Source organism: Pseudomonas sp. Pse79, assembly GCF_024519615.1.
In the GTDB taxonomy this organism is placed as follows: Bacteria; Pseudomonadota; Gammaproteobacteria; order Pseudomonadales; family Pseudomonadaceae; genus Aquipseudomonas; species Aquipseudomonas veronii.
In genome coordinates this window covers 192,618-248,537 of record NZ_JALJRR010000006.1, presented here as the reverse complement: position 1 = coordinate 248,537, position 55,920 = coordinate 192,618, and the positions used below count along the sequence as shown (strand labels likewise).

Sequence of the window (55,920 nt, the reverse complement as noted above, 5' to 3'; positions counted from 1 at the left end):
ATCGCCCGCTTGTGGCGTACCGCCGCTGATGTCAAACGTCACCCCGGCCGCCGTCAAGGTCGTACCGCCACCGGTATCACCGGTGGCAATGGTTTTGCTAGCGGCCGTGTAGGGCTGGGCGTACACCTCGTAGGCGGTCGCGCTGGTGAACTTGATCAGCGCCCCGCTGTTGCTCGGGAACGTGCTGGCATAGTCCGTCTGGTTGGACACGGTGGCACCGTTCAATTGCGCAGTAGACGTGTTGCTTGGCGTGCGCGAGATACTGAACGTATCCGGCTTGGCTTCCAGGCTGAACGAGCGATCCTTGACCAGCGCATCGGAGTTGGCGCCCGGGGCAACATCCCCGAGGCCCATGGTGATGTCGAACTTCACCCCACGCAGTGCCACGCTGGTGCTGCCTTCCTTGGTGGCATCGAAGGTGCCGTTACCCGCAATCTCCGAGGTCACGTCAGTGCCGTTCTTATCGGACACCTTGTATTGGGTGCTGCTGGTAAAGGTCAGCTTGTACGGCTGGCCGTCGGCGAACTTGTTGGAGTAGTCGGCGCTTGAAGTCACCAAGCCGGCCGACAGCGCAACCTTGTTGTCATTGACCGTCGGCGGCACCGTCTGAGGCACAGGGGCAAGCCATGTGGCCTGGGTGCGACTGGTGTTGGCGGCGCCCTCCAGAATGGTCTTGCCGGTATCACCGGCGCTGATCTTCAACGTATTGGAGACTTGCAGGGTCAGCGGCGTTTCATCGCCTTGATAACTGTAAGTGCCGTCATTGTTGCGGCTGTAGGGCGGGGTCTGGGTCTTGGAACCGGAAAACAAGTAGTTGCCGGAAGAGTCCTTGCTGTTGAGCATGCCCAGGACCTGATCCTCGATCGCCCCGACTTCACTGGCAATCGAGCGGCGATCGGCATCGCTGATCGAGCCGCCGGCACGCAGGGCCAACTGAGTGGCGCGCTGCAAGGCATCGTTGATCGAGCTGAGCACGCTTTCTTCGTTGGTCAGGGAGTTTTTCAGGCTGGTGATATTGCCGTTGAACTGACCCAGCATGTCTTTCTGCTGTTGCAACAACAACAAACGGGCGGCCGCCACCGGATCATCCGCGGCGGTTTGCACACGCACACCGGAACTGGCCTGATCCTGGGCCTTCACCACACTGGAATAGTTATCCGTATACTTGGCGGAGCTGGTTTCGAAATACTGCTGTGTAGAAATTCGCATCGTCCCAGACTCCCTTAAAGACTATTGATCAGCGTAGTGAAGGTTTCTTGCGCAGCCTTGATGATCTGCGACGACGCGGTGTAGTACTGCTGGAACTTGATCATGTCGCCCGCCTCTTCATCCAGGTTGACCTGGGACACCGAGTTGCGTGCGTTTTTGTTGGCCGTCAACAACGCGCCGGTGGCCGTGGTGTCAGTAGTGGCCGAGGCGGCCTTGGCCCCCACGGTGGACACCAGGCGGCTGTTGGCCGCGACCAGGCTCACCCCGCCCCCGCTGCCATCGGCCAGACCGACCGAGGCCTTGGTCTGCAGATTGAGCAGTTCCTGGGCATTGCGGTTGTCCGACCTGCCGGAGGCATTGAACGAGAACGTGGTGCTGTCGCCATCGGTCGGCGAGCCGCCGACGGTCGTATCGAAACCGAAGCTCGCGGCCGGTACGACGAGCGCACCACTGGCATCGCGCATCGGTACGTTGACGGTAATCTTGTTACCCTGGCCCGGCACAATCGTGCCGCTGCCTATCGAGTTGCCCTGAGCATCGTTGAGCGTGTAGGCCTGGGTACCGTCGGCTGCCGGCTTGCCGAAGACCATCTTCACCGGCATTGAGTGTTCAATCCCGGCGCGCAGTTGAGCGGTAGTCGCGCCGCCATGAATGTCGATCGGCAGCGTCAGGCTCGGTGGTGTGAAAGTGCCAGTCCCCTGATTGGTTTTACTGCTTTCGCCCAGTAAAGGCCCGGCAAACGCGATTTTATTGGAGTCCGTCATATCGGTGCCGATATGGGTGGCGCCAGTCGCGGTGGGGCTGACCTTGAAGCTATCGCCCGCCGCCATCGCCCCCTTGCCATCCAACGCCAAGGTGAACCCATCGATCACCGGCGGCGGCGTGGTGGTGACGTCGAACGCGCCCATGGCTTTGCCGTCGGAACGCACCACGGTGTAATTGTTGGCGCTGCTGAAGGTGACCTTATAGTCATAGGTCGACAGCTTGCTGGTATCGGCGATGCTCACATTCAGGTTGCCGGCACTGCTGTTACCAACGGCGCCCTGGCTGCGCTGGGCAATCGCTGTCGCGCTGTTGATGTCCTTGAACAGCGAGGTGCCGAAGTCGCCATTCAGGTCCAGGCCTTGGCCCAACTGATTGTTGACCGTATCGGCCGTCGCCAGGGCGATACGCCCCAGATCATTGATGGCCGGCATCAGCGCATCACTGCGATAACGCAGCAACCCGCCGATGCTGCCGCCGGACAGCACGTTGCCCAGGTCCACAGAGGTCCCGCCGCCCACGTTCAACTCAATGGTGTACTGGCTGGTGTCGCTCTTGCTCGGCACGGCGGAAATGCTGTTGGACTGGTCGCCCAGCACCAGGGACTGGCCCGAGCCGGTGCTGACACTGAACACACCGTTCTTTTCACTGGTGGTCACCCCCACCAGCTCATTGAGCGAGCGCACGGCTTCATTACGCGCATCCAGCAAATTGGCCGGCGCGGTGTTGGTCGAGCCCTGGACCTGACTGATCTGCTTGTTGAGCGAGGCAATCGAGGAGGTCAACTGATTGACCTGATCACTCATGGTGCTCAACTGGCCGTTGATCGACTCTTTCTGCTGGTTCAACTGGGAGGAGATCGAGTTGAACCGGTTGCTCAGGGTCTGCGCGCTGGTCAGCAGCACCTGCCGGGCGGACGTGTCACTGGGGTTGGCGGCCGCGGTCTGCACCGCGGAGAAGAATGCACTGAGTACCGAGGACATGCCGGTGGTCTTGTCCGACAAGGTCTTGTCGACAGCACTGACCTGATCGGCATAAGCCTTGGCATCGCTGTTGAGCGACGTGCTGTTCTGGTAGGCCGCGTCCAGGAATTCGTTATAGACCCGGCGCACATCCGCCAACGTCGTGCCACTGCCGATGAACACACCGCCGTACTGGTTCGAAGCGCTGGCGCTCTGAGTGGTCTGCTGACGCGAGTAGCCTGCGGTATTGGCGTTGGCGATGTTGTTACTTAAGACCGACAACGATCCTTGAGCGGCGTTTAGCCCCGACATCCCGATATTGAGCAAACTCATGATTCAGACCTTATAAATGAGTGGTCGCGCCCGCGGCAGCGTAGTTCTGGTAGCTGTTCATCGTTTTGGCAATCTGCGAAATCTTGCTGGCGTAATCCGGATCGGTGGCATAGCCGGCTTTTTGCAACTCGCGCACAAACTGTTCCGGGTTGTCGGCTGACTTCACAACTTCTTTATAGCGATCATTGCTTTGCAACAACGTCACCAGGTCATGGAAGCTGTCCTGGTAGGAATCGTAGGAACGGAACTGCGCCGTTTCCTTGACCATCGCGCCATCGCGAAACTCGCTGGTGATCGCGCGGGCCTGGCCGCCCTGCCAGCTCTGGCCGGCCTTGATACCGAACAGGTTGTGGCTGCTGCTGCCGTCGTCGGCGCGCATCACCGACTTGCCCCAACCGGTTTCCAGGGCGGCCTGGGCCACCAGGTACTTCGGATCGACACCGATACGCGCCGCGGCAGCCTTGGCCATCGGCAACATGGTGGAGACAAATTCGTCCTGGGAACTGAAGGCTTTCTTCGCCGGGGCCAACGGCGGCTGGGCCACGGCGCGGCCGTAGACCTGCATGCGGCCGCTGGGCACGGCAAAACTGCGTGCGCTGCTGTTGATCACGTTGTCATCGGCGACGCTGTTACGCAGCGGCGCGCGATTGGCATCGATCGCGACCGGCGCGCTCGGCACGATGCCGGCGAGCAGTCGATCGGTCAGTTTGCTCGGCAAGGCGAGGCGGCGCTGGTTCATCAGAGCCACGTCGTTGGTGTGAGCGCTGGCGCCTTCGGGGACAGCCACGCGGTAGGCCCACAGTGGGCGCTGGCCATTGGAGCGGCCCAGCGGCCCGGTCGCCTGGGTGCCGGCGGCGATTTCCGTCGGTACGTCGACTTTCTTCACCGGCTCAGCCGCCGCCGGGCCCTGCAAGGTGGCCGCCTGAGCGTCCACCGGCTTGTTCTTCTGCATCTGACGCATCAGCACATCGGCCAGGCCGATACCCCCGCCTTCGCGGGACATCGAGACAGCCAACTGCTGGTCGTACATTTCCTGGTACTGCTTGGCGGCCGGAGTGTTCAGCGGATTGTCCTTGCCCAGGGCGTCGGTGGCCGAGCGCATCGACTTGAGCATTTCGCTGAGGAACAGCGACTCGAACTCCTGCGCCACTTTGCGCATGTTGCCGTCGCTGTTCTTGTCGGCGCCGACCTTGAGCTGGTTAAGCCGGTTCAGGTCGGAATAAGACCCCGAGTCCGCCGTGCTGCTGATCCCGCTGTTGCGCATATCCATGGCCATGGCCTCAGATCACAATCAGGTCGGCTTGCAAGGCGCCGGCCTGTTTCAATGCTTCGAGGATCGCCATCAAGTCGCCGGGCGCCGCGCCCACCTGGTTCACCGCGCGGACAATCTCGTCCAGGGTGGTGCCGGGGCCGAACTTGAACATTGGCTTGGCTTCTTGCTGGGCATTCACCCGCGAGCGCGGTACCACGGCGGTCTGGCCATTGGACAACGGCCCAGGCTGGCTGACGATCGGGTCTTCGGTAATGGTCACGGTCAGGCTGCCGTGGGTCACCGCGGCCGGCGACACTTTGACGTTCTGGCCGATCACGATAGTGCCGGTGCGCGAGTTGATAATGACCTTGGCCACTGCCTGGCCGGGGTCGACCTCGAGGTTTTCCAGGATCGACAGGTAATCCACGCGCTGGCTTGGGTCCAGCGGCGCAGTGACCCGGATCGAGCCGCCGTCGATGGCCTGGGCGACGCCAGGGCCGAGCATGTCGTTGATCTTGTCGACCACACGTTTGGCGGTGGTGAAGTCGGAACGGTTGAGGTTCAGGGTCAGGCTGTTGCCCTGGTTGAAGCCGCTGGGCACGGTGCGTTCAACCGTGGCGCCGCCAGGGATGCGCCCGGCCGATGGCACGTTCACCGTAATCTTCGAACCGTCGCGACCTTCAGCGTCAAACCCGCCCACCACCAGGTTGCCCTGGGCGATGGCGTAGACGTTGCCGTCGATACCTTTGAGCGGCGTCATCAACAGGGTACCGCCGCGCAGGCTTTTCGAGTTACCGATGGACGACACGGTAATGTCCACCACCTGACCCGGCTTGGAGAACGCCGGCAAGTCGGCACTGATGGACACGGCCGCGACGTTTTTCAGCTGCACGGTGCCCGAGCCCGACGGCACCTTGATGCCGAACTGCGAGAGCATGTTGTTGAAGGTCTGCAGGGTGAACGGGGTCTGGGTGGTCTGGTCACCCGTACCGTTAAGCCCGACCACCAGGCCGTAGCCGATCAACTGGTTAGAACGCACGCCGGAAATGCTGGCGATGTCTTTCAGGCGTTCAGCCTGGGCGACTGCGCTCAGGGACAGCAACAGTGCCGCCGCCATCAGCTGTTTGAATTTCAAAGTGGCCACCTAGAAAGGGAACAGCGGGCTAAGGAAGAAACGGTCGAACCAGCCCGGCTGACTCGCATCAGCAAACGAACCCGTACCCGAGTAGGTAATGCGCGCATCGGCAATACGCGTCGAAGGCACCGTGTTGTCGGTGGCAATGTCATCGGCACGGACCATGCCGGCGATGCGTACCAGCTCGTCACCACTGTTGAGGGTCATCCACTTCTCACCGCGCACGGCGATGATGCCGTTGGGCAATACATCGGCCACTGTCACGGTGATCGAACCGGTCAGGCTGTTGTTCTGCCCAGCGGAGCTCTTGCCGTTGGTGGCGCGGTCACCGCTGTAGCCTGCGCTCAAGCTCAAGTCACCGCTGCCCAAGGGGTTGTTGGTGTTCGGCACGGCACCAAACAACGAGGTCAGGCCAATACCGGTCTTGCTGGTCTTGCCCACCTGCGAGTTGGCGTTCTTGCTGGCCGTGGTCTTCTCGTTGAGGGTGATGGTGATGATGTCACCGACCCGGAACGCCTTGCGGTCGCCGTACAGGTTCTGTTCGAAACCGGCCTGGTAGATCGAGCCGTTATTGGCCGCCGCCGGCAGCGGTGTGCGTGGCAACACCGGCGCGTAGTACGGGTCATTGGGTTTTGGCGTCGGGGCGACACAGCCCGCGAGCACGGCAATCCCACTCAATGCCAGAACGGAAACATAGCGATTCATGACCCTAACCTCACGGTGTTGCAGGCGCCCTCAGGAGCGCCCCATAGACTTGATTACAGATTCTGCGTAACGAACGAAAGCATCTGGTCGGCGGTGGAAATCACCTTGGAGTTCATCTCGTAGGCGCGCTGAGTGGTGATCATGTTGACCATCTCTTCCACCGTGCTGACGTTGGAGGTTTCCAGGGTGCTTTGCAGCGTGGTACCAAAACCGTTCAGACCCGGGGTGCCGATTTGCGGCGCGCCACTGGAGGCGGTTTCCAGGAACAGGTTGCCGCCGATGGCTTGCAGGCCGGCCGGGTTGATGAAGTCGGCGGTTTGCAGGTTGCCGATCACTTGCGACGCCGGGTTGCCCGCCACGGTGATGGACACGGTGCCATCGTTGCCGACGGTGAAGGTCTGGGCATTGGCCGGCACGATAATGGCCGGTTCCAGGGCGAAACCGTTGGACGTGACGATCTGGCCGTTGGAGTCCAGGTGGAAAGAACCATCACGAGAGTAGGACGTCGTTCCGTCTGGTTGCAGGATCTGGAAGAACCCTTTGCCGTTGATCGCCATATCCAGAGGCTGACCGGTTTGCTGCAGGTTACCGGCCGTGAAGTTCTTCTGGGTGCCGACGATCTTCACACCGGTACCCAATTGCAGGCCCGACGGCAGTTCGCTGTCCTGGGTCGACTGGGCGCCTGGCTGGCGCTTGATCTGATAGAGCAGGTCCTGGAACTCGGCGCGATCACGTTTGAAGCCCGTGGTCGAAACGTTCGCCAGGTTGTTGGAGATGGTGGTCAGGTTGGTGTCCTGGGCGGACAGACCTGTTTTGGCAACCCATAGAGCCGGAAGCATGCTGTTCTCCTTCGTGCGCCTGTTTGTTGGCGCTGCGCCGCAAAATTAGTATTCAGTGAAACCGCTATCAGCTCATCGCCAGAACGCGGGTCATGGCCTGGTCGTCTTCTTTAGCGCTGTTCATCATCTTGATGTGCAGCTCGAACTGCTTGGAAAGCGCCAGCACCGCGGTCATTTCTTCCACCGCATTGACGTTGCTCGCCTGCAGGAACCCCGAGGTCAGCTTGACGTTCGCGTCGGCCTGGGCCGGCTGGCCGTCCTTGGTGTGGATGGTGCCGTCCAGGCCTTTGGTCATGTTCTTGAGGTCGGGCTGGACCAGCTTGATCCGGTCCACTTCAGCCATCACCCGCGGGCCTTCACCCATTGCGCGGATGCTGACGGTGCCGTCGGCGCCTACTTCGATCTTCTGCTGCGGCGGCACGGCGATCGGACCACCGTTGCCCATGATCGGCATGCCATTGCCGGCCCGCAGCACGCCGAGCGCATCCACATTCATGCTGGCGCTGCGCACGTAGGCTTCGCTGCCATCGGGGGTTTGCACGGCCATCCAACCGTCACCGCTGACCGCCACATCGAGGTCACGACCGGTTTCGATCATGGCACCCGGAGAGAAGTCGGTGGCAGGCCGCTCGGTCATGGCAAACGCCCGCGCCGGAAAGCTGTCACCGAACACCGGCATCGAGCGCGCCTGCTCAAGGTCACGCTGGAAGCCGTTGGTGGAAATGTTCGCCAGATTGTTGGCATGGGCCTTCTGCGCCAGAGCATTCTGGCTGGCGCCGGTCATTGCCACGTAAAGGTACTTGTCCACGCTCTATCCTCTTTCTGACGGACGCTTGCCGCCCACCGCTGTACTGATGAGGCTTAAGCAATTTGCGAACCAACTTTCAAAAAGTGCAGAAAGCCCAGGCGGGGCAAGGGTTTGCGGCAAGGCGTGAAAAAAGGCAGGCCCAGGCGGAGTCGAAAAAACGGCGGAGTTATGCCGCAGACGGCAACGCTTGGTGTCCCGCAGGCTTTTCCCGGCGCTCAAGCGCTACGCATGGGTGGAGCGCGGAGCACGCCGAACCGCTGAAACACTTGGCAAGCCACTGGGCACTTGCCCTCCCCGTTGGCCACCTCGAAACGACGGGGCCGAGGTTTTGTTGTCCGACCATTACAAGCGCCAAAAAAACCATATGCCTGACGGCCCCGTAAATGCGTGAGTACATATGTAGCTGGCTTGTTTTTTATAAAACCCCGACAAAGCCAACTCCAAACAAGAATAGTCCGATAGCTTTTTACATTTACTGATCAAAACCCACTTGGCGTTCAAATACAGCACCCGTAACTTCGGTGCGACGCAAAGCGGTCACGACTACTTTCCGATCATTCGCACCTTATCAACTTATTATTTTCCAAGGATACTGAAATGCCTGGTATTGATAATGCACCCCATACGCACATGACGACAACTTGGCAAAAACAATTTTCTTATAACGAAATTCTAGACCGGTTCGAGCCATTAAGCAGCCTATCACCCGAACAACGGCGCGAGTTGGAGATACACCCGGAGCTGAATCCTAACAATAAAGAATACTGGGAAAGCCGAGCTGGGGAGTACGATGCCGGGACACTGCCGCCCTGTTGCGACCTAGACCCGACGACCTCGGCGTTCCTGGAGCTGCTGGACAACATCCCCGGCAGGACCATCGAGACCGGCCTGGGCGTGTCCGCCAACGATGTACGCAGCGGCAAGTTTGGAGCGTTATCGCACAGCGCACTCAGGGAACTGGAAAAACTGGATAAGAACCAAAACTACCAATTGGTCTCTCGCGTTAAAGAGGAGAATGACTCAATAAGCGGATCATTGGCATGGTTCCCTGAAAACGGCGGCAGTCCCATTGAAATCGAAAGTTCTACAGAGGGGACGGTATTTCCGCCCAATGGCTCAGCGTTGCTTGAACATATCGACTTATCAATGCTTATACCCACCTATAACAACGAAGGGATTTCTGCCAACGAACTGAGATCCGGAAAGTACGGGCGTCTTCCTCCGGAGATCAATCAGAGCCTTGAAAAACTGCAGAACCATAAAGACTACGCACTGACCACACTCTTTTCCCCCCCACCCAATGAAGCGCCTTACATGGCCTGGGTTGAGAAAGAAACAGATGACACCGTGCTCATCCATCAAGATCCAAGCTACGCGATGTATTGACGCCGCCGTGTCACCCCTCGCAGAAAACCCTGGACATGGCGTCTATCGAGCAGCGTGTTCAGGGGTTTTGCCCTCCTTGCCCAAACCATAATCCCGCAACTTGTTGGCAATCGTTGTATGGGAGACGCCCAAGCGCTTGCCCAACTGCCGACTACTGGGATGTTCGGCATACAGACTTTCCAGCACGGCCTTTTCAAACCGGCCGACGATGGCTTCCAGGCCGCCCTCCAGAGAGAAATCGCCAAGCGGCTGACGCACGCCATAGTCCGGCAGACGAATGTGTTCAGCCTTGACCGTCCCGCCCTCACACAGCGAAACCGCCTGGAACAGGACGTTTTCCAGCTGCCGTACATTGCCCGGCCAGTGGTAATGGCTGAGTCGCTCCATGGCCGCCGAAGCCAGTTTGGGCAACGGGCAGCCGATCTGCCGGCTGGCTTGATCGAGGAAGTGTTCCACCAGCGGCGCCAGGCCATCGAGGCATTCGCGCAGCGGCGGGATATGCAGCGACAGCACGTTCAGGCGGTGATAAAGGTCCTGACGGAATTCGCCCCGCGCGCAGAGTTCCGAGAGGTCCACCTGGGTTGCGCAGATCACCCGCACATCCAGGTACACCTCTTCATCGCTGCCGACTCGGCGAAAGCAACCGTCCTGCAGGAACCGCAGCAACTTCACCTGCAGGCGCGCGCTCATTTCCCCGACGCCATCAAGAAATAGCGTACCGCCCGCCGTCAGCTCCAGCAGCCCCAGCTTGCCCTCGGCCCGTGCCCCTTCAAAAGCGCCGGGGCCGTAGCCGAACAGCTCGGTCTCGGCCATCGACTCCGGCAAACCGGCACAATTGAGCGCCATCAACGGCGATTGGCCACGAGGGCTGGCCAAGTGACAGGCGCGGGCAAGCAGCTCCTTGCCGGTGCCGGTTTCGCCTTCTATTAGTAGCGGCGCATCCAGCGGCGCCATGCGTCGGGCCTCACGGACCACGGCAGCCATGACCTTGGAACTCTGGAAGATGCTGTCGAAGCCACGCAGCTCCTGCTTGCGCACATTGTAGATGCGCTCACCGACGCGGTCGGCACGGTGCAGGGTCAACACTGCGCCGGCCATGGCTTCGCTGTCGTCGTGTTCGGCGGATTGCAGCGGCGCGATGTCCGCCAGGAATACGTCACCCTTGACCTTGACCCGCAGGCCATTGATCCGCGATTTGCTCGCGCGCACCAGTTCCGGCAAGTCGAAATCCTCGGCGTAACGCGACAGCGGGATGCCCGGCACCTCATCCACCCGCACCCCGAGCAACTGCGCGGCCGCGCGGTTAGCGGCGACGATCGAGCCACCCATGTCGATGGACAGCACCGGAAACTCCAGGGCTCCGAGCAACGCATTGAGTTCCATGTGCCGACGTTCGCTGGGCATGAGCCCCACACGCTTTACGCCAAACACCCCGGCAATCGCCTCGAACTGCGGGCGCAACGCCTGGAATTGCATGTTCACCAGATTCGGACAGAACAGGTAGATGGCATTGCCATGCTCACCGCCGACCTCGCCCTTGGCGACGTTGACGCCGTACTCCACCAACAGGTTGAGAATGTCCCGCAGGATGCCGATGCGGTTCTGGCAATGCACTTTGATACGCATGAAAAGGCTCGAAGAAGGGTAGGCGCCGCGTCTTTTTGTCGCTGGGCGCAGATAGTCGTCAAGATTATGTGACAGTCAGCCGTCTTTTCACAGCCCAACACATCAATGAACGGCCAATCCGTAACGAATACTTTACGAATATCGGTAAACTTTCCTACAACACCCTTGCGCAGGTCGCTGAAATCTCGCCCCAATCGGGTTATCAATACGTACATCGCAGGACATAACAAGAACGAATGCCTAGCAGGAGAGCCGTATGAAGCAGACGCACTACGTGGCCCGCGAGCCCGATGCGCAAGGTTTTATCCACTACACGCCGGAAGAACACGCGGTGTGGAACACCCTGATCACACGCCAGTTGAAGGTGATCGAGGGCCGGGCCTGCCAGGAATACCTGGACGGCATCGACAAGCTCGGCCTGCCCCTGGACCGCATCCCGCAACTGAGCGAAATCAACACGGTGCTGGCCGAGACCACCGGCTGGCAAGTCGCCCGCGTGCCGGCGCTGATCCCCTTCCAGACGTTCTTTGAGTTACTCGCCAACAAGCAGTTTCCGGTGGCGACTTTTATTCGCACCCGTGAAGAACTGGACTACCTGCAAGAGCCGGATATTTTCCACGAGATCTTCGGCCACTGCCCGCTGCTGACCAATCCCTGGTTCGCCGAATTCACCCACACCTACGGCAAGCTCGGCCTCGCGGCCACCAAAGAGCAGCGCGTGTACCTGGCGCGCCTGTACTGGATGACCATCGAGTTTGGCCTGGTGGATACGCCCGCAGGCCGGCGCATCTACGGTGGCGGTATTTTGTCGTCGCCCAAGGAAACGGTGTACAGCCTGTCGTCCGAACCCGAGCACCAGGCCTTCGACCCGCTGGAGGCGATGCGTACACCGTATCGCATCGACATCCTGCAACCGCTATATTTTGTCTTGCCCGGGCTCAAGCGCCTGTTCGATGTCGCCCAGGAAGACATCATGGGCATGGTCGAGCGCGGCATGCAGTTGGGTCTGCACGCACCGAAGTTCCCCCCCAAACCCAAAGCGGCGTGAACCGTAGGTTTTGATACCAGGTGAATCTGTTCCCTGGCCCCGCGTTGCTTTAGGGTGACGCCACTGACGACCGTTTTCCAGACACTCGAATTCAGGACACCCCACATGACCACCTTGAACCAAGCCCACTGCGAAGCCTGCCGCGCCGATGCCCCGCAAGTCAGCGATGAAGAACTGCCGGTGCTGCTCAAGCAGATCCCCGACTGGAACATCGAAGTCCGCGATGGCGTCATGCAACTGGAAAAGGTTTTCCTGTTCAAGAACTTCAAGTTCGCCCTGGCCTTTACCAACGCCATGGGCGCCATTTCCGAAGCCGAAGGTCACCACCCAGGCCTGCTCACCGAGTGGGGCAAGGTCACGGTGACCTGGTGGAGCCACTCCATCAAAGGCCTGCACCGCAACGACTTCATCATGGCCGCGCGCACCGACGAAGTGGCCAAGGATGCCGAGGGCCGCAAATAATGCACTTCGATGCGATTGGCCGCGTGCCCGGCGACCCGATCCTCGGGCTGATGGACCTGTATGCCCAGGATGCCAACCCGAACAAGTTCGACCTCGGCGTGGGCGTGTACAAGGACGACCAGGGGCTGACACCGATCCTCCCTTCCGTGAAACTCGCCGAGCAGCGCCTGGTGGAGCAGCAAACCACCAAGACCTACATTGGCGGCCACGGCGACGCTGCGTTCGGCAGATTGATCAGCGAACTGGTGCTCGGCGCCGAGTCCACGCTGCTGCGCGCACACCGTGCCGGTGCGACCCAGACTCCAGGCGGCACCGGCGCCCTGCGCCTGAGCGCCGACTTTATCGCCCACAGCCTGCCCGGCCGCGGTGTATGGCTGAGCAACCCGACCTGGCCGATCCACGAAAGCATCTTCGCCAAGGCCGGGATCAAGGTCAGTCACTACCCTTACGTCGGCGCGGACAATCACCTGGATGTGAGCGCGATGCTGGCGACCTTATCCACGGTGCCCGAGGGCGACGTGGTGCTGCTGCACGCCTGCTGCCATAACCCGACCGGTTTCGACCTGTCCCAGGCTGACTGGCGCCAGGTCCTGCAGATCGTGCGCGAGCGCCACCTGCTGCCGCTGATCGACTTCGCCTACCAGGGCTTTGGCGACGGCCTGGAGCAGGATGCCTGGGCGGTGCGCCTGTTCGCGAGCGAGCTGCCGGAAGTGTTGATCACCAGCTCCTGCTCGAAGAACTTCGGCCTGTATAGCGACCGTGTCGGCGCGCTGATCGTGTGTGCGGCGGATGCCGAAAAGCTGACGGATGTGCGCAGCCAGTTGGCGAATATCGCGCGCAACCTGTGGTCGACTCCGCCGGATCACGGCGCGGCAGTCGTCGCGACGATCCTCGGCGATGCCCAGCTGAAGGCACAGTGGAGCGACGAAGTCGAAGCCATGCGCTCGCGCATCGCACAGTTACGCGCCGGGCTGGTGGAGGCCCTTGCGCCACACGGGCTAGCCGAACGCTTTGCACATATCGGCGCACAGCGTGGGATGTTTTCCTATACCGGCTTGAGCGCCGAACAGGTCAAGCAACTGCGCGAGAAACACAGCGTGTATATGGTCAGTTCGGGGCGGGCCAACGTCGCGGGGATCGATGCGACGCGATTGACGCTGCTGGCGCAAGCCATTGCAGACGTTTCGCACACTTAACCGAAGAAATGCAAAACCCAATGTGGGAGGGGGCTTGCTCCCGATAGCAATGGATCAGTCGCCAAATACAGTGACTGACACCGCGCGATCGCGAGCAAGCCCCCTCCCACTTGTTGGGCCGAGCCAGGCCTTAACCCGCGACCATCTCCGATTTCAGCAGCGCCTCTTTGGCCTGCGCATCCGCCAATCGATACAACTCGATATGCCCATCCCAGTGCTCGATCAACGCCGAGCACGACTCCACCCAATCCCCGCAGTTGAGGTAATCCACCTCGCCCACCTTGCGAATCTCCGCATGGTGAATATGCCCGCACACCACCCCATGCAATTCGCGCCGGGTCACTTCATGGGCGATGGCTTCTTCGAAATCGCTGATAAAGCTCACCGCCGTCTTCACCTTGTGCTTCAGATACGCCGACAGCGACCAGTAACCGTAGCCATACCGCGCACGCCAGTGATTCAACCAACGGTTCAACGTCAGGGTGAACTCGTAGGCCGAGTCGCCGAGGAACGCCAGCCAGCGGTGATAACGCGTGATCACATCGAACTGGTCGCCGTGGATCACCAGGAGGTGGCGGCCATCGGCGGTGACATGGATGGCTTCGTCCACCAACTGGATGTTGCCCAGGATCAGCTTGGAGTAGCGACGCAGGAACTCGTCGTGGTTGCCGGTGACATAGATCACCTCGGTGCCGCGCTTGGCCATGGTCAACAGGCGGCGGATCACGTTGGTATGGGCCTGGGGCCAATACATGCCGCCGCGCAGCTTCCAGCCGTCGATGATATCGCCCACCAGGTACACCTTATCGGCGTGGTAGCCCTTGAGGAATTGCGCCAAGTGTTCGGCCTGGCAATCCCGAGTGCCCAGATGTACATCGGAAATCCACAGGGTACGAACCCGTTGCTTGCGGCTGGGTGTAGCGAATTCGGCACGGGTCATGGGCATCCCTCGACGGTGTTTTCGCGAGCTTGCGCCCTGGCGATTAATAGCCCATGACAGCTGTGCGTCAGTCTGATGACAGCGCCCGCCGACGGCGAAGCGTTGTAGACTGGCAACCTGCTGCCCAGGAGAGCGCGATGAGAGCGTCCCTCACGCTACGCCACTACATCGAAGCACCCATTGCCCACAGCCATGACCATGCGCAGTTGGTCTTCGGCCTGTCCGGGCACCTGGACCTTGAAGTGGAAGGGCGCGGCAGCCAGGTCCGCGAGAGCAGCGTGATGGTGTTGCCCTTCTCGGCCCACCACACCTGCGGCAGTCGCGATGGCAGCCGATGCCTGGTGCTGGACGTGCCCACCGAACACTGGGTGCTGCAATCGTTGGGCGAGCATGCCGATGCCAGCCGCCGCCTGCTCGACCAACCGGCGCGTCTGGCCCTGGATTCGCGGCAAAGCCAGTTGGTGCAATGGCTGGCGCACAGCCCGGTGGACGACCCGCTGATCGTCCAGCAAGGCGCGGTACTGCTGCTGGCCAGCCTCAATCATCCGCTGGCTCCCAGCGCGCCGGGCCGCCGCCTGCCCTATGCCGCGTTCAATGCACATATCGAACGGCACGCCGCCCACCCTCTGCAAGTCGCGGACCTGGCACGCCTCGCCGACCTGTCGGTGGCGCGCCTGCATGCCCGTTTCATCGCCGAGTGCGGGCAGACGCCCATGGACTTCATCCGCAGTCGCCGCCTGCATAAGGCCTTGGGCCTGTTAAGGGAAACGCCGTTGCCCATCGGCGAAATTGCCGAGCGCGTCGGCTATGCCTCGCAAAGCGCGTTTGCCGCTGCGATGCTGCGCGAATTCGGCGCCGCGCCCAGCGCGCTGCGGCGCACCACAAAATAGCGAGTCCTGCGCTAAAAATCGCCAGTCGGGCGACAGACACTCACGCCCCCAGCCTCTAGACTGCGCGCCTGTCACCCCGTTGGTTCAAGGATCGCAATGACTCCCCGCTCAGCCCTCGGCGCCTTGCATATCGGCGCATTGATGTTTGGCCTCACCGGCGTATTCGGCAAACTCGCGGCCGCCTCGCCGACCATCATCGTGTTCGGCCGTGCCGCGTTTGCGTTGATTGCCCTGGCGATCTTTGCGCGGTTCGCCAGCAATGCGCCGTGGAAACAGCTGCAGATGCGCGACTGGCGCCGGCTGCTGATCAGCGGTGTATTGCTGGCGGCGCACTGGGTAACGTTCTTCATCGCGGTCAAGGTCGCCGGCGTGGCCGTCGCCACCCTGGGGTTTACCGCGTTCCCGGCGTTTACCGTGATCCTCGAAGGCTTGATCTTCCGCGAGCGCATCCGCGCCAACGAAGTGCTGCTGGTGGCCCTGGTCACGGTGGGCCTGGTGCTGGTGACACCGGACTTCAACCTCGCCAGCCAAGCCACGGGCGGCCTGCTCTGGGGCATCGCCTCGGGATTGCTGTTCTCCCTGCTGTCACTGAATAACCGCGCCAGCTCCGGGCGGGTTCCAGCGGTACAGGCGGCGCTGTGCCAGAACGTGGTGGTCGCGCTGTGCCTGCTGCCCGTGGCGGCGCCGGGGCTGGCGGATGTGCGCGCGCTCGACTGGCTGTGGATCGGCCTGCTCGGTGTGTTCTGTACCGGCCTGGCCCACAGCCTGTTTGTCGCCAGCCTCGCGGTGATCAAGGCCCGCACCGCGTCGGTGGTGTTCGCCATGGAACCGGTCTACGGCATCACCGTCGCCTGGCTGCTGTTTGCCGAAACCCCGACCTTGCGCATGCTGCTGGGCGGCGCGCTGATCATCGTCGCCATCGTGCTTTCCGGCCTGCTGGGCAGCGCCAGCCAGGCCAAACAGCCGGCTGCAACGGCCTGATCTATACTCTGCCCATCCGCAACAGTGTGTCGTCGTCGACGGATAAAGACTTCTCGACGACAGCCAGGGTGTTTAACGGTGCTGCAAGCGAGTGGTCACGCCATTAACGCTATGCAGGAGTTGCATCATGGAAACACTTATCAGCTTGCTGGTTCAGATCATCAGCGGTGCCGTCGGCGGTAATCTGGCGGGGATGACCAAGCAGAGCCTGGGCACCGGGCTCAATACCTTCCTCGGCGGTGTCGGCGGCCTGGTGCTGGGCCAGCTCGTCTCGGCGCTGACGGGCACATCCGGCGGCGAAGCGATGGATGTGGCGACGGTCGGCAGCAACATCGTTGGCGGTGGCGTCGGCGGCCTGGTGCTGACGTGGGTCGTCGGTTTCATCAAGAGCAAGATGGCCGCCAAGTAGGGGCGCATCCCCCGGTCACCGCCCCTGTGCGGCGGTGACCTTCACACCTTGCGATCGTTGTGCCCCAGGTCGCGCTGCGGGTCGATCTGGTCGCGCACGCGCTGCTTGAGCACCTTGGCCTCCGGAAAGCCGCCGTCAGCCTTACGCTCCCAGATCTGCACACCGTCGCAGGTGATGCGAAAAGCGCCGCCGGTAGCCGGTTCCAGCGCCACTTTGCCCAGGTCGTCGGCAAAGGTACTCAACAGTTCCTGGGCCAACCATGCGGCGCGCAGCAGCCACTGGCACTGGGTGCAATAGGTGATGACGATCTCGGGTTTATTCGGCGACATAATTTGACAGGTTCCTGGCGTAACGGGCTGGGAGGGTCGGGTGGCTATAATACCGGCCTTTATCGTCCAGCCCCGAGATTCATGATGCGCCGCCTGTTGTCCTGCCTGTTGCTGTGCCTGCTGCCCCTTCTTGCCGAGGCGGTTGAAACTCCACGCCCGAAAATCGGCCTGGTGCTGTCCGGCGGCGCCGCGCGCGGGCTGGCCCACATCGGCGTGCTCAAGGCCCTGGAGGAACAAGGGATTCATATCGATGCAATTGCCGGTACCAGCATGGGCGCGGTGATCGGCGGGTTGTACGCGTCGGGCTACAAGATCGATGAACTGGAAAAGCTCGCACTGGGTATCGATTGGCAGCAGGCACTCTCCGATGCGCCACCCCGGGAGGACGTACCGTTTCGCCGCAAGCAGGATGACCGGGACTTCCTGGTCAAGCAGAAACTCAGTTTCCGCGACGATGGCAGCCTCGGCCTGCCGCTGGGCGTCATCCAGGGCCAGAACCTCGCGCTGCTGCTGGAAAGCATGTTTGCCCACAGCAGCAACACGCGAAATTTCGACAAGCTGCCGATCCCCTTTCGCGCCGTCGCAACCGATATCACCACTGGCGAAAAAGTAGTGTTCAGCAAAGGCCACCTGCCCCAGGTGATCCGCGCCAGCATGTCGATCCCGGCCGTGTTCGCGCCAGTGGAACTCGACGGCCGGCTGCTGGTGGACGGCGGCATGACCGATAACATCCCGCTGGACGTGGCGCGGGAGATGGGCGTCGACATCGCCATCGTGGTGGACATCGGCACGCCGCTGCGCTCGCGCAAGCAACTGGCCACGGTGGTGGACGTGCTCAACCAGTCCATCACCCTGATGACCCGGCGCAACTCCGAAGAACAACTCAAGGCCCTGCACCCCAAGGATGTGCTGATCCAGCCGCCTCTGGCCGCCTACGGCGTCACCGACTTCGGCCGCGCCAAGGACATGATCGACGCCGGCTACCGCGCCACCCGCGCCCTCGATGTGCGCCTGGCCCACCTGCGTCCCGCCGAGCCGATCGACCCGGAACTGGTGGCCGCGCGCGCGCCGGGTGAACGGACTCCGATCATCACTGCGATCAGCGTGGAGAACGACTCGAAAGTCAGCGAAGACGTGATCCGCTACTACATCCGCCAAACCCTCGGCGAGCCGCTGAACCTGAGCCGCCTGCAAGTGGACATGGGCACCTTGTATGGCCTGGATTACTTTGAACAGGTGCAATACCGCGTGGTGAAAAAAGGCCACGACAACACCCTGGTGATCAGCGCACGCGGCAAACGCAGCGGCACCGACTACCTGCGCCTGGGCCTGAACCTGTCGGACGACATGCGTGGCGACAGCGCCTTCAACCTCGGCGCCAGCTACCGCATGAATGGCATCAACCGCCTCGGCGCGGAATGGCTGACGCGGGTGCAGATCGGCGATCGGCAAGAGCTGTACAGCGAGTTCTACCAACCGATGGACACCGGCTCGCGCTATTTCGTCGCCCCTTACCTCAAGGCCCAGGCGCAGAATGTCGAACTGATTCTGGACAACGACCCCATCTCCGAATACCGCCTGGAACGCTACGGTTTCGGCCTGAACGTCGGGCGCCAGATCGGCAACAGTGGCGAGCTGCGTTTCGGCGTCGGCGAAGCCTGGGGCAAGGCGGATGTACGCATCGGCGACCGCGACCTGCCAAGCGTGAGCTTCAGCGAAGGCTTCTACGAACTGAAGTACTCCTTCGACTCCCTGGACAACGTGTACTTCCCCCACACCGGCGAAGACATCGGCCTGGCTTGGCGCGAGTTCGAACCGGGGCTGGGGTCCGATCAACGCTACCGGCAATGGGAATTCAAGCTGGACAAGGCCATGAGCCACGGCCCGGACACACTCGTACTGGGCGGCCGCTACGGACGCACCATGGACAATACGGACGTGGTGATATCCAGCTTCCTACTGGGCGGCGCACGGCAGCTGTCGGGCTTCCGTCAGGACGCGATCTCGGGGCAGAACGTCAGCTTGATGCGCGCCGTGTACTACCGCCGCCTGACGCCGCGCTCATACTTGCCGCTGGATTTCCCGCTGTACCTGGGCGCGTCGCTGGAACGCGGACGGGCGTGGAACAACGACAATGAGTTCGACAGCGGTTATATCAACGCCGCGAGTATTTTCCTGGGCTTCGACACACCGTTGGGGCCGCTGAATTTCAGCTACGGGTTCAACGACGACAATCAGCAGGCGGTGTACCTGAACCTCGGCCAGACCTTCTGAAACGCTGACCGTAAAAACCAAGATGGGAGCTGGCTGGCTTGTGATGGCGGTATTTCAGTCGCCAGATCAATTGACTGAATGTCCGTTATCGCAGGCAAGCCAACTCCCACCTATTCGATCTCTGTTGCGCCTGACGTCAGGACTTTTCCAGATTCGCCAGAATGTGCCCGTGCACGCGCATGCACACCCGCAGGTCCTCTTCATTCACGCCCACGAACAACTCATGGCGCAATGCAGTGGCGATGGTTTCAATCTGCTCGATCAACGGTCGGGCGCTGTCACACAGCAGGATGCGCTTGGCGCGCCGGTCTTCCACCACCGCCTGGCGCTGCACCAGCCCTTGGCTTTCCAGGCTGTCGAGCAAGCGTGCCAGTGTCGGCCCTTCGACGCCGACACTTTGTGCCAGCTCACGCTGCGTCGGTGCTTCTTCGAAACGCGCCAAGTGCAGCAGCACCAGCCAGCGTGCCTGAGACAAGCCCAGCCCCGCCAAACGGCGGTCCAGTTCGGCGCGCCAACCTCGGGACATTTGCGCCAACTGCATGCCAAAACGGTGTTGATCGGTTAACGGCATAAAAAACTCATGGTTTAGACTGAAAACAAAGTATGACTAATTATTAGTCAGCTAAGCATGAGCCATGTCAGTAGGCAAGCGCTCGTCTGTACTGATTCGTTTCATCGTCGCAATTGGCACACTAAATTTCGAACTCAGACTGCAACGCGGCACGCACACAGTACAAAACACCCTCGGGAACCCGACCCGTGAACAGCGGTGCAATCTCCGCAACTGGTGGCAGTTCGCCTTCACCGTCCAGGAAGGCATCCTGGATTTCACCGAGCAAATCTTCTGGCAAATCAAGGGCCTGCTCTAACGACAACTGTTGCTTACCGATGGATTCGGCCAGCAGCGTGTAGACGTTTTTTTCCGAGCATTGCAACTGGCCAGCGATCTGGATCGGGGTCATGCCGGCCCGCGCCAGGCTGATCAATTCGTGGCGAATATCGGCAATTTCCTTCGGCGCTTCGGCCTGGCCGCCGAGCACTTCGAGGAAGGCCTGGCCATAACGTTCCAGCTTGCGCGCGCCCACGCCACTGACCCGGCCCATTTCGGCCAGGGTGGTCGGCTGCTCGCGCAACATCTCCAGCAAGGTCGAGTCGGGGAAAATAACGTAAGGCGGCACGCTGTGTTCCTGCGCCAGTTTGCGCCGCAGGGCGCGCAAGGCTTCCCACTGTTCACGCTCCTCGAAGCGCACCAGTTGGCTGGCCTGGCTGGTACTGCTCTTGGCGGTGGTCTGCGGCTTGAGGTCGCGGCGCAGTTCCAGGCTCACTTCCCCCTTGAGCAACGGCCGGCAACTGTCGTTCAGGCGCAGGCCGCCGTAGCCTTCGATGTCGATGTCCACCAGGCCGCGCGCGACCATCTGGCGGAACAGCGATCGCCATTCGCCTTCGGCACGGGCCTTGCCGACGCCGTAGACCGAGAGTTTCTCATGGCCGAAGCTGCGCACCTTCTCGTTGTCCTTGCCCAGCAACACATCCACCAGATGGCCGACGCCATAACGCTGGCCGGTGCGGTAGATGGCGGACAAACCCTGGCGCGCCGGTTCAGTGGCATCCCAGGTTTGCACGCCGTCGACACAGTTGTCGCAATGGCCGCAGGGTTCGGGCATGTCTTCGTCGAAATACGCCAGCAAGGTCTGGCGGCGGCAACGCGTCTCTTCGCAGAGTGACAGCATGGCGTCGAGCTTGTGCTGTTCCAGGCGTTTGTGGCGCTCGTCACCTTCGGAGTTCTGCAGCATTTGCTTGAGCATCACCACGTCTTGCAGGCCGTAGACCATCCACGCATCGGCCGGCAGGCCATCACGCCCGGCGCGCCCGGTTTCCTGGTAATACGCCTCGAGGGATTTGGGCAGATCCATATGGGCCACGAAGCGCACGTTGGACTTGTCGATGCCCATGCCGAACGCGATGGTTGCCACCATGATCAGGCCTTCCTCGTTGAGGAAGCGCTTCTGATGATAGGCACGCAAGTCGTTGGGCAAGCCTGCATGGTAGGGCAACGCCGGATAACCCTGCTCGCACAGGAAGGCGGCCACTTCGTCGACCTTCTTGCGCGACAGGCAATAGACGATGCCCGCATCGCTGCGCCGCTCGGACAGGAACGCCAGCAACTGCTTGCGCGGCTGTTCCTTGGGCACGATGCGATAGAAAATATTCGGCCGGTCAAAGCTCGACAGGAAGCGCTCGGCGTTCTGCAAATGCAGGCGCTCGACGATTTCTTCGCGAGTGCGCTTGTCGGCGGTGGCGGTCAGGGCGATACGCGGGACGTCGGGGAACAGTTCCGCCAATTGCCCCAACTGCAAATATTCGCGACGGAAATCATGCCCCCATTGCGATACGCAGTGCGCTTCATCGATGGCGAACAGGGCGATTTCCAGGCTCTGCAAGAAGGCCAGCATGCGCGGCTGCACCAAGCGCTCGGGGGCCAGGTAAAGCATTTTCACTTCGCCGCGCTTGATACGCGCGGCCAGGTCGCGCTGCTGTTCGGCGCTGAGCGTGGAGTTCAATGCGGCAGCAGCAACGCCGAGTTCCTCAAGGGTCGCCACCTGATCGTCCATCAGCGCGATCAACGGCGACACCACCACGGCAAGGCCGTTACGTAGCAACGCCGGAACCTGGAAACACAACGACTTGCCACCGCCGGTCGGCATCAGGACGAGGGCATCACCGCCATTGGCCACGCGCTCAATGATCGCACCCTGGCGGCCACGAAAACTGTCGTAGCCGAAGATGTCCTTGAGGACGCGTTGAGCCTGCTCGAGCATGTAAAACTCCAAATATCGCCGAAATCCCTCCATACAGGCTGGCCGAAAAAGCGCGTATCTACGGAAAATAATCCGTAAGCGAAGTTTTCTCGGGTTGGCGCTGGCCTGCAGGGGGCATCACAAAACGCGGCAGTATACCCGAGCGTCGGCCGGCAAAGGGCGCGGCTGACGAACAGCGGCCGCTATCTAAAACCGGCCAAATATGCAGTGTGGCTGGCCTGGGCGCTCAAGAAAGCCTAGAATTCAGCATCGTTTATTCCCAAGGTAGTCCTTCAATGTCCTTCGCTGAGCAACTAACCCGCCTGCAAGCCTTCCTCGACGCCGATGAGCTGCATGACGAGGCGCTGGACTACGTGGCCGCCCACGGCTACCTGACCGCCCTGTCGATTTCTTCCGACATCGTGCCGGACCGTGAGTGGATCGACGCCTTGTTCGCCGAAGAGCCTCATTACGCTGACGCCGCCCAGCGCGAAGAGATCGAAGCCACCCTGCTCGCCCTCAAGGCCCACATCGGTCGCCAACTGGCCTCCGACGAGGAATTCGAGCTGCCGTGCGACCTCGACCTGGGCGAAGAGCCGGACGACTCCGACCTGCGCGGCTGGTGCATCGGCTTCATGGAAGGCGTGTTCCTGCGCGAAGCCGCCTGGTTCGAAACCGCCGAAGAAGAAGTCAGCGAAATGCTGCTGCCGATCATGGTCGGTTCGGGCCTGTTCGACGACCAGCCGGAGTTCTCCGACATCGCCGCCGACGCCAATCTGATGGACGACATGATCGTACAGATCCCGGAAGCCCTGACTGCCCTGTACCTGCTGTGCAACGCCCCCGACGAAAAACCGGCGCTCCTCAAGCCACGTCACCACTGAGTCGCACGCCCGTGATCGCCATGGGCAAGCGCTCGCCGCTCCTGCGTTACGCACTGCTGGCTATCGGCTGGCTGAGCGTAACGCTGGGCGTGATCGGCATCTTCCTGCCGGTATTGCCCACCACCCCCTTCCTGCTTCTTGCCGCCGCTTGCTTCGCGCGCAGCTCCCCGCGTTTCTACGCCTGGCTGGTGGAACACCCGCGCCTGGGCCCATGGATTCGTGACTACCTGGACGGCAATGGCATCCCGCTCAAGGGTAAGGTCTACGCCATCGGCCTGATGTGGCTGAGTATCGGTTTTTCCTGCTACCTGGTGCCTCTGCCGTGGGCCCGCGGCTTCATGCTGACCAGCGCGGTACTGGTGACGATCTACATCCTGCGCCAGAAAACCCTGCCGCCGCGCTGAGCCTCTTTAACACCGTGCCCTGCGACATTAGTGCTCACAAGACCTTGGTCGACACTGACTAATCCCCAGGCATCATGCGAGACTGTCCAACCGGGCCCGAAATGCCTGGGCGTGTTTCTGTCCGGAGTTACCATGACGCTGTCCAGCGGGCTGATCGCCGCCGTTGCCTTGGCCTATATGGCCATTATGTTTTCCATCGCCTTTTACGGTGACCGCCGCCATGCGCCGTTGCCGCCGCGCATGCGTGCCTGGGTGTACAGCCTGTCGCTGGCCGTTTATTGCACCAGTTGGACCTTCTTCGGCGCCGTAGGCCAGGCGGCCGAACAACTGTGGGCGTTTATACCTATCTACCTGGGACCGGTGCTGTTACTGGTATTCGCCCCCTGGGTCCTGCAAAAGATGATTCTGATCAGCAAGCAGGAAAACATCACTTCCATCGCTGACTTTATCGCCGCACGCTACGGCAAATCCCAGTCGTTGGCGGTGGTGGTCGCGCTGATCTGCATGGTCGGCGTGTTGCCTTACATCGCCCTGCAACTGAAGGGCATCGTACTCGGGGTGAACCTGCTGATCGGTGCCGGCGCGGATGCCACCGGCACCCGCGCCCAGGACACGGCGCTGATCGTATCGCTGGTGCTGGCGCTGTTCACCATTGTCTTCGGTACGCGCAACCTCGATGCCACCGAACACCACCGCGGCATGGTGCTGGCGATTGCCTTCGAGTCGCTGGTCAAGCTGTTCGCGTTTCTCGCAGTCGGCGTGTTTGTGACCTACGGCCTCTACGACGGTTTCGACGACTTGTTCAGCCAGGCGATGTTGGCACCACGCCTGGAGGAATACTGGAACGAAACCGTCAACTGGCCAACGATGGTGGTACAGACCGGCGTCGCGATGATGGCGATCATCTGCCTGCCCCGGCAGTTTCACGTCACCGTCGTGGAAAACATCGACCCCCAGGATTTGCGCCTGGCCAAATGGGTTTTCCCTGCGTACTTGATCCTCGCCGCGCTGTTTGTCGTACCGATCGCCCTCGGCGGCAAAATGCTCTTGCCCGGCTCGGTGCTACCCGATTCCTACGTGATCAGCCTGCCCTTGGCTGAGGCCCATCCGATCCTCGCCCTGCTGGCGTTCATTGGCGGCGCGTCAGCCGCCACCGGCATGGTGATTGTGGCGAGCATCGCGTTGTCGACCATGGTGTCCAACGACATGCTGCTGCCTTGGCTGTTGCGCCGCTCCAGCGCAGAACGGCCGTTTGAAGTGTTCCGCCACTGGATGCTCTCGGTACGCCGCGTCAGCATTGTGCTCATCCTGCTGCTGGCGTATGTCAGCTACCGATTGCTCGGCTCCAGCGCGAGCCTGGCGACGATCGGCCAGATTGCCTTCGCCGCGGTGACCCAACTGGCACCTGCCATGCTCGGCGCGCTGTATTGGAAACAGGCGAATCGACGCGGCGTGTTTGCCGGCTTGGCGGCAGGCACGTTCCTGTGGTTCTACACCTTGGTCCTACCGGTTACCGCGAAAAGCCTGGGCTGGTCGCTCAGCCTTTTCCCCGGCCTGACCTGGTTGCATTCCCACCCGCTCGGCTTGCCCCTCACGTCGCTGACCCTGGGCACCGTGTTCTCCCTGGCGGGCAACTTCACACTGTTCGTCTGGGTCTCGATGCTTTCGCGTACCCGGGTGTCCGAACACTGGCAGGCCGGGCGCTTCATCGGCCAGGAAACCAGCCAGCGCGCCAGCACTCGCTCCATGTTGTCGGTCCAGATCAGCGACCTGCTGAGCCTGGCCGCGCGCTTTGTCGGCGAAGAACGCGCGCAGCAGAGTTTTATCCGCTTCGCCTATCGCCAGGGCAAGGGCTTCAACCCCAACCAGAATGCCGATAACGATTGGATCGCGCATACCGAACGCCTGCTGGCGGGTGTACTCGGCGCCTCCTCGACTCGCGCAGTCGTAAAGGCCGCGATTGAAGGTCGGGACATGCTGCTGGAGGACGTAGTACGGATCGCCGACGAAGCCTCCGAAGTGCTGCAATTCAATCGGGCCCTGCTACAAGGCGCCATCGAAAACATCACCCAGGGCATCAGCGTGGTGGACCAGTCTCTCAAGCTGGTGGCGTGGAACCGCCGTTACCTGGAGCTGTTCAACTACCCCGAGGGATTGATCAGCGTCGGCCGGCCGATTGCCGACATCATTCGCTATAACGCCGAGCGCGGCTTGTGCGGACCGGGTGAGGCCGAAGTGCATGTGGCGCGACGCCTGCACTGGATGCGCCAAGGCCGCGCGCACACCTCCGAACGCCTGTTCCCGAATGGGCGGGTGATTGAACTGATCGGCAACCCGATGCCCGGCGGTGGTTTCGTCATGAGCTTCACCGACATCACCGCGTTCCGCGAGGCCGAACACGCACTGACCGAGGCGAACGAGGGCTTGGAACGACGGGTCACCGAGCGGACACACGAGCTGTCGCAGCTAAACATGGCGCTCACCGATGCCAAGGGCGTGGCCGAGTCCGCGAACCAATCGAAGACGCGCTTTCTCGCAGCGGTCAGCCATGACCTGATGCAACCGCTGAACGCTGCACGCCTGTTCTCCGCCGCCCTCTCCCACCAGAACGACGGCCTGTCGAGCGAAGCCCGGCAACTGGTGCAACACCTCGACAGCTCGCTACGTTCCGCCGAAGACCTGATCAGCGACCTGCTGGACATCTCGCGCCTGGAAAACGGCAAGATCAATCCGCAACGCCAGCCGTTCGTGCTCAACGAACTGTTCGACACCCTCGGCGCCGAATTCAAGGCGCTCGCCCAGGAACAAGGCCTGCGCTTCCGCTTGCGCGGCAGTCATTTGCGCGTGGACAGTGACATCAAGTTGCTGCGCCGGATTTTGCAGAACTTTCTGACGAATGCTTTCCGCTATGCCGACGGTCCAGTGCTGCTGGGTGTACGCCGACACCAGGGCGAGTTGAGCCTGGAAGTCTGGGATCGCGGCCCCGGCATTCCGCAGGATAAACAGAAGGTGATTTTCGAGGAGTTCAAACGCCTGGACAGCCACCAGACCCGCGCCGAAAAGGGCCTCGGCCTGGGCCTGGCGATTGCCGATGGCCTGTGTCGCGTATTGGACCATCGCCTGAGCGTGCGCTCATGGCCGGGCAAGGGCAGCGTATTCAGCGTGCGCGTGCCGCTGGCTCGCAACCAGACCAGCACACCGATCAAGACCGCGCAGGAAACCGGTCTGCCCCTGAGCGGCGCGCGGGTGCTGTGTGTGGATAACGAAGAAAGCATCCTGATAGGCATGCGCAGCCTGCTGACGCGCTGGGGCTGCGAAGTATGGACCGCCACCGACCAGGCACAATGCGCGGCGCTGCTGGCCGATGGCGTGCGCCCACAACTGGCGCTGGTGGATTACCACCTGGACCACGGCGAAACCGGCACGGAGTTGATGGGCTGGCTGCGCACACAGTTGGCGGAGCCGATTCCCGGCGTGGTCATCAGCGCCGACGGTCGTCCGGAGATGGTGGCGCAAGTGCATGCGGCGGGGCTGGATTATCTGGCCAAACCGGTGAAGCCGGCGGCGTTGCGCGCCTTGCTCAGCCGGCATCTGCCCCTTTGATCAGCCACCTATTCGGGCAGGTGCGCCACCCCGTCGGAGTCGGTCATTGCCCGCTCCAACAGGTCGGCGGGCAAGCTTTTGCTGGCGCGGGCGCCGAGCAACCTTAACTGTTCGGTGCGGCTGACCAGATTACCGCGACCATCTGTCAGCTTATTCCGCGCTGCGCTGTAAGCCTTATCCAATTGCTGCAGACGGTTACCCACTTCATCCAGGTCCTGGATAAACAGCACGAACTTGTCGTACAGCCAGCCGGCGCGCTCCGCGATTTCCCGGGCGTTCTGGCTCTGGCGTTCCTGCTTCCACAGGCTGTCGATGACCCGCAGGGTGGCGAGCAAGGTGGTGGGGCTGACGATGACGATATGACGGTCGAAGGCTTCCTGGAACAGGTTGGGCTCAGCCTGCAAGGCCGCCGAAAAAGCGGCTTCAATCGGCACGAACAGCAACACGAAATCCAGGCTGTGCAAGCCCTCCAGGCGTTTGTAGTCCTTACCGGCCAAACCTTTGACGTGATTGCGCAGGGACAGCACATGCTGTTTGAGCGCCGCCTGGCCGATCACCTCGTCGTCCGCCGCCACGTACTGCTGATAGGCCGTCAGGCTGACCTTGGAGTCCACCACCACCTGCTTGTCACCGGGCAACATGATCAGCACGTCCGGCTGGAAGCGCTCACCGTCCGGACCTTTCAGGCTGACCTGGGTCTGGTACTCGCGGCCCTTCTCCAGGCCGGCGTGTTCCAGCACACGCTCAAGGATCAGTTCACCCCAGTTGCCCTGGGTCTTCTGGCCTTTCAGCGCACGGGTCAAATTCGTGGCTTCGTCCGACAGACGCAGGTTCAGTTGCTGCAGGCGTTCAAGCTCCTTGCCCAGGGAAAAGCGTTCACGGGCTTCATTCTGATAGCTTTCTTCGACACGCTTTTCGAAGGACTGGATGCGTTCTTTCAAGGGATCGAGCAACTGTCCGAGGCGCTCCTGACTGGTTTCGGCGAAGCGCTGTTCGCGCTCGTCGAAAATCTTCCCGGCCAGTTCGGCGAACTGCGCCCGCAATTCGTCCCGCGAGCCCTGCAGGTCGGCGAGGCGTTGCTGATGGCTGTCCTGTTGCTCGCGCAGCTCCGCACGCAAGGCCGCCGACAACGCGTCAAGGCGACGCAGTTCGGCTTCCTTGGCGCTGCGGTCGAGGTTCCAGGCGTGGGCGGCGTCGCGGGCATTGTCGCGATCGATCTGCAGCAATTCGACTTCGCGGCGCACGGCGGCCAGGTCTGCCTGCTTGGCGGCGTTGGCCTGGCTGAGGTCGCTGATTTCGTCACGGCTGGCGTCCAGTTGGGCCGCCAATCCTTCCTGGGCCAGTTGCGCGGTGGTCAGGCGCTCTTCAAGCAATTCCCAGCCGGCCATGCGCGCGGCCAGACGGCGCTGAAGCTGCCAGCACACGGCCAATAACGGCACTGCCGCGCCAGCAAGTCCCAGGGCAATACTGGTCCAGTCAAAAGCCATAGCCATGTCTGCCATCACCGAAAAAGAGCAAGGTTAACCAAGCAAGGGGGTTGAGGACAGCTCAGTCTTCGACCTGGCCCAATTCACGCTGGGCGCGGCGGTCACCGGCACGGGCAGCCAGGCGCAGCAGGTCGTGGCCGATGCGGCGGTCGCGGGCATTGTCGCATTCGCGGCACATCAATTGGCCGAGTCGGCTTTGCGCTGCGACCACGCCATCACGGGCCGGCTGTTTGAGCAAGCGCCCGGCAAAATGTTTGATGTTGGTGCTGTGACCAAGACGTGGGCTGTCGAGCAACCACAAGGCCACCTTCAAGGAGAAACGTTTGGGTGGGGTAACAACCGGAGGGGTGTCGGTAACAGAAGATGATACTGAGCGAAACTTCATAAAGCACTGCGGGACAGAACGGAAGGCGCGCCACTCTACTCTTTTTTTCGTACAGGTAAAGCCGAAAAAACCCTGCACGCCCGTGCTAGAGCAAGCGCTCGGGACAATCCACAGAAGCTGTGGATAACTCAGTGGACAACCCACCTTTAACTCGCGCAAAGCCCCATGGAATGGGGGCCGCAGTCAAACTGACGATTTTTTCACCAATAAAAAAAAGCGATATTTTTCATTGACTTAAATTTTCATTACAGGCAAATGGGGCCCGATGGAAACACTTGACAGAACGGTGACACATACCGTGAACAATGTGTACAAGTCCCTTTTCTCCGGTTATATCGCCAAAGGTTTTTGATCCGACATGGCTTGAACATGTTACCGGCACGACCAGGCAGGGACTTTTCAAATTCAATGCGGGTCGCCACACTGCCGCACCTACAACGCAACCATGTACGGGTCGATGAAAGGAATTCTGTTATTCACCGTGTTGCTGCTGGCCATTTGCGCGACCTCCCTGGGAATCAACGCCGCTCTGCCTTCGCCGGACGGCGCATTGTTTGCGATCGCGATCCTGCTCTCCGCCGCGTTCACCGCCGCCAGCCTGTGCATCGAGTTGGGCGAGGGCCGGATCAATGACATGGGCGACGTCATGAAAATGATCGAGACCGGCCAGTCCCTGCGCCTGACCCTGGCCGCGTATGCGCTGGGCTGCTCGCTGGCGGCAGCCGTCACGGTGCTGGTGTATCACGGGGTGCTGGAGGGCTGACTGAAGTTTTTTTACCGATACGCTTCCATTCCCCACTTCGATCCGTTACTATCCGCGGCGTTAGTACCAAGCTGAAAGTCAATTCTGGTCGAACAACTCCCCTGAACAACACGGGATCGACCACCTTGATGGTTTCCAGGTATCACTTGCGACGACACAGCCTTTGAACAAGCAAAGGGTGTCGCGAAGTCTCAATACTCTGACCGAACCAACCTGCCAATTGATCAGGATCTTCACCCCGGGCCCAGAACCTTAGCCCCTGTTGTGTTGCCTGCCCTCCTAAGTACCTACCTGCCAGCCTAAGCGCGCCTAAACTATTAGCGCTTCAAACTGGCTGCTTTGTTCCAGTCGGGTTCTTCGTTCGATCAATAGTGATCGACGTCACTGGAACGTTTTAACGTTGCGCGGTTCTTAACCGTGTCATTTGTAGGAACACCCATAATATGTCCACTCAAATCCATACTCAGGACGCCATTCGCGCCCTCACCAACGCTTTTGCACCAATGAACTGCCTGATCATGGCCGCTCGCAAAGGCTGCTTCAGCTTCACCCTGGTCAACGAACACGGCATCGCTCGTCACAGCGAACGCCTGTACCCCGATCAATACTCCAGCGCAGAGCCGCTGCAGGCCGTGATCGAGCGTACCCGTCAGGCACTGATTGCCTGATCGACCGAAGTTGCTGAAACCCAAAAACCCTGTTTAACAAGCAGGGTTTTTTATTGCCCGGCATTCAGGTTTTGAATATTTGCACTCAGCACGAATAGATATAAACGTTATAACTGAATAAAGAAGATGTTTTTAAAACAGTCCTTTACACCACGAATATGACACTACACTTCAACTCAAGCGGCATGATCCGCTTCCGACGGGCCTGAGATCCGATCCACCGCTGCCAAGCCCCCACCCGCTCAGGCTTAGTCGACCACTTTCACGGACAGAGGCGAGTATGGGTATCGCTGCCAGCGAATTGTGTCGTTATGTGATCAGGCCGACGCTTGTTTACCTCGGGCGCCACGACCAGACCGCTGAATCCCTGCTGCTGGGTATTGCCGCCAGCCAGTCGGAACTTGGCTCCGCCTTGCACGACCGTCGCGGCCACGGCCTCTACAGCATCTCCGACCAGCGTCACCGCGCCCTATGGGACACCTACCTGGCGCTGGACCCCGAACGCGCCAGCCTGGTACGCGGCCTGGCCAGCCAGCACGCCTTCCTTGGCGCGCCCCAGCTTGAGCTGACCGTCAACCTGCGTTATGCCACCGCCATCGCCTGGTTACTGGTGGAACAACAGCGCCCCGCCTTGCCCGAACCGGGTGACATATTGGCCATGGCGCGTATCTGGAAAGAAATATTTCACCCTCAAGGCCGTCTTCGCGATTTCACCCACGCCTGGAAAACCTGTGTTTCATCCATGAATCAGGTGACCTGCTGATCGGGCAATTTACAAAATCCGGCAAAATGCGGCGATTTTGGTAGGATTGTCCTACAAAACGGCTCTATCTCCTGTGTTACAGCCTATAGCGCGATATGTAATTTGTTGATACTTTCCGCTGCGGTGATCACACGGAGTTCTAATAATGAAAAAAGTAATGCTCAAGACCACACTTAGCCTCGCCGTTGCCATGGCCTCTTCCTACGTCTTCGCAAGTGGCTTTGCCCTTAACGAACAAGACGTCGCCGGGATGGGTACGGGCTTCGCAGGACGCTCTTCTACTGCCGAAAACGCAAGCACTGTCTACGGTAACCCAGCCGGTATGGCTCGCCTGGAAGGCCAACAAATTACCGGCGGTTTCGCGGTGATCGATGCCTCCACCGATATCAAAGATGCCGGCGGCCGTTCCAGCGGGACTAACAAAGGCGACATGGTGCCTTTCACTGGCGTGCCTTTCGGCTTCTACACCAACAAACTCAACGATCAATGGTCTATCGGCTTCGGTGTTTATGCACCGTTCGGCCTGAAAACCGACTACGAAAGTGGTTTCCAGGGTCGCGGGTTTGGCAACAAGAGCGAAGTATCGGTCATCACCTTCCAACCGACTGTCAGCTACGCGTTCAATGATCGCGTTTCCATCGGTTTTGGTCCGACCATCAACCGTATCGACGGCACCCTGGAATCGCGGCCGAGCCTGGCTGGCCTGGGGATGCCAGGCGACAACAAAGTCAAAGTCAAAGGCGACGACACCGCCCTGGGCTTTAACGCCGGTATCCTGGTTCAAGCCACCGATACCACTCGCGTCGGCCTGACCTACCACTCGGCAGTGAAGTACAAACTCGAAGGCCACACCGACGTCACCAAAGCGTCCACGGTTCCATCAGGAGTGCTGGCCAATAACCGCTACGACGCCTCATTGAAAGTCGACACGCCTGAATCCTGGGACCTGTCGGTGACTCAAGACCTCAACGACGCCTGGAAACTGTATGCGGGTGCAACCTGGACTCGTTGGAGTCGCTTGAAAGACATCACCATCAAAAACGAAGGTGTGACAGCGGCTAACGGAGGCGCACTGGCACCTGCGCTTGTCGGCACTATCACTGAACCGCAGAACTGGCACGACACCTGGGCTTACGCCTTGGGTACCTCGTATCAGCTCACCAAGCAGGTGGTACTGCGTACCGGCCTGTCCTTCGACCAGTCGCCAACCAACAACACTGATCGTTCGCCGCGCATTCCTACCGGTGACCGGACCATCTTCAGTGTTGGTATGGGTTACGCAGTGATGGATAACATGACCGTTGACCTGGCTTACTCCTACCTCAAGGAAGAGTCGGTCAAAGTCAACAAATCCAACGCGCTGGGTTCCTACAGCTCCAAATACGAAAACAGCGCCAACGGTTTCGGCCTGGGTGTGACTTACAAGTTCTGACCTGCTCGCGCATAAAAAGCCCCGCTCTCCGGCAAAGGAGGCGGGGCTTTTCAATGGGTAACGATCAGGGTTTCGACGCCAACGCTGCCTCTACCGCCTTGAGCAAGTCCGGGCTGTCCGGCTTGGTCAGGCTGGAAAAATTGGCGATCACCTTGCCCTGGCGATCCACCACGTACTTGTAGAAATTCCACTTTGGCGCGCTGCTCTGCTGCGCCAGCACCTTGAACAGATGCACTGCGTCCGGCCCCTTGACCGCCTGCGGCTCGGTCATGGTGAAGGTGACGCCATAATTCACGTAGCAGACCTTGGCGGTTTCCTCGCCGGTCTTGGCTTCCTGCTTGAAGTCATCGGACGGCACACCAATCACTTCCAGCCCCTGGTCCTTATAGCGCTGGTACAGAGCCTCAAGGCCTTTGAATTGCGGCGCAAAGCCGCAGAAGCTGGCGGTATTGACGATCACCAAAGGCTTGCCGGCAAAGCGTTGGCACAGGTCGATGGATTCCTTGGCGCGCAACTTGGGCAACTGCCCCTCCAGCAACGGCGGGCAACCGGCGGCCATCGCCGCACCGCTAAAAGCAGCCATCAGGACGGGTACTGCAAGCCAGCGCATCTGCATGTCGTGTGTCCTTCAAAATAGTCAGACCACGAACTTAACAGATCGACATACCCAGTTGCATCAACGCCAGCCCACCGCGCTGCCAGCCCCACCATGCCAGAAGCAGCAGCAGCGTTGCCGCCGCTGCCCCAACGAACCAATACCCATTGGAACTCATGCCGCCTCCATCTGCGTCTGCAACCGCGCCACCGGCCGCTCGCGCACCGGCCAGTTCAGGGCGGCGGCGAGCAGGCTCAAGAGAATCGCCACTTGCCAGATCAAATCGTAGTTGCCGGTTCGATCATAGACCACCCCGCCCAACCAGCCACCGAGGAACGAACCGAGTTGGTGGAACAGGAACACGATCCCACCGAGCATCGAGAGGTTTCGCACACCAAACAGCGTGGCGACCGTGCCGTTGGTCAGCGGCACCGTGGACAGCCACAGGAAGCCCATCGCCATACCGAACAGGTAGGCCGTGACTTCAGTCACCGGCGCCCACAGGAACAGCACGATCACCACCGCGCGCAACAGATACAAAGCGGTCAGCAGGCGCGGCTTGGACATGCGCCCGCCGAGCCAGCCGGCGGTGTAGGTGCCGGCGATATTAAACAGGCCAATCAAGGCCAATACGGTGGTGCCGGTAGTCGCCGGCAAATGCTGATCGACCAGGTAGGCCGGCAGATGCACGCCGATAAACACCACTTGGAAACCGCAGACGAAAAAACCGAACGCCAGCAACCAGAACCCGGAGTGAGAACAGGCTTCCTTCAGTGCTTCACGCAAGGTTTGCTGGCCGGCCATGACGGGCAGCGGCCGATCCTTGAGCATGCTCACCAGCGGCAGAATCAGCGCCACCATCAAGCCCAACGCCAGCAGCGCCGCCGACCAGCCCAGCCAACTGATCAAACCCAGGGTGCCCGGCACCATGGCGAACTGGCCGAAAGAACCGGCGGCGCTGGCAATGCCCATGGCGATGCTGCGCTTTTCCGGCGGTACCGCACGGCCGACCACACCCAGGATCACCGAGAATGAAGTGCCGGACAGGCCGATACCAATCAACAAACCGGCGCTCAACGACAGTGACCAGGCCGAGTCGGACATGCCCATCAATACCAGGCCGACGGCGTACAACACCCCGCCAACCAGCACGGCCTTGCTCGCCCCAAAACGGTCGGCCAGGGCGCCGGTGAACGGCTGCGCCAGGCCCCAGATCAGGTTCTGCAGGGCGATAGCGAAGGCAAACGTCTCACGGCCCCAGCCGAACTCGGCGCTCATCGGTGCCAGGAACAGACCGAAGCCATGCCGCACACCCAGCGACAACGCCAGGATCAGCGCACTCCCCACAAGAATCCAGCCACTGGTGCGCCACATCGAGGTCATTTCTTATTCTCCATTTACGGGTATATACCCGCTTGTAGTCGGACAAACCCTCGCTCAGGCAAGTTCATCCAGCAAGGCCAACAGGGTTTCGCGTTTTTCCGCGCCCAACCGATCAATCAATTTCTGCTGCGCCGCTTCCCACGCTGGCAACGCTGCGGCCAGTCGTTCTGCACCGGCTTCGGTCAACAGCACCAGGCGGTTGCGCAGATCGTCGCCTTCGACCAACCGCACCAGGCCTTCGCCTTCCAGCACGCGCAGGTTGCGCCCCAAGGTACTGCGATCCAGGCCCATGGCGTCGGCCAGGCTGGAAATGCTCGGTTGATCGAGACGCTGCAAATTGCACAGCAGAGAATACTGGGCAACGTTGATCCCGAAGCCGTCGAGAGCGCCGTCGTAATGCCTGCTGACGCCACGGGCGGCACGTCGCAGGTTGGTGCATAAACATTGGGAGGCAAGCATGGAACGTGTATATACCCGCGATTAAGGAAATGCAAGCAAGTGTTACAGCGCCAATCCGACCACAACCGCCACTTCCAGCAGCTCCAGCAGGGCGCCAGCGGTGTCCCCGGTGGTGCCGCCGAGACGCCTGACCATCAGCTGACGCAAGCCGATAAAACACAGCGCCGCGAGCAGCACCGCGATCCCACCGCTGAAACCACCGATCAGCAGGCAGGCCAGGCCGCTGAGGATCAGCACCTGCTGGCCGACAATCCTTGGTAAGTGGTCCGACAATGCCTGGCCCAATCCTCCGGCACGCACATAGCGCGTGGTGAGAAACAGCGCGAGCATCGACGCACGCCCGATCAGCGGCGCGAGGATCAGTGCCGCGCCGTTGTGCTGCTCGATCAGCGCCACCAGGGCGGTGAACTTGAGCAGCAATACCAGGCCGAGGGTGACCACGGCGATCGGCCCGCTGCGCGGGTCCTTCATGATGGTCAGGGTGCGTTCGCGATCGCCAAACCCACCGAGCCAGGCGTCCGCGCTGTCCGCCAGCCCGTCCAGGTGCAAGCCGCCGCTGAGCAACACCCAGGCCGTCAGTAACAACGCGGCATGCAGCAACAACGGCGCGCCCGCCAACGCGAGGTTCAGGCCCCACAACAGCAGGCCGAACAACAGGCCCACCAGCGGATAAAACAGCAGTGAGCGCCCCAGTTCCTGCGGTTGCGGCATGCCCGGCAGACGAATCGGCAGGCTGCTCAGGAACTGCAGGGCGATCCAGAACGGCAGCATGTTCAGCGTCCTTCCTTCAACGCGCCGTCAGCCGCAACCTGCAGGCTGAACAGTGCGCCATGGGCGACTTCGACATTCAGCAACTGCGCTCGGGGCAAACCGCGCGCCCGGGCCAGCAGCAGACGCATCACGCCACCGTGGCTGATCAACAACACACGCTGTCCGGCATAAGCCTGATGCAAGCGTGAGACCGCGCCGAGAACCCGATCGGAAAAGTCGCTGACACGTTCACCGTCAGGTGGCGTGAAGCTATAGGGGTCGGCCCAGAACGCGCCCAGCCCGTCGGCGTCGGTCTCCATCAACGCCGCCGCGCTCTGCCCTTCCCAGGCGCCGAAGTGCAATTCCTGCAGGGCCTTTTCCAGGCTCACCGGCACCTTGAGTGTTGCGCCCAGTTCTTGCGCGAACCGCGCACACCGTTGCAGCGGCGAACTGATCAATCGGTCCCATGGGCCCTGCCCGGCCGCCGCAGCGCGCATCTGCGCCCAGCCGTTTGCGGTGAGCGCATCGTCGAGGCTGCCGCGCAGGCCACCGCCCAATTCGGTTTCGCCGTGGCGCAACAGGTCCAGGTGCAAGGTCATGCCGGGCGGTCCGCCACGGCGGCTTCGGCGAATGTCGCCATCTGCCCGTGCAGCGCGCAGGCCAGACGCAGCAGCGGCACCGCCAACGCCGCGCCGCTGCCTTCGCCGAGCCGCAGGCCGAGTTCGAGCAACGGTTGCGCGTCGAGGCAGTGCAGCACGTGGCGATGGCCAGGCTCGGCGCCGCGATGGCCGAACACCAGCCACTCCCGGCACGCCGGGTTCAGCCGCGTGGCGACCAACGCCGCGACGCTGCAGATAAAGCCGTCCACCAGCACCACGATGCCGTCCTGGGCGCAGGCCAGATAGGCACCGACCAACGCCGCGATCTCCAACCCGCCGAGGTTGAACAGGGTGTGCAGCGCATCACCGCGTTGCGCGGCATGCACCGCCAGTGCGCGTTCGATGACGGTGACTTTATGGCTGACACCCCGGGCATCCAGGCCGGTGCCCGGCCCGGTCAAATCGCTCACCGGGCAATCGAGCAAGGCACACGCCAACGCGCTGGCGGCGGTGGTGTTGCCGATCCCCATCTCGCCGCCGATAAACAGCTGCGCGCCGCTCGCCAACGCACGGCGCGCGCTGTCGCGACCGGCCTGCAGCGCCAGCCGCCCTTGCGCCTCGGTCATCGCCGGGCCGTTGACGAAGTTGGCGGTGCCCGCTGCGATATTCAAGTGACGCACGCCGGGCAGGTTCAGCGACGGCGTCACCGTGCCGAGGTCGATCACTTCCAACTGCGCCGCCAGTTGCTGCGCCAATACGCTGATGGCCGCACCGCCGGCGACAAAGTTATGCAGCATCTGCCCGGTGACTGCCTGGGGATACGCCGACACGCCTTCGGCCACCACGCCGTGGTCGCCGGCAAAGATGGCGATCCACACCTGCTCCATCGCCGGTTTGACCCGGCCTTGCAGGCCGGCCAACTGCACCGCCAACGCTTCCAGGCGGCCGAGGGAGCCGGCCGGCTTGGTCAATTGCTGTTGGCGCGCCAAGGCGTGTTGATACGCCGAAGCGTCGCTGGCCTTGCACGGGTTGAGCCACCAGGTTTCCGTCATAACGCAGTACCTTTCAAAGTCAGGGGCAGGCCGGCAACGGTCAGGACAACGCGCTGACACCGTTCGGCCAAGGCTTGATGCAGCCAACCGGCTTCATCCACATAGCGGCGAGTCAATTCGCCCAGCGGCACGACACCCAAACCGGTCTCGTTGCTGACAAACAGGATTTCACCTGGCAATGAGGCCAGGCTTTCGAGCAATTGGTCACGCTCAAAAACCAGGCGCTCGGGGTTATCGAGCAGCAGCAGATTGGTCAGCCAGAGCGTGAGGCAATCCACCAGCAGGCAGCGCTCGGGCGCGGCGTTTTCGCGCAGCACCCGTGCCAGTTCGATCGGTTCTTCGATCAGGCCCCAGTGATCCGGGCGGCGCTGGCGATGCAGGGCGACACGCTGGTTCATCTCACCGTCCAGCGGTTGGCTGGTGGCGATATAAATGACGGGCAACGCGCTGTCGCTGGCGAGTTTTTCCGCCAGGCGGCTCTTGCCGGAACGGGCGCCGCCGAGAATCAGTTGGAGCATGGGATGGCACCTCGGTATTCGAGCCGGGCTCGGTCAACGGTGGGAGCTGGCGTGCCAGCGATGCAGACACCTCGGTGTCTCAGGCAAACCCTCAAATCCCACACAACCTGCGCAACAGCGCGGTATCCAGATGCTGTTCCACCAGGTCGGCCAACCGTTCGATATCGCGCTCGCGCAGGGCGTGGTAATCGACCTCTTGCACCGCCTGCACACCGGCCCAGCGCAACAAGGCGCTGCACGCGGCCGGGGTTTCGAACACACCGTGCAGATAAGTCCCGAGGATTTGCCCGTCAGCGCTCTGGGCGCCGTCATGTCGGCCATCGTCCAGATGCACAGCAGGACGTTCCAGAGCCGCGCCGGACGTCACGCCCGCATGGATCTCATACCCACTGACCTCGGTGTCCTCCAGCAACAGGCGCCCACGCACATTGCGCAACTGCTTCTCTTGCGCCAGCGTCGTGCTGAACGCCAGCAGCCCCAGACCGTCACTGGAGCCGGCCGGCCCCTCGAGCCCGAGCGGGTCATGCACCCGCTCGCCGAGCATCTGCAACCCGCCGCAAATTCCCAGCACCTTGCCGCCGTAGCGCAAGTGCCGCGCCACCGCGGTGTCCCAGCCATTGGCGCGCAGGTACGCGAGGTCACTGCGCACGCTTTTCGAGCCCGGCAGAATAATCAGGTCGGCGGCGGGAATCGGCTGGCCCGGGCCGATGAACTGCAAGTCCACCTGGGGATGCAGGCGCAGCGGGTCAAAGTCGGTGTGGTTGCTGATGCGCGGCAACACCGGCACGACCACCTTGAGCACCTCGGCCGCCTTGTCGATCTGACGCTGGTCGATGCCGTCTTCGGCCTCCAGGTGCAGGTCCATCACGTAGGGCAATACGCCGACCACCGGTTTGCCGGTGCGCGCTTCCAGCCAATCCAGGCCCGGCTGCAACAAGGCGATATCGCCGCGAAAACGGTTGATGATGAAGCCTTTGACCCGCGCCTGTTCGGTCGGCGAAAGCAATTCAAGGGTGCCCACCAGATGCGCGAACACGCCGCCGCGATTGATGTCGGCGATCAGCAGCACCGGGCAATCCACGGCCTCGGCGAAGCCCATGTTGGCGATGTCATTGGCGCGCAGGTTGATCTCCGCCGGGGAGCCTGCGCCTTCCACCATCACCACCGGGTAGGCGTCGCTCAAACGCGTGTGGGACGCCAGCACCGCCTGCATCGCGATGGCTTTGTAGTCGTGATAGGCCACTGCGTTCATGCTGGTCACGGCGCGGCCATGGATGATCACTTGGGCACCGGTGTCGCTGTTGGGTTTGAGCAGCACCGGGTTCATGTCGGTGTGCGGCGCCAGGTTGGCGGCCTGCGCCTGCACCGCCTGGGCGCGGCCGATTTCGCCGCCTTCGGCCGTCACCGCGCTGTTGAGCGCCATGTTCTGCGGCTTGAACGGCACCACCGCCACGCCCTGGCGCACCAGCCAGCGGCACAAGGCGGTGACCAGGGTGCTTTTACCGGCATCGGACGTCGTGCCTTGCACCATCAGCGTACTCATACCGCGTCCTTGTAGGCGATCAGGGCCTGTTCCAGGCGCTGCCAATCGGCGTCGGTGTCGGGCAGGCCGAAACGCAGGCTGCTGTCGTGGACAAACAGGCGCAGCAGAATGCCGCGCTGGGCCATGAAGTTGTGCATGCGTTCGGCGTGAGGGGTGATCAGCCATTGAAACAGGGCGCAGCCGCCCTGGGGTTGGAAGCCTTGGCGCTCGAGCAAATCGAACAAGCGCTGGCCGGCTTCCAGGCAACGGTTGCGTTGCCGGGTGTGCCCGGCGGTATCGCGCAGACACGCTTGGCCGATCACCCGCGTCGGCCCGCTGACCGCCCACGGCCCGACCTGTTCGGCCAACAGTTTGAGCAACTTGCGCTCCGCCAGCACAAACCCCAGGCGCACACCGGCCAGGCCGAAGAACTTGCCAAACGAACGCAGCACGATCAGGCCGACCTGATGGGCCTGGCCGGCCAGGCTCAGGTGCGGCGTGACGTCCATGAACGCTTCGTCCACCACCAGCCAACCGCCGCGCTGGGCCAGCCGCGCATGCCAGTCGAGCAGCCGTTGCGGGGTCAGGCTCAGGCCCGTGGGGTTATTCGGGTTGACCACCACCAGCACGTCCAGGCTGTCGAGAAAGAAGTCGACCTCCTGCTCCTGCACTTCGCGCACCACGTAGCCGGCGCGACGCCAGGCCTCGGCGTGCTCGGCATAGCAAGGTGACAGCACGCCAACCTTGCCGCCCCGGCGCAAGCGCGGTAGCAGTTGGATCGCCGCCTGGGAACCCGGCACCGGCAATAAATGCGCGGTGCCATAGTATTCGCTGGCGGCTTGCTCCAGACCGTCGTCGGTTTCCGGCAGACGCGCCCAGGCGCGCAACGGAATCTCGGGGACCGGCCACGGCCAGGGCGCCAGGCCGCTGGACAGGTCGAGCCATTCGGCCTCGGCAATCCCATATTCAATCGCCGCCTTACGCAGCCGGCCACCGTGCTCAAGCATACAATTGCCCCCCGACGCATAGGATCAGCAGCCACAACCATACGCCGCGCTGCACCAGTTGCCAGCCGCGGTCGATGGCGTCCGCATCCGCCGCCGGGCCTTCGCCCAGTGGCGGACGCTGGTGCAGCTCACCGTGATAGATCGCGGCACCGCCCAACTCGACGCCCAAGGCACCTGCCCCCGCCGCCATCACCGGACCGGCGTTGGGGCTGTCCCAGGTCGGGCCCTGACGGCGCCAGCATTTGATGGCCAGCCTGGTTTTACCGAGTACGGCGTAGGTCAACGCCACCAGGCGTGCCGGAATATAGTTCAGTACATCGTCGATCCTGGCCGCCGCCCATCCGAAACGCTCGAAGCGTTCGTTGCGATAGCCCCACATGGCGTCGAGGGTGTTGCTCAAGCGGTACAGCACCACGCCCGGCACACCCGCGACGACAAACCAGAACAGTGCGGCAAACACCGCGTCGCTGCCGTTTTCCAGCACCGATTCGGTGGCGGCGCGAGCGACTTCAGTGCGATCCAGTTCACTGGTCTGGCGACTCACCAGGTAACTCACGCGCCGCCGGGCTTCGTCCAGGTCATCGCCGCGCAGGGCCTGGGCCACCGGGATCACGTGCTCGCCGAGACTGCGCATGCCAAGGGCACAGTACAACGCGAGGATCTCCAGCACCCAGCCGATGTAAGGCGCCCACGACAACGCGGTGGCCAACAGCGTCAACGGCACCACCGCAATAAACCAGGCGGTCACGCCATGGCTGCGCCAGCCACGGCCACCGCTGTTGAAACGCTGCTCGATGCGCGCGGCGAAGTTGCCGAACGCCACCAGCGGATGCCAGCGCCTGGGTTCGCCCAGCAGCGCATCCAGCGCCACCGCAGCGACACACAGCAAGGCCACACTCATTGACGCACTCCCCAGGTATTTTCATACAACATGTCACTCAGCGGGCGCGGTTCGGCCCAGCCTTCGAGCTGCAACATCGGTGCCGGATAGAACGCCTCGACCGGCCCCAGGCACAACACCGCCAAGGGTTTCGCGCCGGGCGGCAAGCCCAGCAGGTCGGCCAGGGCCTGCGGTTCGAACAACGACACCCAGCCCATGCCCAGGCCTTCGACCCGCGCGGCCAGCCACAGATTCTGGATCGCGCAGGACAGCGAGGCCATGTCCATTTCCGGCAAGGTACGCCGGCCGAAGATATGTCGCTCGCGCTCATCCATCAGCGCCGCCACCAGCACTTCGGCGCAGTCGTGGATGCCTTCGACCTTGAGCTTCATGAACGTATCGGAACGCTCGCCCAAGGCCTCGGCGGTGCGTATGCGTTCTTCCTCCACCAACTGTTGAATCCGCCCACGCAATGGGCGGTCGCTGATGCGGATAAAACGCCACGGCTGCATCAAGCCGACGCTCGGCGCCTGGTGTGCGGCCTGGAGCAAGCGCTGCAGCAGTTCGGGAGCCACGTCACCGCCGCTGAAGTGACGCATGTCACGGCGTTCGGCGATGGCACGGTAGACGGCGTCGCGCTCGGCCTGGGGGAAAGCGTTGTCGGTCATGAGCCTATCGCGGGCAAGCCCGCTTCCACCGTGGATTCGTGCTGTGGCGCAGCGTGCGGTGCGACTCGCTCGGGCGCAAACAGCGCGGCCACGGCCCGGGGGTTGGAGGGGAAGTAGAAGTGAACGTAGGAAGCGGTCAGCCGCCCCTGTCGATACACCGCCTCGGCCCCGCGCCCGCCATTGGGGCTCACGCCACGGGCAATGGGCACCCAGTCGGTGCTGGTCAGCGAGTGGTGATAGGTGTGCCCACGCAACACGCCCTCGGGCAATTCGACGCTTTGCAGAGCCAGCGCCGCGAGCTTCTTTTGCATCACCGCAGCGCCCTGCAACAGGCCGACCAGTCCGGCGCGGAGGCCGTCGACATCAGTGAGCGAATCCAGCAGATAGAGCATGCCGCCACACTCGGCGAGCAGCGGTTTGCCGGCAGCGTGATGGGCACGGATCGCCTCCAGCATCGCGGTGTTTTGCGACAGTGCCTGGTGATGCAATTCCGGGTAACCGCCGGGCAGATAGAGGCTGTCGGCGTCTGGCAATTGGCGATCATGGATCGGCGAGAAGAAGCTCAACTCGGCGCCCATCGCCCGCAGCAGATCGAGGCTGGCACCGTAAGTGAAGGCGAAGGCTTCGTCACGCGCGACGGCGATCCGCACGCCAGCCAGCAACGGTTCGGTGCGGGTTACCGGCGGTGCGGCAAAGGTGACCGGCGGCGGCAACGCAACCTCGCAACTGCTGCCCAACGCTTGGGCGGCGGCGTCCAGGCGCAGGTCGAGGTCATTCAGTTCGCTGGCTTGCACCAGGCCCAGATGGCGGCTGGGCAATTCGATAGCAGTCTCGCGGGACAGCGCGCCATACCAGCGCAGGCCTTCGGTGAGGCTGCCTTCGAGCAATTGCGCATGGCGCAGGGTGCCGACGCGGTTGGCCAGCACGCCGGCGAACGGCAAGTCCGGCTGATAGCGTGCCAGGCCGAGGGCCAGGGCGCCGAAGGTCTGCGCCATGGCCGTGCCATCGATCACGCCGAGCACCGGCACACCGAAGTGCCGCGCCAGGTCGGCGCTGGAAGGTGTGCCGTCGAACAGCCCCATCACACCTTCGATCAGGATCAGGTCCGCCTCCCCCGCTGCTTCCCACAGTAGGCGGCGACTTTCCTGCTCGCCCACCATCCACATGTCCAATTGATACACCGGCGCACCGCTGGCGCGCTCGTGGATCATTGGGTCGAGGAAGTCCGGGCCGCATTTGAACACACGCACCTTGCGCCCCAGGTTGCGGTGCAAGCGCGCCAGCGCGGCGGTGACCGTGGTTTTGCCCTGGCCGGACGCCGGTGCGGCGATCAAGACAGCCGGGCAATGGCGGGGCTGATTCAAAGTTCGACGCCTTTCTGTGCCTTGATACCGGCCTGGAACGCATGCTTGAGCATGCCCATGTCGGTGACGGTGTCGCCCATTTCGATCAGTTCAGGCTTGGCGCCACGGCCGGTGACCACCACGTGCTGCATCGGCGGGCGGGCCTGCAGGTCGCTGAGGACTTGATCGAGGTCGAGGTAGCCGTGCTTGAGCGCGATGTTCAGCTCATCCAGCACCACCAGGCCGATGCTCGGGTCTTGCAGCAATTGGCGGGACACCGCCCAGGCGGCCTCGGCGGCCGCGATGTCGCGCTGGCGGTCCTGGGTTTCCCAGGTAAAGCCCTCGCCCATTACATGGAAACGCACCTGCTCGGGGAAACGGCGGAAGAACAGTTCTTCGCCGGTGCTGTTGCGCCCCTTGATGAACTGCACCACGCCACACTGCATGCCGTGGCCCATGGCGCGGGCCAGCATGCCAAACGCCGAGCTACTCTTGCCTTTGCCGTTGCCGGTCAGCACCAGCAGCAAGCCGCATTCGTTCGGGGAATTGGCGATGCGCTCATCGATCACGGCTTTTTTGCGCAGCATGCGCGCCAGATGGCGTTCGTCGCGCTCGGGGGAATCGGTCATGGCAGCTCTCCGTTGGGGCTGGACAAAAAACGGCGGGCAGGAAAAAACAACAACAGACAGCCAAGCATCGCCCACCGTGATGCTGTTGGATGATCCAGGCCGGTCTCCGGGCTCATGAGTGGCGCGCTAGAGCGCACGCCGACGGCGCGCCTTCCCATATCGCGGGCGATACAGTGGCAAACAGCACCGTCTTGACTCATTTACCGTTGCGGGGGCAGCGCCGGAATCGCGGCAGCACTGTGTACAAGTGCGCTCACTCACCGGCTTCCCTGTTTCACTCAGTCGACCCGTGGGTCACAGAGCACCTGGAACAAGCGGCGAAGGTTAGTGGGTTGGGGGTGGAGCGTCAATTAAAGCTGGCCCTGCACTTGAACCATCGCCGCATCGGGCGCCTCTACCCTTACAGGCATCCAGGAGAAAACCATGCATAAAACAAGACTCGCCTTACTGATCATGCTCGCGGGCACCCTCGCCGCCTGCGGGGAAAGCTCGACCCTGAAGGTGTCCGATGGCACCGGGCCTTCACCACAGCTGCCGGAGCCGAACAAGACCCTGATCCCCACCGTGAACATCGCCCCGGCCATCGGCTGGCCGGCGGGCACCCAGCCCACGGCCGCCGCCGGCACCCAGGTGGTGGCGTTCGCCGAAGGCCTGGACCACCCACGCTGGCTGTATGTACTGCCCAATGGCGATGTGCTGGTGGCGGAAACCAACGCGCCGCCCAAGCCGGACGACGCCAAAGGCCTGCGGGGTTGGGTGATGCAAAAAGTAATGGGCCGCGCCGGCGCCGGTGTGCCGAGCCCGAACCGCATCACCCTGCTGCGCGATGCCGACCATGACGGGGTCGCGGAGACCCGCACCGTGTTCCTGGAAAACCTCAACTCGCCCTTCGGCATGACGCTGGTGGGCAATGACCTATACGTGGCCGATTCGGACAAGCTGTTGCGCTTTCCCTATCAGACCGGCGAAACCGCGATCAAGGCCGCCGGCAGCAAGGTCATCGACCTGCCAGCGGGCAGCATCAACCATCACTGGACGAAAAACGTGGTGGCCAGCAAGGACGGCAGCAAGTTGTATGTGAGCGTCGGTTCCAACAGCAACGTCGCCGAGAACGGCCTGGAAGCGGAACAAGGCCGCGCGGCGATCTGGGAAGTCGACCGCGCCAGCGGCCAGCACCGTATCTTCGCCTCCGGCCTGCGCAACCCGAACGGCATGGCCTGGGAACCGCAGAGCGGCAAGCTGTGGACGGCAGTGAACGAGCGCGACGAGATCGGCAGCGACCTGGTGCCGGACTACATCACCTCGGTCCAGGATGGCGCCTTTTATGGCTGGCCCTTCAGCTATTACGGGCAGCATGTGGATGTACGCGTCACACCGCAGAACCCGGACCTGGTGGCCAAAGCCATTGCGCCGGACTACGCCGTAGGCCCACATACCGCCTCGCTGGGCCTGACCTTCGCCGAGGGCAGCAAACTCCCGGCGCCCTTTATCAACGGCGCGTTTATCGGCCAGCACGGCTCGTGGAACCGCAAGCCGCACAGCGGCTACAAGGTGATCTTCGTACCGTTCGAGGGCGGCAAACCGAAGGGGCCGCCAGTGGACGTGCTGACCGGGTTCCTCAACAGCGAAGAACAAGCCATGGGACGACCGGTTGGCGTGGTCATCGACAAGCAGGGCGACTTGCTGGTGGCGGACGATGTGGGGAATAAGGTGTGGCGGGTTTCTGCGGCTAAGTAACTATTACAAATGTGGGAGGGGCGGTGCGACGATTCGACTTGCCCACGATAGCGGTGGGTCAGTCACTGAATGCATGGACTGACACGCCCTCATCGGGAGCAAGCTCCCTCCCACATTTGGATCCTGCTTTGGTTTAGGGGTTGCGGGCCAAGTGCTCAGCCGGCAACACGCGCTTGGCGCTCAGGTAGGCGTTCTGCCAGTAGGCTTTGGACAAGGTGTCCAGCTTCACCGTACCGCCGGTCTGCGGCGCATGCACAAAGCGCCCTTCGCCGACATAGATCCCGGCGTGGCTGACCTGCGAGCCGCCACCCGTGGCGAAGAACAGCAGGTCACCGGTTTGCAGGTTCTGTGCGCTGACGTCCTGGGCGCGCATCACGATCAGTTCGCGCGTGGTGCGCGGCAGGGAGATGCCCGCAGCATCACGGTAGACAAACCCGATCAACCCGCTGCAATCGAAACCGGAGTCCGGCGTATTGCCGCCCCAACGATAAGGCGTACCGACCAGGCCCAGTGCGCGGAACAGCACGTCTTCAGCGACCGGCGAACTCTGGCTGGAATAGTTGAACACTGGTTTAGGCTTGGCCGCTACGGGCGCAGGCTGCGGGCGGCTTGCGCAGGCGCTGAGCAGCGCGGCGCAAACAATAAGAATCAGGCGGGCCGAGGTCGACATGTGCAGAACAATCCTGGTCTGGATGCGGCTTTCGCTGCCGAACGCTGAAAACCAGAACGCGCAAGCATGGCTTGCGCGAACGGATTACAACAATGTCCAGAGATTCTAGCGCTTACACGTCAAACTTCAAGTATCACTTTAACTTTACTTGCTAGCGGTAATCGTCGTCGGGGCCATGGCGAGTGCGCGCTTGGCTTCGATGAAGGTTTTGCTCCAGTAGCTGTCGCCCAGGCTGTCGACTCGAACACCACCGCTGCGGCGGCTGCTGGAGTGGATAAACTGGTTATCGCCCAGGTAGATACCGGCGTGACTGACGCGACCGCGGCCACTGGTACTGAAGAAAAGCAGATCCCCAGGCTTGAGGTTGTTACGCGCGACCAACGGTGCATTCACGTTGATCATTTCGCGGGTGGAGCGTGGCAGGTTCATGCCAGCTTCTTCGCGAAACAGGTAACCGATAAAACCGCTGCAATCAAAACCGGCTTCAGAGGTACCGCCGAAACGGTAACGGGTCCCGATCAGGGACATGCCGCGTTCGAGGATGCTGTCGGCCAGAACGGGAAGCTGATAAGGCTTGTTGCCAGCGAAGGCGGCCAGTTCTTTTTCGGTTGCCAGCTCTTCCTCATAAACAGTGGAAGACTGCGCAGCAACGAATTTTGCCTGATTTTTATACTGTTGATTGTGCTGCTCGGCCACTTGTTGAGGGTGGGAGGCGCAACCAAACAACAGAGCGACAAGTGCGAGAGGCACGAGGGGTGCGAAGCGATTTAGCATGGGCACGACCGTGGCTGATGTGTAAAGAAGTCGAGACTATGCCTTCTATCACATCGATTTGCAAATTCAATCGTGATCCATGTGACTTACTGTTTGCGTTATGACATCTAAGCCCTTAATACCCTTTGCGCGTGTTTTGCGTGGTCAAGCCGACCAAAACGCAGGTTTCCTGGCGCCTGAAATTTGCCGAAGCCCCCGAAACACAAGGGCTGGCTACCAGCCGAGGGTTTCCTTGAGGAAGGGAATCGTCAGCTTGCGCTGGGCCTGCAAAGAGGCCTGATCGAGCTGCTCGAGCAAATCGAACAATGCGCTCATGCTGCGGGTGCCGCGGGTGAGGATAAAGTGCCCGACCTCGTCGGTGAGGTGCAGGCCGCGACGGGATGCACGCAATTGCAGGGCACGCAATTTGTCCTCGTCGGACAGCGGACGCATCTGGAAGATCAGCGCCAGGGTCAGGCGCGACTTGAGGTCGGCCAGCTTGACCGGCAACTCACGGGGCGAGGTCGAAGCCGCGATCAACAGGCGGCGCCCGCTGTCGCGCAGGCGGTTGAACAGATGAAACAGCGCCTCTTCCCAATCCGCCTTGCCGGCGACGGCCTGCAGATCGTCCAGGCACACCAGTTCGTATTGTTCGAGGTTGTCGAAAATCCCGATCCCGCGGTCCATCAACTCCGCCAACGGCAGGTAAACCGCCGGTTCGCCCATCTGCTCGAAGCGCAGGCACGCGGCCTGCAACAGGTGGGTGCGCCCCACGCCTTGCTTGCCCCACAGGTAGATCAGGCTTTCAGTCCACCCGGCGTCGGCTTCGCAGAGCCGCTCGACATAGCCGAGTGCTGCGGCGTTGGCGCCTGGGTAGTAATTGATAAAGGTGGCGTCGTCACGCAGACGCACACCTAAGGGCAGCTGAATCGGTTTCATGCTGACTGAACGGCTCCGATCGAACCGTTAGTGGCCTCTGTGAAAAGTTTGCAAAGTTTATACCCGTGACGCCGGGCGCACAATGCAGCAGACCATAAGCAAAATCAAAGGTTTGCGTTAACTTGTTGGATTTACGCAAATTGTTTGACGCCACAGCGCCAGAAACAACAAACCCGGCCTGGGCCGGCTTTGTGACGCTGCGATTACAAATCGGGGTCTTCAACGCCCCCGTACATATCCGAATCCTTGTACAGATCGTGGACATGACGCACCAGCACCATGATCACCGCCGCCACCGGCAGCGCGAGCAGGATGCCGGTGAAGCCGAACAACTCACCGCCAGCCAGGATCGCAAAGATCACCGCGACCGGGTGCAGGCCGATGCGATCACCCACCAGCAACGGGGTCAGCACCATGCCTTCGAGGGCCTGGCCGACCATGAACACCGCGACAATCCCGAGCATCGGGTACAGGTCACCGCCAAACTGGAACAGCCCGGCCACCAGCGCCGCACCGATACCGATCACAAAGCCCATGTATGGCACGATCGCGGCCAGACCGGCAATCAAGCCGATCAACAGGCCCAGCTCCAGGCCGATCGCCATCAAGCCGGCGGCATAGATAATCCCCAGGGCCAGCATCACCAGCAGTTGGCCACGCACGAACGCCCCCAAGACCTCATGACACTCCCCGGCCAGGGACACGATGCGCGCTTCACGGTCACGCGGCAGCAGGCTGCGGATCTTGGCCATCATGATGTCCCAGTCCCGCAACAGGTAGAACGCCACCACCGGGATCAACACCAGATTGGTCAGCCAGCCGATCAGCGCCAGGCTGGATGCCGTGGCCTGGCTGAGAACCACGCCGACGATGTCGGTGGTCTGGCCCATATGCTCGCTGATCGCAGCCTTGACCTTGTCGAACTTCCAGAAGCCATCCGCCAGCCCCAGCTTGGCCTGGGCCCACGGCATCGCCGTGTGCTGCAGCCAGTCGAGCATCTGCGGCGCCAGTTCATACAGACGGAACAACTGCTTGGCCAGCATCGGCACCAGCACCAACACCAACGCCGTGATGATCAGCGTAAACAGCGCAAACACCGTGACCACCCCCAAAGTCCGCGACAGGCCGGCTTTCTCCAGGCGATCCACCACGGGATCGAACAGATAGGCGAGCAACAGCGCGACCAGGAACGGCGTCAGGATCGAATGCAGCAAGAACACAAAAACGCACAGCAGGGCGATCCCGCCAAGCCACACCCAACGACGCGTATCCGCCATACACCACTCCATCTTTTATCGGCTGCTATATAAAGCAGAACATTTACCAGCGAAAACGCAGTTGCGCCTGCGGCTCAGGGGCGGCGACCGGCTGCGTGCCGTCCACTGGCGGTTGCGCAGCCAGTGCTTCACCCGCGGGAATCTCCTGCAACCTGGCCAGGCTCAGTTGAGTACGCAACTGATCGGCGCTGCCATTGACGCGATACACAATACGATTGCCATCCACGCGCTGCGGCTGGCCGCCAAACGGCTCGAGCAAGTGGCCCAACGCAGCGTAGCGCTCCAGGGTCATGCCCTGCACTTCGAGCAATTGCTCGGTGCTCGCGCCCGGCTTGACCACAAAGCGCGGCGCCAGTTTCTGGCTGACCGCCAGCATCACGGCATCGGCCACGGCGGCGGTGTCGGCGCCTTGCGCGGTGCCCTGCTCGCTCTTGTCTCCCAACCACAGGCGCCATTTGGCCTGCCATTGGCTGCCTTCCTGGCGCGCATGCACTGCGAGCATCGCATCGGCGCCGTAGCGTTCCGAGGCTGCACGCAACGGCGTGGCATCCGCGCTTTCGAGGTTGGGCGCGGTGGCGACCACCTGTTCATCCAAATCCCCCAACGGCAGGCGCAGCGGCAAGCCGCGATGTTGCGCCGCACGGCGCAGCGCCTGCGCGACGGCCTGGCCATCCCCGACCAGGTTGCTGCCGTCGGTGGAGTCATTCAGCCACCAACCCAGGATCGACGGCCGATTGCTGCCCCAGATCGACAGGCCGGCCTCACGCAAGGCGCGATCGGTGCTGACGGGGTCGAAATCCACTTGCAGGCTTTCCGGCGGGCCGGCGTCGTAGCCGTATTGCGTGATGATTTGTTGCGGGTCCTTGCGCACCGCCGCCAGGCCGGGGCCTTCGGCGGCCTTGGCGTCGCCAGTGAGGCGGATCACCAGGGTCTGTACGGCGCGCTGGGTCGCCTGGTCGCGTTCTTGCGGTGACTGGCTGCTGACCGGCTCCAGTACTTGATAAAGGCCATTGAGGGTTTCGGCATGACTCGCCAGGCTGACCAACGACAAGCAGCCTACAAAAAACACATTACACAGACGCATGGAAGATTCCCGAACGACAAAATTAGCGGCTGGAACAGACCGCGTGATCTCGGTTTGCCAAGGCTGTGACCACAGCGATCGGTAAAACATTCACGGGGTCTCGGTAAGTTTTCCTACTGTCATAACGATAGCGGGTTCAAGGCTATACCTTAATACGGAGCTGGGCAGACCCGATTAGCATTTTTTTAACCGGCTTTTTTATCTATGTGGCTCTGCCCGTCGGCCCGAGGATGGCCGCTGACCCTCAAGCCTGATAAAATCGCGCGCCTTCGCAGACCGTCAATGGCTGGGCCTTTTCACAAGAGCCCTTGCCCAATCGGTCGTTACCCCTGAATCCCCCCTAAAGGCCTGGATCATGAGCAAGCAACCCTCCCTGAGCTACAAGGACGCCGGTGTAGACATCGACGCCGGTGAAGCATTGGTCGAACGCATCAAGAGCGTCGCCAAGCGCACTGCGCGCCCCGAAGTCATGGGTGGCCTGGGCGGTTTTGGCGCCCTCTGTGAAATCCCGGCCGGCTACAAACAGCCCGTGCTGGTTTCCGGCACCGACGGCGTGGGCACCAAACTGCGCCTGGCCCTGAACCTGAACAAACACGACAGCATCGGCATCGACCTGGTCGCCATGTGCGTCAACGACCTGGTGGTGTGCGGCGCCGAGCCGTTGTTCTTCCTGGACTACTACGCCACCGGCAAGCTCAACGTCGAAACCGCGACCCAAGTGGTCACCGGCATCGGTGCTGGCTGCGAATTGTCGGGTTGCTCCCTGGTCGGCGGCGAAACCGCTGAAATGCCAGGCATGTACGAAGGCGAAGACTACGACCTGGCCGGCTTCTGCGTCGGCGTGGTCGAAAAAGCCGAGATCATCGACGGCTCCAAAGTGGCTGCCGGCGACGCCCTGCTCGCCCTGCCGTCGTCTGGCCCGCACTCCAACGGCTACTCGCTGATCCGCAAGATCATCGAAGTGTCCGGCGCCGACATCGAGAACATCCAGCTCGACGGCAAGCCACTGACCGACCTGCTGATGGCGCCGACACGCATCTACGTCAAGCCACTGCTCAAGCTGATCAAGGACACCGGCGCGGTCAAAGCCATGGCCCACATCACCGGCGGCGGCCTGCTGGACAACATCCCGCGCGTCCTGCCCAAAGGCGCCCAGGCGATTGTCGACGTGGCCAGCTGGCAGCGTCCTGCGGTATTCGACTGGCTGCAAGAGAAAGGCAACGTCAACGAAACCGAAATGCACCGCGTGCTGAACTGCGGCGTGGGCATGGTGATCTGCGTGGCGCAAGAGCACGTGGAAAGCGCGTTGAACGTGCTGCGCGAAGCCGGCGAACAGCCTTGGGTCATCGGCCAGATCGCCGCTGCCGCCGAAGGCGCGGCTCAGGTTGAACTGAAGAACCTTAAGGCGCACTGATGTCTGCAACCTGTGATGTCGTGGTGCTGCTCTCCGGCACCGGCAGTAACTTGCAGGCCCTGATCGACAGCACGCGCACCGGCGACAGCCCGGCGCGCATCGCTGCGGTGATCTCCAACCGCAGCGACGCCTATGGCCTGCAACGCGCCAGGGAGGCAGGCATTGCCACGCGCACCCTGGATCACAAGGCTTTCGAAGGTCGCGAGGCCTTCGACAGCGCCCTGGTCGAACTGATCGACGCCTTCAACCCCAAACTCGTGGTACTGGCCGGCTTCATGCGTATCCTCAGCGCTGATTTCGTGCGGCACTACGCTGGGCGGCTGTTGAATATCCACCCTTCCCTGCTGCCCAAGTACAAAGGCATGCACACCCATCAGCGCGCCCTCGACGCGGGCGACAGCGAGCATGGCTGCAGCGTGCATTTTGTCACCGAGGAACTCGACGGCGGGCCTCTGGTCGTACAGGCAGTGGTTCCGGTAGAGTCTGACGACTCGGCGCAGACGCTTGCGCAACGGGTTCATACGCAGGAACACAGGATTTACCCGCTGGCTGTTCGCTGGTTTGCCGAGGGGCGGTTGATTCTTGGTAAACAGGGTGCATTATTGGACGGTCAGTTACTCGCGGCCAGCGGCCACTTGATTCGAACCTAGGAGATTTTATGCGTCGCGCCTTGCTCTTCGCTTTTGCGCTGTTCGCCTTGCCTGCGGTGCAAGCAGCAGATTTACATCCTTTCTCCGCCAGCTACACCGCCGACTGGAAACAGTTGCCCATGAGCGGTTCGGCCGAGCGCAGCCTGACCCACAATGGCGATGGCACCTGGACCTTGAACTTCAAGGCTTCCATGATGATTGCCAGCCTCACCGAAACCAGCGTAATCCAATTCGACAAGGACGCCCTGCAGCCGAAGAGCTACACCTTCGAACGCGGCGGCCTGGGCAAGGCGAAAAGGATCAACCTGGACTTCGACCAGACCGCCAAGAAAGTCACCGGCTTTGAAAACAAAGACCCGGTCAACGTTGCCCTGCAAAGCGGCATGCTCGACAAGTCGACCTACCAGTTGGCGCTGCAGCGCGATGTCGCGGCCGGCAAGAAGAGCATGAGCTACAACGTGGTTGAAGGCACCGACGTCGACACCTACGACTTTCGCGTGATCGGCCCGGAAAAGGTCCAGACCAAAGCCGGCTCCATCGACGCGATCAAGGTCGAGCGCGTGCGTGACCCGACCCAAAGCAAGCGCATCACCCAGATGTGGTTTGCCAAGGACTGGGGCGGCATCCTGGTTGCCCTGCGTCAGGTGGAAACCGACGGCAAGGAATACAACATCATGCTGCAAGACGGCACGGTTGACGGTCGGCCTGTCAAAGGCAGCTGATTGAACTGATACGTTGGAAAACAGCCTCGCGCAATGCGGGGCTTTTTTTCGCCTGGAATATTCAGGCAAGGCCGTTATTGCCTGACGCAATCATGAAGCTTTTTTCATAAAACCCAGCCGCCTGTGGCGCAATGTCGCGGTTTACGCGGCCTGCACAATTGTTGCTATTTCTGTAAAGGACTGTTGCAGGAAAAATCGGTTTACTTAGCAAGCTAACAAAACATATAACAAATGCCTGCGACGACTTGCCGCAGATCAACCAGAGATTGGAGCAAGCAGATGACTGTAAAAGTGACTGAGCGCGACGACGAACATATGTCCCACGAAGCATTGGGCCATGGGATTCACATCTGGGACGTACACCAACAAGACCTGCTGGTCGGCATGTTTCATAACGAGAGCGACGCTCATAACTATAAAAACGAGCTCGAAACCCTTGAGATGAAACGCCAGGCACAAAGCTCCTGACTATTTGCCAGACTCAGGCGCCAGGCCCACGCAGCCTGGTTGCCTGAAAACAAAAACCCCGCCGGTGAGCGGGGTTTGTTGTTTTACAGCCTTACCACATCAGATCATCCGGGATCTGGTAGGCGGCGTAAGGATCATCCTCATCCGGCACCTGGCTTTCGGTGAGGATATTGAGCTGGACGATACGCTCCGGTGCGCGCTCCTGGATCTTCAGCGCCGCTTCGCGCGGGATCACCTCGTAACCGCCGGCGTGATGCACGATCGCCAGGGAGCCGTTGCTCAGCTTGTTGCGCATCAGCGTGTTGACCGACAGGCGCTTGACCTTCTTGTCATCCACGAAGTTGTAGTAGTCCTCGGTGGTCAGCTTGGGCAGGCGCGAGGTCTCGATCAGTTGCTTGACCTGGGCCGTGCGGGCCTTGGCCTCGGCTTTCTCCTGCTGCTGGCGGTTCAGCTCCTGGTCGCGCTTGACCTTCTCGGCCATGGCTTCCTGGGCCAGGCGTGCCTGGGTGTCATCGGCCTCGGCCTGGCCTTTGTGGACCAGACGTTGATGTTTCTGTTTCTCTTTGCCGACCTGCTTGGCCTGCTTTTGGTTGACCAGACCTGCTTTGAGCAACTGGTCGCGAAGGGAAAGGCTCATGGTGCTTACTCACTTAGGCAACTGCTCAACCGCAGCTGGACACGTTCTTTTCCTGGCGTTTGGCTTCGCCCCACAGGGCGTCCAACTCTTCGAGGGTGCAATCTTCCATGGATTGACGCGTATCGCGCAATGCCTGTTCGATAAATCGGAAACGTCGCTCGAATTTGGCATTGGCACCGCGCAAGGCGGTTTCCGGGTCGACCTTGAGGTGACGGGCCAGGTTGACCGCGGCAAACAGCAGGTCACCGACTTCATCGGCGATGGCCACTGCATCGTTATCGGCCATGGCTTCGAGCACTTCATCCAGCTCTTCGCGCACGTTATCCACCACCGGCAACGCAGCGGGCCAGTCGAAACCGACCTGGCTGGCGCGCTTCTGCAATTTGGCGGCACGGGACAGCGACGGCAAGGCGGTGGGCACATCGTCGAGCAGGGACAGTTGCTCGGGGGCGTCGGACTTTTCCGCGCGCTCCTCGGCCTTGATCTGCTCCCAACGCGTCTTGACCTGCTCTTCGCTCAACTGCGGGATATCCAGCGGCGCGTACAGATCGCCGGTGGGGAACACATGGGGATGACGTCGAATCAGCTTGCGGGTGATGCTGTCGATCACCCCGGCGAACTCGAAGCGCCCTTCTTCCTGTGCCAGCTGGCTGTAATACACCACCTGGAACAACAGGTCGCCCAACTCGCCTTGCAGGTGATCGAAGTCGCCGCGCTCGATGGCGTCGGCGACTTCGTAGGCCTCTTCCAGGGTGTGCGGGACGATGCTCGCGTAGGTTTGCTTGATGTCCCACGGGCACCCGTATTGCGGGTCGCGCAGGCGATTCATCAGGTGCAGCAGGTCTTCAAGTGAATACATCTTTCTATTTCCGATCAGGTATGAACACCGCCGATCAACTGTGGGAGGGGGCTTGCCCCCGATTGTGGTGGATCAACCAAAAATCTGGTACCTGACACTCCGCTTTCGGGGGCAAGCCCCCTCCCACATTTCAGCCTGCATTCATCCAGATGCTCATGGGGTACGGTTGCGCCGCGTCTCGATGATGTTCGGCAACTGGGAAATCCGCCCCAGCAACCGCCCCAACGCGTCCAGCCCCGGAATCTCGATGGTCAGGGACATCAACGCGGTGTTGTCCTCCTTGTTCGAGCGGGTGTTGACGGCCAGCACGTTGATCCGCTCGTTGAGCAGCACTTGCGACACGTCGCGCAGCAGACCGGAACGGTCGTAGGCACGGATGATGATGTCCACCGGATAGGTGAGCACCGGCACCGGGCCCCAGCTGACCTGGATGATCCGCTCCGGCTCGCGCCCGCCCAGTTGCAGCACCGAGGCGCAGTCCTGGCGGTGAATGCTCACGCCACGGCCCTGGGTGATGTAGCCGACGATGGCGTCGCCCGGCAGCGGCTGGCAGCAACCGGCCATTTGCGTCA

At 61.6% G+C, this 55,920-nt stretch carries 56 protein-coding genes and 1 riboswitch (2 of these 57 running past the window's edge); of the genes, 20 read left to right on the top strand and 36 right to left on the bottom strand.

The genetic code is table 11. From position 1 onward, the window contains the following. The 7 genes from NR164_RS10805 to NR164_RS10775 all read right to left on the bottom strand — a co-directional run. A protein-coding gene (locus NR164_RS10805) for a flagellar hook-associated protein 3 (RefSeq protein WP_108524695.1) crosses the window boundary here: on the bottom strand, positions 1–1,209 show its 5' portion. Its footprint begins 393 nt before the window's first position; 1,209 of the gene's 1,602 nt are visible here — the first part of the coding sequence; the start codon lies at positions 1,207–1,209; its stop codon lies beyond the left edge, outside the window. 14 nt (positions 1,210–1,223) lie between these two features. After that, positions 1,224–3,266 (bottom strand): flagellar hook-associated protein FlgK, encoded by a 2,043-nt coding sequence (gene flgK / locus NR164_RS10800; protein WP_256822739.1) that lies wholly within the window; start codon positions 3,264–3,266, stop codon positions 1,224–1,226. A gap of 10 nt (positions 3,267–3,276) precedes the next feature. Continuing rightward, positions 3,277–4,542, bottom strand: a complete 1,266-nt coding sequence (flgJ, locus tag NR164_RS10795) for a flagellar assembly peptidoglycan hydrolase FlgJ (RefSeq protein ID WP_256822738.1) — start codon at positions 4,540–4,542, stop codon at positions 3,277–3,279. Between the two features lie 4 nt (positions 4,543–4,546). Then, positions 4,547–5,635 (bottom strand): flagellar basal body P-ring protein FlgI, encoded by a 1,089-nt coding sequence (locus tag NR164_RS10790; protein WP_164887039.1) that lies wholly within the window; start codon positions 5,633–5,635, stop codon positions 4,547–4,549. Between the two features lie 27 nt (positions 5,636–5,662). Continuing rightward, positions 5,663–6,358 carry a flagellar basal body L-ring protein FlgH gene (flgH, locus tag NR164_RS10785; protein ID WP_046382507.1) on the bottom strand — a complete coding sequence of 232 codons (696 nt, stop codon included), beginning with the start codon at positions 6,356–6,358 and terminating at the stop codon, positions 5,663–5,665. 53 nt (positions 6,359–6,411) lie between these two features. Beyond that, complete coding sequence (flgG, locus tag NR164_RS10780) at positions 6,412–7,197, bottom strand: flagellar basal-body rod protein FlgG (protein WP_046382506.1); 786 nt, start codon at positions 7,195–7,197, stop codon at positions 6,412–6,414. 67 nt (positions 7,198–7,264) lie between these two features. Continuing rightward, on the bottom strand, positions 7,265–8,005 hold the full coding sequence (locus NR164_RS10775) for a flagellar basal body rod protein FlgF (protein ID WP_046382505.1): 741 nt from the start codon (positions 8,003–8,005) through the stop codon (positions 7,265–7,267). A 597-nt stretch (positions 8,006–8,602) separates the two neighbouring features. Here NR164_RS10775 and NR164_RS10770 point away from each other — a divergent pair. Beyond that, positions 8,603–9,391 (top strand): hypothetical protein, encoded by a 789-nt coding sequence (locus tag NR164_RS10770; RefSeq protein ID WP_177030439.1) that lies wholly within the window; start codon positions 8,603–8,605, stop codon positions 9,389–9,391. Positions 9,392–9,433: 42 nt separating this feature from the next. On the opposite strand, the gene NR164_RS10765 is transcribed toward NR164_RS10770, so the two are convergent. Beyond that, positions 9,434–11,017: a sigma-54-dependent phenylalanine hydroxylase transcriptional regulator PhhR gene (locus NR164_RS10765; protein ID WP_017845359.1), complete on the bottom strand. Its 1,584-nt coding sequence runs from the start codon at positions 11,015–11,017 to the stop codon at positions 9,434–9,436. Between the two features lie 256 nt (positions 11,018–11,273). Between NR164_RS10765 and phhA the strand changes: the two genes are divergently transcribed. The 3 genes from phhA (at position 11,274) to NR164_RS10750 (ending at position 13,723) form a co-directional block, all read left to right on the top strand. Further along, a complete protein-coding gene (gene phhA, locus NR164_RS10760) occupies positions 11,274–12,065 on the top strand; it encodes a phenylalanine 4-monooxygenase (protein WP_256822737.1) in 792 nt (263 codons plus the stop codon). Positions 12,066–12,170: 105 nt separating this feature from the next. Then, the gene (locus NR164_RS10755; protein WP_017845357.1) at positions 12,171–12,527 is read left to right on the top strand and encodes a 4a-hydroxytetrahydrobiopterin dehydratase; all 357 of its coding nucleotides are present in this window, start codon (positions 12,171–12,173) and stop codon (positions 12,525–12,527) included. Next, positions 12,527–13,723 carry an amino acid aminotransferase gene (locus NR164_RS10750; protein ID WP_233098924.1) on the top strand — a complete coding sequence of 399 codons (1,197 nt, stop codon included), beginning with the start codon at positions 12,527–12,529 and terminating at the stop codon, positions 13,721–13,723. Before NR164_RS10755 ends, NR164_RS10750 begins: the two co-directional genes overlap by 1 nt. Positions 13,724–13,853: 130 nt before the next feature. On the opposite strand, the gene NR164_RS10745 is transcribed toward NR164_RS10750, so the two are convergent. Then, complete coding sequence (locus tag NR164_RS10745) at positions 13,854–14,663, bottom strand: UDP-2,3-diacylglucosamine diphosphatase (protein WP_017845355.1); 810 nt, start codon at positions 14,661–14,663, stop codon at positions 13,854–13,856. Positions 14,664–14,800: 137 nt separating this feature from the next. On the opposite strand from NR164_RS10745, the gene NR164_RS10740 reads away from it, so the two are divergent. The 3 genes from NR164_RS10740 (at position 14,801) to NR164_RS10730 (ending at position 16,943) form a co-directional block, all read left to right on the top strand. Beyond that, positions 14,801–15,553, top strand: coding sequence for an AraC family transcriptional regulator (locus NR164_RS10740; protein ID WP_169883693.1), 753 nt, complete (start codon positions 14,801–14,803; stop codon positions 15,551–15,553). A 96-nt stretch (positions 15,554–15,649) separates the two neighbouring features. Then, positions 15,650–16,534, top strand: coding sequence for a DMT family transporter (locus NR164_RS10735; protein WP_256822736.1), 885 nt, complete (start codon positions 15,650–15,652; stop codon positions 16,532–16,534). Between the two features lie 127 nt (positions 16,535–16,661). Continuing rightward, on the top strand, positions 16,662–16,943 hold the full coding sequence (locus NR164_RS10730) for a hypothetical protein (RefSeq protein ID WP_046488286.1): 282 nt from the start codon (positions 16,662–16,664) through the stop codon (positions 16,941–16,943). Positions 16,944–16,984: 41 nt separating this feature from the next. Here the strand turns inward: NR164_RS10730 and NR164_RS10725 are convergent, their stop codons facing one another. Next, positions 16,985–17,272 carry a SelT/SelW/SelH family protein gene (locus NR164_RS10725; protein WP_046382498.1) on the bottom strand — a complete coding sequence of 96 codons (288 nt, stop codon included), beginning with the start codon at positions 17,270–17,272 and terminating at the stop codon, positions 16,985–16,987. A gap of 84 nt (positions 17,273–17,356) precedes the next feature. On the opposite strand from NR164_RS10725, the gene NR164_RS10720 reads away from it, so the two are divergent. Beyond that, a complete protein-coding gene (locus tag NR164_RS10720; protein ID WP_017845350.1) occupies positions 17,357–19,546 on the top strand; it encodes a patatin-like phospholipase family protein in 2,190 nt (729 codons plus the stop codon). 136 nt (positions 19,547–19,682) lie between these two features. On the opposite strand, the gene NR164_RS10715 is transcribed toward NR164_RS10720, so the two are convergent. Together NR164_RS10715 and recQ are read right to left on the bottom strand one after the other, a co-directional pair. Next, a complete protein-coding gene (locus tag NR164_RS10715) occupies positions 19,683–20,117 on the bottom strand; it encodes a MarR family transcriptional regulator (RefSeq protein ID WP_017845349.1) in 435 nt (144 codons plus the stop codon). A 121-nt stretch (positions 20,118–20,238) separates the two neighbouring features. Continuing rightward, positions 20,239–22,365, bottom strand: a complete 2,127-nt coding sequence (gene recQ, locus NR164_RS10710) for a DNA helicase RecQ (protein ID WP_017845348.1) — start codon at positions 22,363–22,365, stop codon at positions 20,239–20,241. Positions 22,366–22,640: 275 nt separating this feature from the next. Here recQ and NR164_RS10705 point away from each other — a divergent pair, with 275 nt between their 5' ends. From NR164_RS10705 to NR164_RS10695, 3 genes are all read left to right on the top strand, one after another. Beyond that, positions 22,641–23,228, top strand: a complete 588-nt coding sequence (locus NR164_RS10705) for a YecA family protein (RefSeq protein ID WP_017845347.1) — start codon at positions 22,641–22,643, stop codon at positions 23,226–23,228. A 20-nt stretch (positions 23,229–23,248) separates the two neighbouring features. After that, on the top strand, positions 23,249–23,632 hold the full coding sequence (locus NR164_RS10700) for a YbaN family protein (RefSeq protein WP_079445037.1): 384 nt from the start codon (positions 23,249–23,251) through the stop codon (positions 23,630–23,632). Between the two features lie 132 nt (positions 23,633–23,764). Further along, complete coding sequence (locus NR164_RS10695; RefSeq protein ID WP_256822735.1) at positions 23,765–27,235, top strand: PAS domain-containing hybrid sensor histidine kinase/response regulator; 3,471 nt, start codon at positions 23,765–23,767, stop codon at positions 27,233–27,235. A gap of 8 nt (positions 27,236–27,243) precedes the next feature. On the opposite strand, the gene rmuC is transcribed toward NR164_RS10695, so the two are convergent. Beyond that, positions 27,244–28,608 carry a DNA recombination protein RmuC gene (rmuC, locus tag NR164_RS10690; RefSeq protein ID WP_164887036.1) on the bottom strand — a complete coding sequence of 455 codons (1,365 nt, stop codon included), beginning with the start codon at positions 28,606–28,608 and terminating at the stop codon, positions 27,244–27,246. 175 nt (positions 28,609–28,783) lie between these two features. Then, positions 28,784–29,107: a hypothetical protein gene (locus NR164_RS10685; RefSeq protein WP_057003854.1), complete on the bottom strand. Its 324-nt coding sequence runs from the start codon at positions 29,105–29,107 to the stop codon at positions 28,784–28,786. 457 nt (positions 29,108–29,564) lie between these two features. On the opposite strand from NR164_RS10685, the gene NR164_RS10680 reads away from it, so the two are divergent. The 4 genes from NR164_RS10680 (at position 29,565) to NR164_RS10665 (ending at position 32,733) form a co-directional block, all read left to right on the top strand. Continuing rightward, positions 29,565–29,870, top strand: coding sequence for a hypothetical protein (locus NR164_RS10680; RefSeq protein ID WP_057003853.1), 306 nt, complete (start codon positions 29,565–29,567; stop codon positions 29,868–29,870). A gap of 443 nt (positions 29,871–30,313) precedes the next feature. Continuing rightward, entirely contained in the window at positions 30,314–30,538 is a 225-nt protein-coding gene (locus tag NR164_RS10675; protein ID WP_017845341.1) for a hypothetical protein, read from the top strand. A 280-nt stretch (positions 30,539–30,818) separates the two neighbouring features. Beyond that, a complete protein-coding gene (locus NR164_RS10670) occupies positions 30,819–31,301 on the top strand; it encodes a hypothetical protein (RefSeq protein WP_046382493.1) in 483 nt (160 codons plus the stop codon). Positions 31,302–31,446: 145 nt separating this feature from the next. Then, positions 31,447–32,733 carry an OmpP1/FadL family transporter gene (locus tag NR164_RS10665; RefSeq protein ID WP_177032976.1) on the top strand — a complete coding sequence of 429 codons (1,287 nt, stop codon included), beginning with the start codon at positions 31,447–31,449 and terminating at the stop codon, positions 32,731–32,733. Between the two features lie 64 nt (positions 32,734–32,797). Here the strand turns inward: NR164_RS10665 and NR164_RS10660 are convergent, their stop codons facing one another. The 14 genes from NR164_RS10660 to cobO form a co-directional block, all read right to left on the bottom strand. After that, positions 32,798–33,349: a glutathione peroxidase gene (locus NR164_RS10660; protein ID WP_046488295.1), complete on the bottom strand. Its 552-nt coding sequence runs from the start codon at positions 33,347–33,349 to the stop codon at positions 32,798–32,800. 34 nt (positions 33,350–33,383) lie between these two features. Continuing rightward, complete coding sequence (locus NR164_RS10655; RefSeq protein WP_017845337.1) at positions 33,384–33,506, bottom strand: hypothetical protein; 123 nt, start codon at positions 33,504–33,506, stop codon at positions 33,384–33,386. Beyond that, complete coding sequence (locus NR164_RS10650) at positions 33,503–34,702, bottom strand: MFS transporter (RefSeq protein WP_162231515.1); 1,200 nt, start codon at positions 34,700–34,702, stop codon at positions 33,503–33,505. Before NR164_RS10650 ends, NR164_RS10655 begins: the two co-directional genes overlap by 4 nt. Before the next feature lie 63 nt (positions 34,703–34,765). After that, complete coding sequence (locus NR164_RS10645; protein ID WP_017845335.1) at positions 34,766–35,170, bottom strand: MarR family winged helix-turn-helix transcriptional regulator; 405 nt, start codon at positions 35,168–35,170, stop codon at positions 34,766–34,768. Positions 35,171–35,212: 42 nt separating this feature from the next. Beyond that, on the bottom strand, positions 35,213–35,941 hold the full coding sequence (locus NR164_RS10640; protein WP_017845334.1) for an adenosylcobinamide-GDP ribazoletransferase: 729 nt from the start codon (positions 35,939–35,941) through the stop codon (positions 35,213–35,215). 2 nt (positions 35,942–35,943) lie between these two features. Then, a complete protein-coding gene (cobC, locus tag NR164_RS10635) occupies positions 35,944–36,519 on the bottom strand; it encodes an alpha-ribazole phosphatase family protein (RefSeq protein WP_256822734.1) in 576 nt (191 codons plus the stop codon). Then, complete coding sequence (gene cobT / locus NR164_RS10630; RefSeq protein WP_046382490.1) at positions 36,516–37,571, bottom strand: nicotinate-nucleotide--dimethylbenzimidazole phosphoribosyltransferase; 1,056 nt, start codon at positions 37,569–37,571, stop codon at positions 36,516–36,518. The genes cobC and cobT overlap by 4 nt, the downstream gene beginning before the upstream one ends. Further along, positions 37,568–38,089, bottom strand: a complete 522-nt coding sequence (gene cobU, locus NR164_RS10625) for a bifunctional adenosylcobinamide kinase/adenosylcobinamide-phosphate guanylyltransferase (protein WP_256822733.1) — start codon at positions 38,087–38,089, stop codon at positions 37,568–37,570. Before cobU ends, cobT begins: the two co-directional genes overlap by 4 nt. Before the next feature lie 91 nt (positions 38,090–38,180). After that, positions 38,181–39,632 carry a cobyric acid synthase gene (locus NR164_RS10620; RefSeq protein ID WP_256822732.1) on the bottom strand — a complete coding sequence of 484 codons (1,452 nt, stop codon included), beginning with the start codon at positions 39,630–39,632 and terminating at the stop codon, positions 38,181–38,183. Beyond that, the gene (cobD, locus tag NR164_RS10615) at positions 39,629–40,618 is read right to left on the bottom strand and encodes a threonine-phosphate decarboxylase CobD (RefSeq protein WP_017845329.1); all 990 of its coding nucleotides are present in this window, start codon (positions 40,616–40,618) and stop codon (positions 39,629–39,631) included. Before cobD ends, NR164_RS10620 begins: the two co-directional genes overlap by 4 nt. Next, positions 40,611–41,519, bottom strand: coding sequence for an adenosylcobinamide-phosphate synthase CbiB (gene cbiB / locus NR164_RS10610; protein ID WP_017845328.1), 909 nt, complete (start codon positions 41,517–41,519; stop codon positions 40,611–40,613). The genes cobD and cbiB overlap by 8 nt, the downstream gene beginning before the upstream one ends. Further along, positions 41,516–42,166: a 5,6-dimethylbenzimidazole synthase gene (bluB, locus tag NR164_RS10605; protein WP_046382487.1), complete on the bottom strand. Its 651-nt coding sequence runs from the start codon at positions 42,164–42,166 to the stop codon at positions 41,516–41,518. The genes cbiB and bluB overlap by 4 nt, the downstream gene beginning before the upstream one ends. Beyond that, positions 42,163–43,530: a cobyrinate a,c-diamide synthase gene (locus NR164_RS10600; RefSeq protein WP_256822731.1), complete on the bottom strand. Its 1,368-nt coding sequence runs from the start codon at positions 43,528–43,530 to the stop codon at positions 42,163–42,165. Before NR164_RS10600 ends, bluB begins: the two co-directional genes overlap by 4 nt. Beyond that, positions 43,527–44,138: a cob(I)yrinic acid a,c-diamide adenosyltransferase gene (cobO, locus tag NR164_RS10595; RefSeq protein ID WP_046382485.1), complete on the bottom strand. Its 612-nt coding sequence runs from the start codon at positions 44,136–44,138 to the stop codon at positions 43,527–43,529. The genes NR164_RS10600 and cobO overlap by 4 nt, the downstream gene beginning before the upstream one ends. A 79-nt stretch (positions 44,139–44,217) precedes the next feature. Next, a riboswitch (cobalamin riboswitch) is annotated at positions 44,218–44,462 on the bottom strand. Between the two features lie 99 nt (positions 44,463–44,561). Here cobO and NR164_RS10590 point away from each other — a divergent pair. After that, a complete protein-coding gene (locus NR164_RS10590) occupies positions 44,562–45,875 on the top strand; it encodes a sorbosone dehydrogenase family protein (RefSeq protein ID WP_256822730.1) in 1,314 nt (437 codons plus the stop codon). A gap of 133 nt (positions 45,876–46,008) precedes the next feature. Here NR164_RS10590 and NR164_RS10585 read toward each other — a convergent pair whose 3' ends face one another. The 5 genes from NR164_RS10585 to NR164_RS10565 all read right to left on the bottom strand — a co-directional run bounded on the left by NR164_RS10585 (position 46,009) and on the right by NR164_RS10565 (position 50,598). Further along, positions 46,009–46,545 (bottom strand): C40 family peptidase, encoded by a 537-nt coding sequence (locus NR164_RS10585; protein ID WP_017845323.1) that lies wholly within the window; start codon positions 46,543–46,545, stop codon positions 46,009–46,011. Between the two features lie 144 nt (positions 46,546–46,689). Beyond that, the gene (locus tag NR164_RS10580; RefSeq protein WP_046382483.1) at positions 46,690–47,319 is read right to left on the bottom strand and encodes a C40 family peptidase; all 630 of its coding nucleotides are present in this window, start codon (positions 47,317–47,319) and stop codon (positions 46,690–46,692) included. Between the two features lie 213 nt (positions 47,320–47,532). Continuing rightward, on the bottom strand, positions 47,533–48,237 hold the full coding sequence (gene hda / locus NR164_RS10575) for a DnaA regulatory inactivator Hda (protein ID WP_017845321.1): 705 nt from the start codon (positions 48,235–48,237) through the stop codon (positions 47,533–47,535). 203 nt (positions 48,238–48,440) lie between these two features. Then, on the bottom strand, positions 48,441–49,514 hold the full coding sequence (locus tag NR164_RS10570) for an AI-2E family transporter (RefSeq protein ID WP_046382482.1): 1,074 nt from the start codon (positions 49,512–49,514) through the stop codon (positions 48,441–48,443). 43 nt (positions 49,515–49,557) lie between these two features. Then, complete coding sequence (locus NR164_RS10565; RefSeq protein ID WP_128192295.1) at positions 49,558–50,598, bottom strand: DUF2066 domain-containing protein; 1,041 nt, start codon at positions 50,596–50,598, stop codon at positions 49,558–49,560. A 355-nt stretch (positions 50,599–50,953) separates the two neighbouring features. Between NR164_RS10565 and purM the strand changes: the two genes are divergently transcribed. From purM to NR164_RS10545, 4 genes are all read left to right on the top strand, one after another. Then, on the top strand, positions 50,954–52,012 hold the full coding sequence (purM, locus tag NR164_RS10560) for a phosphoribosylformylglycinamidine cyclo-ligase (protein ID WP_017845318.1): 1,059 nt from the start codon (positions 50,954–50,956) through the stop codon (positions 52,010–52,012). Further along, positions 52,012–52,662 carry a phosphoribosylglycinamide formyltransferase gene (gene purN, locus NR164_RS10555; RefSeq protein WP_017845317.1) on the top strand — a complete coding sequence of 217 codons (651 nt, stop codon included), beginning with the start codon at positions 52,012–52,014 and terminating at the stop codon, positions 52,660–52,662. Before purM ends, purN begins: the two co-directional genes overlap by 1 nt. An 8-nt stretch (positions 52,663–52,670) precedes the next feature. Beyond that, entirely contained in the window at positions 52,671–53,384 is a 714-nt protein-coding gene (locus tag NR164_RS10550) for a DUF3108 domain-containing protein (RefSeq protein WP_256822729.1), read from the top strand. 279 nt (positions 53,385–53,663) lie between these two features. Continuing rightward, on the top strand, positions 53,664–53,852 hold the full coding sequence (locus tag NR164_RS10545) for a hypothetical protein (RefSeq protein ID WP_017845315.1): 189 nt from the start codon (positions 53,664–53,666) through the stop codon (positions 53,850–53,852). Positions 53,853–53,943: 91 nt separating this feature from the next. Here the strand turns inward: NR164_RS10545 and NR164_RS10540 are convergent, their stop codons facing one another. The 3 genes from NR164_RS10540 to relA all read right to left on the bottom strand — a co-directional run. After that, complete coding sequence (locus tag NR164_RS10540; protein ID WP_017845310.1) at positions 53,944–54,489, bottom strand: DUF2058 domain-containing protein; 546 nt, start codon at positions 54,487–54,489, stop codon at positions 53,944–53,946. A 25-nt stretch (positions 54,490–54,514) separates the two neighbouring features. Next, entirely contained in the window at positions 54,515–55,348 is an 834-nt protein-coding gene (mazG, locus tag NR164_RS10535; RefSeq protein ID WP_017845309.1) for a nucleoside triphosphate pyrophosphohydrolase, read from the bottom strand. A gap of 153 nt (positions 55,349–55,501) precedes the next feature. Beyond that, positions 55,502–55,920: the 3' portion of a GTP diphosphokinase gene (relA, locus tag NR164_RS10530; RefSeq protein WP_017845308.1), read on the bottom strand. The gene runs 1,825 nt beyond the window's last position; 419 of the gene's 2,244 nt are visible here — the last part of the coding sequence; its start codon lies off the right edge, out of view; it ends in the stop codon at positions 55,502–55,504.

Excerpts from the sequence above, each read along its gene's own strand:
- flgK (WP_256822739.1), bottom strand. The coding sequence starts at position 3,266 with ATGAGTTTGCTCAATATCGGGATGTCGGGGCTAAACGCCGCTCAAGGA.
- flgJ (WP_256822738.1), bottom strand. The coding sequence starts at position 4,542 with ATGGCCATGGATATGCGCAACAGCGGGATCAGCAGCACGGCGGACTCG.
- NR164_RS10790 (WP_164887039.1), bottom strand. The coding sequence starts at position 5,635 with ATGGCGGCGGCACTGTTGCTGTCCCTGAGCGCAGTCGCCCAGGCTGAA.
- flgH (WP_046382507.1), bottom strand. The coding sequence starts at position 6,358 with ATGAATCGCTATGTTTCCGTTCTGGCATTGAGTGGGATTGCCGTGCTC.
- flgG (WP_046382506.1), bottom strand. The coding sequence starts at position 7,197 with ATGCTTCCGGCTCTATGGGTTGCCAAAACAGGTCTGTCCGCCCAGGAC.
- NR164_RS10770 (WP_177030439.1), top strand. The coding sequence starts at position 8,603 with ATGCCTGGTATTGATAATGCACCCCATACGCACATGACGACAACTTGG.
- NR164_RS10765 (WP_017845359.1), bottom strand. The coding sequence starts at position 11,017 with ATGCGTATCAAAGTGCATTGCCAGAACCGCATCGGCATCCTGCGGGAC.
- phhA (WP_256822737.1), top strand. The coding sequence starts at position 11,274 with ATGAAGCAGACGCACTACGTGGCCCGCGAGCCCGATGCGCAAGGTTTT.
- NR164_RS10755 (WP_017845357.1), top strand. The coding sequence starts at position 12,171 with ATGACCACCTTGAACCAAGCCCACTGCGAAGCCTGCCGCGCCGATGCC.
- NR164_RS10750 (WP_233098924.1), top strand. The coding sequence starts at position 12,527 with ATGCACTTCGATGCGATTGGCCGCGTGCCCGGCGACCCGATCCTCGGG.
- NR164_RS10745 (WP_017845355.1), bottom strand. The coding sequence starts at position 14,663 with ATGACCCGTGCCGAATTCGCTACACCCAGCCGCAAGCAACGGGTTCGT.
- NR164_RS10740 (WP_169883693.1), top strand. The coding sequence starts at position 14,801 with ATGAGAGCGTCCCTCACGCTACGCCACTACATCGAAGCACCCATTGCC.
- NR164_RS10735 (WP_256822736.1), top strand. The coding sequence starts at position 15,650 with ATGACTCCCCGCTCAGCCCTCGGCGCCTTGCATATCGGCGCATTGATG.
- NR164_RS10730 (WP_046488286.1), top strand. The coding sequence starts at position 16,662 with ATGGAAACACTTATCAGCTTGCTGGTTCAGATCATCAGCGGTGCCGTC.
- NR164_RS10725 (WP_046382498.1), bottom strand. The coding sequence starts at position 17,272 with ATGTCGCCGAATAAACCCGAGATCGTCATCACCTATTGCACCCAGTGC.
- NR164_RS10720 (WP_017845350.1), top strand. The coding sequence starts at position 17,357 with ATGCGCCGCCTGTTGTCCTGCCTGTTGCTGTGCCTGCTGCCCCTTCTT.
- NR164_RS10715 (WP_017845349.1), bottom strand. The coding sequence starts at position 20,117 with ATGCCGTTAACCGATCAACACCGTTTTGGCATGCAGTTGGCGCAAATG.
- recQ (WP_017845348.1), bottom strand. The coding sequence starts at position 22,365 with ATGCTCGAGCAGGCTCAACGCGTCCTCAAGGACATCTTCGGCTACGAC.
- NR164_RS10705 (WP_017845347.1), top strand. The coding sequence starts at position 22,641 with ATGTCCTTCGCTGAGCAACTAACCCGCCTGCAAGCCTTCCTCGACGCC.
- NR164_RS10700 (WP_079445037.1), top strand. The coding sequence starts at position 23,249 with ATGGGCAAGCGCTCGCCGCTCCTGCGTTACGCACTGCTGGCTATCGGC.
- NR164_RS10695 (WP_256822735.1), top strand. The coding sequence starts at position 23,765 with ATGACGCTGTCCAGCGGGCTGATCGCCGCCGTTGCCTTGGCCTATATG.
- NR164_RS10685 (WP_057003854.1), bottom strand. The coding sequence starts at position 29,107 with ATGAAGTTTCGCTCAGTATCATCTTCTGTTACCGACACCCCTCCGGTT.
- NR164_RS10680 (WP_057003853.1), top strand. The coding sequence starts at position 29,565 with ATGAAAGGAATTCTGTTATTCACCGTGTTGCTGCTGGCCATTTGCGCG.
- NR164_RS10675 (WP_017845341.1), top strand. The coding sequence starts at position 30,314 with ATGTCCACTCAAATCCATACTCAGGACGCCATTCGCGCCCTCACCAAC.
- NR164_RS10670 (WP_046382493.1), top strand. The coding sequence starts at position 30,819 with ATGGGTATCGCTGCCAGCGAATTGTGTCGTTATGTGATCAGGCCGACG.
- NR164_RS10665 (WP_177032976.1), top strand. The coding sequence starts at position 31,447 with ATGAAAAAAGTAATGCTCAAGACCACACTTAGCCTCGCCGTTGCCATG.
- NR164_RS10660 (WP_046488295.1), bottom strand. The coding sequence starts at position 33,349 with ATGCAGATGCGCTGGCTTGCAGTACCCGTCCTGATGGCTGCTTTTAGC.
- NR164_RS10655 (WP_017845337.1), bottom strand. The coding sequence starts at position 33,506 with ATGAGTTCCAATGGGTATTGGTTCGTTGGGGCAGCGGCGGCAACGCTG.
- NR164_RS10650 (WP_162231515.1), bottom strand. The coding sequence starts at position 34,702 with ATGTGGCGCACCAGTGGCTGGATTCTTGTGGGGAGTGCGCTGATCCTG.
- NR164_RS10645 (WP_017845335.1), bottom strand. The coding sequence starts at position 35,170 with ATGCTTGCCTCCCAATGTTTATGCACCAACCTGCGACGTGCCGCCCGT.
- NR164_RS10640 (WP_017845334.1), bottom strand. The coding sequence starts at position 35,941 with ATGCTGCCGTTCTGGATCGCCCTGCAGTTCCTGAGCAGCCTGCCGATT.
- cobC (WP_256822734.1), bottom strand. The coding sequence starts at position 36,519 with ATGACCTTGCACCTGGACCTGTTGCGCCACGGCGAAACCGAATTGGGC.
- cobT (WP_046382490.1), bottom strand. The coding sequence starts at position 37,571 with ATGACGGAAACCTGGTGGCTCAACCCGTGCAAGGCCAGCGACGCTTCG.
- cobU (WP_256822733.1), bottom strand. The coding sequence starts at position 38,089 with ATGCTCCAACTGATTCTCGGCGGCGCCCGTTCCGGCAAGAGCCGCCTG.
- NR164_RS10620 (WP_256822732.1), bottom strand. The coding sequence starts at position 39,632 with ATGAGTACGCTGATGGTGCAAGGCACGACGTCCGATGCCGGTAAAAGC.
- cobD (WP_017845329.1), bottom strand. The coding sequence starts at position 40,618 with ATGCTTGAGCACGGTGGCCGGCTGCGTAAGGCGGCGATTGAATATGGG.
- cbiB (WP_017845328.1), bottom strand. The coding sequence starts at position 41,519 with ATGAGTGTGGCCTTGCTGTGTGTCGCTGCGGTGGCGCTGGATGCGCTG.
- bluB (WP_046382487.1), bottom strand. The coding sequence starts at position 42,166 with ATGACCGACAACGCTTTCCCCCAGGCCGAGCGCGACGCCGTCTACCGT.
- cobO (WP_046382485.1), bottom strand. The coding sequence starts at position 44,138 with ATGACCGATTCCCCCGAGCGCGACGAACGCCATCTGGCGCGCATGCTG.
- NR164_RS10590 (WP_256822730.1), top strand. The coding sequence starts at position 44,562 with ATGCATAAAACAAGACTCGCCTTACTGATCATGCTCGCGGGCACCCTC.
- NR164_RS10585 (WP_017845323.1), bottom strand. The coding sequence starts at position 46,545 with ATGTCGACCTCGGCCCGCCTGATTCTTATTGTTTGCGCCGCGCTGCTC.
- NR164_RS10580 (WP_046382483.1), bottom strand. The coding sequence starts at position 47,319 with ATGCTAAATCGCTTCGCACCCCTCGTGCCTCTCGCACTTGTCGCTCTG.
- hda (WP_017845321.1), bottom strand. The coding sequence starts at position 48,237 with ATGAAACCGATTCAGCTGCCCTTAGGTGTGCGTCTGCGTGACGACGCC.
- NR164_RS10570 (WP_046382482.1), bottom strand. The coding sequence starts at position 49,514 with ATGGCGGATACGCGTCGTTGGGTGTGGCTTGGCGGGATCGCCCTGCTG.
- NR164_RS10565 (WP_128192295.1), bottom strand. The coding sequence starts at position 50,598 with ATGCGTCTGTGTAATGTGTTTTTTGTAGGCTGCTTGTCGTTGGTCAGC.
- purM (WP_017845318.1), top strand. The coding sequence starts at position 50,954 with ATGAGCAAGCAACCCTCCCTGAGCTACAAGGACGCCGGTGTAGACATC.
- purN (WP_017845317.1), top strand. The coding sequence starts at position 52,012 with ATGTCTGCAACCTGTGATGTCGTGGTGCTGCTCTCCGGCACCGGCAGT.
- NR164_RS10550 (WP_256822729.1), top strand. The coding sequence starts at position 52,671 with ATGCGTCGCGCCTTGCTCTTCGCTTTTGCGCTGTTCGCCTTGCCTGCG.
- NR164_RS10545 (WP_017845315.1), top strand. The coding sequence starts at position 53,664 with ATGACTGTAAAAGTGACTGAGCGCGACGACGAACATATGTCCCACGAA.
- NR164_RS10540 (WP_017845310.1), bottom strand. The coding sequence starts at position 54,489 with ATGAGCCTTTCCCTTCGCGACCAGTTGCTCAAAGCAGGTCTGGTCAAC.
- mazG (WP_017845309.1), bottom strand. The coding sequence starts at position 55,348 with ATGTATTCACTTGAAGACCTGCTGCACCTGATGAATCGCCTGCGCGAC.